Source organism: Algoriphagus sp. PAP.12, from assembly GCF_026652115.1.
Classification (GTDB): Bacteria; Bacteroidota; Bacteroidia; order Cytophagales; family Cyclobacteriaceae; genus Algoriphagus.
In genome coordinates this window covers 173,015-230,685 of record NZ_JAPPSQ010000006.1, presented here as the reverse complement: position 1 = coordinate 230,685, position 57,671 = coordinate 173,015, and the positions used below count along the sequence as shown (strand labels likewise).

General features: G+C 38.6%; 53 protein-coding genes (1 of these 53 cut by a window edge). 23 read left to right on the top strand and 30 right to left on the bottom strand.

Annotation, left to right across the window (positions count from 1 at the left end):
- On the bottom strand, positions 1–907 hold the 5' portion of the coding sequence (locus tag O0V13_RS09870; RefSeq protein ID WP_268034814.1) for a terminase large subunit. Its footprint begins 698 nt before the window's first position; the window shows 907 of its 1,605 coding nt (coding positions 1–907); the start codon lies at positions 905–907; its stop codon lies beyond the left edge, outside the window.
- Positions 908–933: 26 nt separating this feature from the next.
- Positions 934–1,389: a phage terminase small subunit P27 family gene (locus O0V13_RS09865; RefSeq protein ID WP_268034813.1), complete on the bottom strand. Its 456-nt coding sequence runs from the start codon at positions 1,387–1,389 to the stop codon at positions 934–936.
- A 217-nt stretch (positions 1,390–1,606) separates the two neighbouring features.
- Between O0V13_RS09865 and O0V13_RS09860 the strand changes: the two genes are divergently transcribed.
- Together O0V13_RS09860 and O0V13_RS09855 are read left to right on the top strand one after the other, a co-directional pair.
- The gene (locus tag O0V13_RS09860; protein ID WP_268034812.1) at positions 1,607–1,933 is read left to right on the top strand and encodes a hypothetical protein; all 327 of its coding nucleotides are present in this window, start codon (positions 1,607–1,609) and stop codon (positions 1,931–1,933) included.
- A 2-nt stretch (positions 1,934–1,935) separates the two neighbouring features.
- Complete coding sequence (locus O0V13_RS09855) at positions 1,936–2,769, top strand: hypothetical protein (RefSeq protein WP_268034811.1); 834 nt, start codon at positions 1,936–1,938, stop codon at positions 2,767–2,769.
- Here the strand turns inward: O0V13_RS09855 and O0V13_RS09850 are convergent, their stop codons facing one another.
- The gene (locus tag O0V13_RS09850) at positions 2,770–4,344 is read right to left on the bottom strand and encodes a hypothetical protein (protein ID WP_268034810.1); all 1,575 of its coding nucleotides are present in this window, start codon (positions 4,342–4,344) and stop codon (positions 2,770–2,772) included.
- Positions 4,345–4,476: 132 nt separating this feature from the next.
- Positions 4,477–4,974: a hypothetical protein gene (locus O0V13_RS09845; protein WP_268034809.1), complete on the bottom strand. Its 498-nt coding sequence runs from the start codon at positions 4,972–4,974 to the stop codon at positions 4,477–4,479.
- Positions 4,975–5,078: 104 nt separating this feature from the next.
- Here O0V13_RS09845 and O0V13_RS09840 point away from each other — a divergent pair, with 104 nt between their 5' ends.
- From O0V13_RS09840 to O0V13_RS09810, 7 genes are all read left to right on the top strand, one after another.
- Positions 5,079–5,672, top strand: coding sequence for a hypothetical protein (locus tag O0V13_RS09840; RefSeq protein ID WP_268034808.1), 594 nt, complete (start codon positions 5,079–5,081; stop codon positions 5,670–5,672).
- Complete coding sequence (locus O0V13_RS09835) at positions 5,673–6,188, top strand: hypothetical protein (RefSeq protein ID WP_268034807.1); 516 nt, start codon at positions 5,673–5,675, stop codon at positions 6,186–6,188. It abuts the gene before it with no gap.
- Positions 6,189–6,352: 164 nt separating this feature from the next.
- Positions 6,353–6,853: a hypothetical protein gene (locus O0V13_RS09830; RefSeq protein WP_268034806.1), complete on the top strand. Its 501-nt coding sequence runs from the start codon at positions 6,353–6,355 to the stop codon at positions 6,851–6,853.
- Positions 6,854–7,057: 204 nt separating this feature from the next.
- Positions 7,058–8,677, top strand: coding sequence for an ABC-F family ATP-binding cassette domain-containing protein (locus O0V13_RS09825; protein ID WP_268034805.1), 1,620 nt, complete (start codon positions 7,058–7,060; stop codon positions 8,675–8,677).
- Between the two features lie 7 nt (positions 8,678–8,684).
- On the top strand, positions 8,685–10,082 hold the full coding sequence (locus O0V13_RS09820; protein ID WP_268034804.1) for a sodium:solute symporter family protein: 1,398 nt from the start codon (positions 8,685–8,687) through the stop codon (positions 10,080–10,082).
- On the top strand, positions 10,069–11,250 hold the full coding sequence (locus O0V13_RS09815; RefSeq protein ID WP_268034803.1) for a class I SAM-dependent rRNA methyltransferase: 1,182 nt from the start codon (positions 10,069–10,071) through the stop codon (positions 11,248–11,250). The genes O0V13_RS09820 and O0V13_RS09815 overlap by 14 nt, the downstream gene beginning before the upstream one ends.
- Before the next feature lie 228 nt (positions 11,251–11,478).
- Entirely contained in the window at positions 11,479–11,913 is a 435-nt protein-coding gene (locus O0V13_RS09810) for a hypothetical protein (protein WP_268034802.1), read from the top strand.
- A 112-nt stretch (positions 11,914–12,025) separates the two neighbouring features.
- Here the strand turns inward: O0V13_RS09810 and O0V13_RS09805 are convergent, their stop codons facing one another.
- The 5 genes from O0V13_RS09805 to rsmA all read right to left on the bottom strand — a co-directional run bounded on the left by O0V13_RS09805 (position 12,026) and on the right by rsmA (position 16,186).
- Positions 12,026–12,418 (bottom strand): HIT family protein, encoded by a 393-nt coding sequence (locus O0V13_RS09805; protein ID WP_268034801.1) that lies wholly within the window; start codon positions 12,416–12,418, stop codon positions 12,026–12,028.
- 60 nt (positions 12,419–12,478) lie between these two features.
- Entirely contained in the window at positions 12,479–12,952 is a 474-nt protein-coding gene (gene greA / locus O0V13_RS09800) for a transcription elongation factor GreA (protein ID WP_268034800.1), read from the bottom strand.
- Positions 12,953–13,112: 160 nt separating this feature from the next.
- Complete coding sequence (locus O0V13_RS09795) at positions 13,113–14,042, bottom strand: 2-hydroxyacid dehydrogenase (protein ID WP_268034799.1); 930 nt, start codon at positions 14,040–14,042, stop codon at positions 13,113–13,115.
- Between the two features lie 4 nt (positions 14,043–14,046).
- Positions 14,047–15,414 carry a magnesium transporter gene (gene mgtE, locus O0V13_RS09790; protein ID WP_268034798.1) on the bottom strand — a complete coding sequence of 456 codons (1,368 nt, stop codon included), beginning with the start codon at positions 15,412–15,414 and terminating at the stop codon, positions 14,047–14,049.
- A complete protein-coding gene (gene rsmA, locus O0V13_RS09785) occupies positions 15,401–16,186 on the bottom strand; it encodes a 16S rRNA (adenine(1518)-N(6)/adenine(1519)-N(6))-dimethyltransferase RsmA (RefSeq protein ID WP_268034797.1) in 786 nt (261 codons plus the stop codon). Before rsmA ends, mgtE begins: the two co-directional genes overlap by 14 nt.
- Positions 16,187–16,288: 102 nt before the next feature.
- Here rsmA and pdxA point away from each other — a divergent pair, with 102 nt between their 5' ends.
- The 7 genes from pdxA to accC all read left to right on the top strand — a co-directional run bounded on the left by pdxA (position 16,289) and on the right by accC (position 21,926).
- Positions 16,289–17,311, top strand: coding sequence for a 4-hydroxythreonine-4-phosphate dehydrogenase PdxA (pdxA, locus tag O0V13_RS09780; protein WP_268034796.1), 1,023 nt, complete (start codon positions 16,289–16,291; stop codon positions 17,309–17,311).
- 94 nt (positions 17,312–17,405) lie between these two features.
- Positions 17,406–17,972 carry a YceD family protein gene (locus O0V13_RS09775; RefSeq protein WP_268034795.1) on the top strand — a complete coding sequence of 189 codons (567 nt, stop codon included), beginning with the start codon at positions 17,406–17,408 and terminating at the stop codon, positions 17,970–17,972.
- Positions 17,973–17,998: 26 nt separating this feature from the next.
- Entirely contained in the window at positions 17,999–18,190 is a 192-nt protein-coding gene (gene rpmF, locus O0V13_RS09770; protein ID WP_008201274.1) for a 50S ribosomal protein L32, read from the top strand.
- 220 nt (positions 18,191–18,410) lie between these two features.
- On the top strand, positions 18,411–19,409 hold the full coding sequence (locus O0V13_RS09765) for a beta-ketoacyl-ACP synthase III (RefSeq protein ID WP_268034794.1): 999 nt from the start codon (positions 18,411–18,413) through the stop codon (positions 19,407–19,409).
- A gap of 26 nt (positions 19,410–19,435) precedes the next feature.
- Positions 19,436–19,999: an elongation factor P gene (gene efp / locus O0V13_RS09760; RefSeq protein ID WP_073571825.1), complete on the top strand. Its 564-nt coding sequence runs from the start codon at positions 19,436–19,438 to the stop codon at positions 19,997–19,999.
- 85 nt (positions 20,000–20,084) lie between these two features.
- Positions 20,085–20,552 carry an acetyl-CoA carboxylase biotin carboxyl carrier protein gene (accB, locus tag O0V13_RS09755; protein WP_268034793.1) on the top strand — a complete coding sequence of 156 codons (468 nt, stop codon included), beginning with the start codon at positions 20,085–20,087 and terminating at the stop codon, positions 20,550–20,552.
- A 24-nt stretch (positions 20,553–20,576) separates the two neighbouring features.
- On the top strand, positions 20,577–21,926 hold the full coding sequence (gene accC / locus O0V13_RS09750) for an acetyl-CoA carboxylase biotin carboxylase subunit (protein WP_268034792.1): 1,350 nt from the start codon (positions 20,577–20,579) through the stop codon (positions 21,924–21,926).
- 47 nt (positions 21,927–21,973) lie between these two features.
- Here the strand turns inward: accC and O0V13_RS09745 are convergent, their stop codons facing one another.
- The gene (locus O0V13_RS09745) at positions 21,974–23,650 is read right to left on the bottom strand and encodes a patatin-like phospholipase family protein (RefSeq protein ID WP_268034791.1); all 1,677 of its coding nucleotides are present in this window, start codon (positions 23,648–23,650) and stop codon (positions 21,974–21,976) included.
- A gap of 216 nt (positions 23,651–23,866) precedes the next feature.
- Here O0V13_RS09745 and O0V13_RS09740 point away from each other — a divergent pair, with 216 nt between their 5' ends.
- The 4 genes from O0V13_RS09740 to O0V13_RS09725 all read left to right on the top strand — a co-directional run bounded on the left by O0V13_RS09740 (position 23,867) and on the right by O0V13_RS09725 (position 30,512).
- Positions 23,867–26,182: a PSD1 and planctomycete cytochrome C domain-containing protein gene (locus tag O0V13_RS09740; RefSeq protein WP_268034790.1), complete on the top strand. Its 2,316-nt coding sequence runs from the start codon at positions 23,867–23,869 to the stop codon at positions 26,180–26,182.
- Between the two features lie 2 nt (positions 26,183–26,184).
- Positions 26,185–27,639 (top strand): DUF1501 domain-containing protein, encoded by a 1,455-nt coding sequence (locus O0V13_RS09735; protein WP_268034789.1) that lies wholly within the window; start codon positions 26,185–26,187, stop codon positions 27,637–27,639.
- 70 nt (positions 27,640–27,709) lie between these two features.
- Complete coding sequence (locus O0V13_RS09730) at positions 27,710–29,770, top strand: c-type cytochrome domain-containing protein (protein ID WP_268034788.1); 2,061 nt, start codon at positions 27,710–27,712, stop codon at positions 29,768–29,770.
- A gap of 4 nt (positions 29,771–29,774) precedes the next feature.
- Entirely contained in the window at positions 29,775–30,512 is a 738-nt protein-coding gene (locus O0V13_RS09725; RefSeq protein WP_268034787.1) for an SIS domain-containing protein, read from the top strand.
- A 1-nt stretch (position 30,513) separates the two neighbouring features.
- Here O0V13_RS09725 and O0V13_RS09720 read toward each other — a convergent pair whose 3' ends face one another.
- The 14 genes from O0V13_RS09720 to O0V13_RS09655 form a co-directional block, all read right to left on the bottom strand.
- On the bottom strand, positions 30,514–31,593 hold the full coding sequence (locus tag O0V13_RS09720; protein ID WP_268034786.1) for a hypothetical protein: 1,080 nt from the start codon (positions 31,591–31,593) through the stop codon (positions 30,514–30,516).
- 100 nt (positions 31,594–31,693) lie between these two features.
- Positions 31,694–32,572, bottom strand: coding sequence for a formate/nitrite transporter family protein (locus O0V13_RS09715; protein WP_268034785.1), 879 nt, complete (start codon positions 32,570–32,572; stop codon positions 31,694–31,696).
- A 55-nt stretch (positions 32,573–32,627) separates the two neighbouring features.
- A complete protein-coding gene (locus tag O0V13_RS09710; RefSeq protein ID WP_268034784.1) occupies positions 32,628–33,659 on the bottom strand; it encodes a hypothetical protein in 1,032 nt (343 codons plus the stop codon).
- Positions 33,660–33,773: 114 nt separating this feature from the next.
- A complete protein-coding gene (locus O0V13_RS09705) occupies positions 33,774–34,169 on the bottom strand; it encodes a group III truncated hemoglobin (RefSeq protein ID WP_268034783.1) in 396 nt (131 codons plus the stop codon).
- Between the two features lie 10 nt (positions 34,170–34,179).
- On the bottom strand, positions 34,180–35,418 hold the full coding sequence (locus tag O0V13_RS09700; protein ID WP_268034782.1) for an alkaline phosphatase family protein: 1,239 nt from the start codon (positions 35,416–35,418) through the stop codon (positions 34,180–34,182).
- Positions 35,419–35,532: 114 nt separating this feature from the next.
- Entirely contained in the window at positions 35,533–36,057 is a 525-nt protein-coding gene (locus O0V13_RS09695; protein WP_268034781.1) for a GNAT family N-acetyltransferase, read from the bottom strand.
- Entirely contained in the window at positions 36,047–36,658 is a 612-nt protein-coding gene (locus O0V13_RS09690) for a hypothetical protein (RefSeq protein ID WP_268034780.1), read from the bottom strand. The genes O0V13_RS09695 and O0V13_RS09690 overlap by 11 nt, the downstream gene beginning before the upstream one ends.
- Positions 36,659–36,679: 21 nt before the next feature.
- A complete protein-coding gene (locus O0V13_RS09685) occupies positions 36,680–37,666 on the bottom strand; it encodes a phosphotransferase (RefSeq protein WP_268034779.1) in 987 nt (328 codons plus the stop codon).
- Between the two features lie 22 nt (positions 37,667–37,688).
- A complete protein-coding gene (locus O0V13_RS09680; RefSeq protein ID WP_268034778.1) occupies positions 37,689–38,273 on the bottom strand; it encodes a YdeI/OmpD-associated family protein in 585 nt (194 codons plus the stop codon).
- 99 nt (positions 38,274–38,372) lie between these two features.
- Positions 38,373–39,515, bottom strand: coding sequence for an efflux RND transporter periplasmic adaptor subunit (locus tag O0V13_RS09675; protein ID WP_268034777.1), 1,143 nt, complete (start codon positions 39,513–39,515; stop codon positions 38,373–38,375).
- On the bottom strand, positions 39,515–43,837 hold the full coding sequence (locus O0V13_RS09670) for a CusA/CzcA family heavy metal efflux RND transporter (RefSeq protein WP_268034776.1): 4,323 nt from the start codon (positions 43,835–43,837) through the stop codon (positions 39,515–39,517). The genes O0V13_RS09675 and O0V13_RS09670 overlap by 1 nt, the downstream gene beginning before the upstream one ends.
- A gap of 70 nt (positions 43,838–43,907) precedes the next feature.
- The gene (locus O0V13_RS09665) at positions 43,908–45,296 is read right to left on the bottom strand and encodes a sensor histidine kinase (protein ID WP_268034775.1); all 1,389 of its coding nucleotides are present in this window, start codon (positions 45,294–45,296) and stop codon (positions 43,908–43,910) included.
- Positions 45,293–45,961 carry a response regulator transcription factor gene (locus O0V13_RS09660; RefSeq protein WP_268034774.1) on the bottom strand — a complete coding sequence of 223 codons (669 nt, stop codon included), beginning with the start codon at positions 45,959–45,961 and terminating at the stop codon, positions 45,293–45,295. Before O0V13_RS09660 ends, O0V13_RS09665 begins: the two co-directional genes overlap by 4 nt.
- Positions 45,962–46,053: 92 nt before the next feature.
- On the bottom strand, positions 46,054–47,301 hold the full coding sequence (locus O0V13_RS09655) for a PepSY-associated TM helix domain-containing protein (RefSeq protein WP_268034773.1): 1,248 nt from the start codon (positions 47,299–47,301) through the stop codon (positions 46,054–46,056).
- Between the two features lie 198 nt (positions 47,302–47,499).
- Here O0V13_RS09655 and O0V13_RS09650 point away from each other — a divergent pair, with 198 nt between their 5' ends.
- Positions 47,500–48,261: a DUF6503 family protein gene (locus O0V13_RS09650; protein ID WP_268034772.1), complete on the top strand. Its 762-nt coding sequence runs from the start codon at positions 47,500–47,502 to the stop codon at positions 48,259–48,261.
- On the opposite strand, the gene O0V13_RS09645 is transcribed toward O0V13_RS09650, so the two are convergent.
- From O0V13_RS09645 to O0V13_RS09630, 4 genes are read right to left on the bottom strand one after another with little or no spacing between them, the layout of a single operon-like run.
- Positions 48,262–49,119: a transglutaminase family protein gene (locus O0V13_RS09645; RefSeq protein ID WP_268034771.1), complete on the bottom strand. Its 858-nt coding sequence runs from the start codon at positions 49,117–49,119 to the stop codon at positions 48,262–48,264.
- Positions 49,120–49,121: 2 nt separating this feature from the next.
- On the bottom strand, positions 49,122–49,871 hold the full coding sequence (locus O0V13_RS09640) for a peptidase (RefSeq protein ID WP_268034770.1): 750 nt from the start codon (positions 49,869–49,871) through the stop codon (positions 49,122–49,124).
- Positions 49,871–50,848: an alpha-E domain-containing protein gene (locus O0V13_RS09635; protein WP_268034769.1), complete on the bottom strand. Its 978-nt coding sequence runs from the start codon at positions 50,846–50,848 to the stop codon at positions 49,871–49,873. The genes O0V13_RS09640 and O0V13_RS09635 overlap by 1 nt, the downstream gene beginning before the upstream one ends.
- A gap of 11 nt (positions 50,849–50,859) precedes the next feature.
- Positions 50,860–52,287: a circularly permuted type 2 ATP-grasp protein gene (locus tag O0V13_RS09630; protein WP_268034768.1), complete on the bottom strand. Its 1,428-nt coding sequence runs from the start codon at positions 52,285–52,287 to the stop codon at positions 50,860–50,862.
- Between the two features lie 205 nt (positions 52,288–52,492).
- On the opposite strand from O0V13_RS09630, the gene O0V13_RS09625 reads away from it, so the two are divergent.
- Positions 52,493–53,395, top strand: coding sequence for a YitT family protein (locus O0V13_RS09625; RefSeq protein WP_268034767.1), 903 nt, complete (start codon positions 52,493–52,495; stop codon positions 53,393–53,395).
- A gap of 141 nt (positions 53,396–53,536) precedes the next feature.
- Positions 53,537–54,658, top strand: a complete 1,122-nt coding sequence (locus O0V13_RS09620; RefSeq protein ID WP_268034766.1) for an AAA family ATPase — start codon at positions 53,537–53,539, stop codon at positions 54,656–54,658.
- A gap of 70 nt (positions 54,659–54,728) precedes the next feature.
- Here the strand turns inward: O0V13_RS09620 and metG are convergent, their stop codons facing one another.
- Positions 54,729–56,786 (bottom strand): methionine--tRNA ligase, encoded by a 2,058-nt coding sequence (metG, locus tag O0V13_RS09615; protein WP_268034765.1) that lies wholly within the window; start codon positions 56,784–56,786, stop codon positions 54,729–54,731.
- 220 nt (positions 56,787–57,006) lie between these two features.
- On the bottom strand, positions 57,007–57,651 hold the full coding sequence (locus O0V13_RS09610; protein WP_268034764.1) for a TetR/AcrR family transcriptional regulator: 645 nt from the start codon (positions 57,649–57,651) through the stop codon (positions 57,007–57,009).
- Between the last annotated feature and the right edge of the window lie 20 nt (positions 57,652–57,671).

Here is a 57,671-nt window from a genome sequence, read left to right as displayed (position 1 = left end):
TGAAAGTGGTATGTGAATCAACCCATAGATTCAAATGCAATTGTTTAAATGCTTCTAGTTGAGTTGGGATATTCTTTGCTTTACTGGCTGCAGTCAGTAGGTATTCCAAGCTGACACCTACTCCCAAAGAAGGATTAGCCAACTTCAGGTTTTCAATGCTATCAATTTCTAAATCTGGATTACCTTCAAAAACAAAAGGAAGAAAAGAGTCATCCTCAATGATTCCTTCAATCAGTTTCTTGGAGTAGTCATACAATTCATAGCAGATATGATTCTTATTGCTACCTGCAGTGGTAATTGTCATTACAATAGGCTGTACTCTAGCTCCAATTGAAGTAGTTAGAACTTGGTACAATTCATCATTTGGATGTGCATGAAGTTCATCTATTAAAGCAAAGTGGGTATTGAATCCGTGTTTAGTTTTGGCATCAGAACTGATTACTTTAAAAAATGAATTTGTCTTTGGATACCTCACACTATTCATGAGTGTTTTTAAAGCAGCCCTGAATTTAGACTCCTTATCAATCATTGCTTTAAGTACATCAAAAGCAAGCCTTGCTTGTTCTCTATCTGCAGCAGCAAAGTAACATTGGCTAAATTCCTCCCCATCTAAAAGAAGGACATACAGACTGATAGCAACACTAAAGACAGTTTTACCATTCTTTCTAGGAATGAAAAGGAATACCTGATTGAACTTCCTGAAACCATTGGATTTCTTCTTCCAGCCAAAGAGATTAGATACAAGCTCCTTCTGCCAATCCAATAGGATCAGCTTACTTCCTGCATTTCTACCATCTACTACCCTACAGAACTTTTCAATAAATGTTACTGCTTGGTTGGCCTCCTTCTCATCAAAAAAATACTTATCTAAATCAATCTTCGAAAAATCAATTGTGTGTTTACTCATTAAAAAAATTCACCTCTCCCTAAGACTTAAAAATCAAAGTCACTATCCTCTTGCTGATTGATGGGTACAAACTCTACCTTGTTCCTAGAAGCTGGTGTACAACCAAATTCCTTTAACAGAACAACGATATCTCTAAAAAGCTGTCTTTTGTAACCAAGCAAAGGATGTGCTTTCTGCACTAGTGCCTTTCTGTTGTTGTAATCCTCTATTACCAACCCATCTTCTTCAATCTCCTTACAAACTCTCAAGTATTCACCATAGGCATCAGCAAGTAGAATGATAGCTGTTGCATCCAAAGTTGTAAGCAATCCATAACCATTCAAACCCAGTTCATCTACCAGAATCTGAAATGCTTTCTTAGATTCTCCCTTTAAAAAGGAAGGAGCTGTCATTGAATCAACTTTATCGAATTCAACATCCTTGTTTTTGTCCCTATCTGGTCTGTAGGTACCTTCTTGCTTCTTTATTTCCTGTGGCTTCATGCATTCAAGTAGGTTTTGAGCTTTAAAAAATGACTTAGTGTTTGTGGTGGGGGCGGGAATGGTTTTAAAGTGCACTTTAAGCTTGTTTTTTACCCCCCTACCCAAAAAGAGAATCACACTTCAAAAAAATAAAACCAAACCTCACTTATTTACCAGATCAAGCCTACTATGTGGCAGTTTTCAATTATTTTCGAAATGAATCTTAACTCACCTGTAAATGAACTGGAAACCTATTATTGAGAATGCATTATCCATGCTTGAAAAAGCTGATAATGGAATTGTATTGATGAATATGTACAATCAGATAGTCCATCCTGCAGATGCAGCATTCAAAGGTGAAGAAGTTACTCCTTACAATGCAAAGGCATTTATTGAACAGTCCTTCCTACAGAATGGAATGGACTTAAAGGATAAGGATCTAAGAATGAAGTTGCTTAAACTGATATTAATGATTGAGGAGATTGAAGCCAATAAAAGCAGGAAGAGTAAAGTGAAGGAATTGTTGCAGGAGTTTGATATAAATGAATTTGGGAAGATTGTTTGAAAATGAAAGAAATGATAAGCGACATTAAGGATACAATTCTTGAAAGAATTAAAAATCCATTTTTAGGTTCATTAATTGTTTTTTGGTTAGTCATAAATTGGAAATCTGTTTTTTACTTGCTCTTTTCAGACCTATCACTTGAAACTAGATTTTACAATATAGAACATCATTACTATTCATTTTTTAAATCATATATACTACCACCTTTTTTAGCATTCATTTACACAGGGTATAAAGACCTCCTTTTTGATTTTATTGAAAAAGAAAGTAGAGAGTCTGAAAAAATCAGAAGAAAAAATAACAATGCAGTTTCATTAGACAAATACAATGAAGCCGCAGAAATAGCAACAGCAAGAGCAAGAGTTAAGCATATTTCAGAAGAATATAAAACAAGAAATGAATTAACAAGACAAATTGATATATTGGAAAAAGAAAAATTACAAGAAAAAGTAAATCACCAAGAAGAAATAGAAAACACAAAAAAACAGATACAACAATTAGAAAAATTAAAAGAATCATACAAGGAAAATACAAACTTCACATACGATATATTTTATCAAAATCCACAAATTAAAGAGTTGAAAAAAAACATGTCAATAGATTCTTACAAAAATCTAGGAAGGCAAATTGAAATTATTCTATTGACTACAAACTCAAATGATATTGATGATCTCAATTCAATAATAGACAATCTTAAAGAACATGAATTAGGTATACCAAATTATGATCCCAATGGAAAATTTGAGTATTTTAACCTATCAACCAAAGGAATATATGTATATTTAAGATATATGTACACAAATCCAATATTTTCAGATGAAAAATTATATTTTTAATTATTTATTAAACTTTCTAAAAGCAGCAATAAATTGATAAATCAAATAAGCTAATATAGTTTTATATAAAACATCAAAAACTCGAAATTTAAAAGAAAACTTATGACCAACATCTTCAACATCTGACACAAAAGACAGTGGCTTAAAGAAATAAGAAAAATTATCCATAAAAAATGAAAATGCACTTTTAGCACTATTACTTTGAGTAAATTCAATATCAAGAAAAAACAAATAGACCAAAATTAGAATAAACAGACATATTACTGCATTTTGAGGTCTTGTCCTATGGTAGTTTGATAATCTATTCAATCCCAATATCCACCAATCAACCGAATTAAATTTAGCCTTCTTTAATCTAAGATCATGTTCCAAGGCCCTATATTCTAGCAAGCTATGATTATTCCCTTGCTCAACCATCAAAACAGATAACTCTCTAGTGAAGTCAATTTTTGTTTGGAGGCAAGCTTCTGATTTCGTAATTACTTTAGCTTCTATAGGTTGAAAGTTGTATAACTTAATACCTGATATAGTACTATCAACAATCTCAATCTTACTAAACTTATGAAAAAAAGAAGGATTCACTATTAAACCACCAAGTAACGAATTATTTATACTAAGAACATTATCATTTTCTAATAATTTAGAATTAATTAGATTTACTTGATGAACCATAGAAAATCCATAAAATGACAAATCCTTAAAAAAAACATCATTTAGAACTATATTTTGCAACGTAGCCCCTCCAATCTTAAAGTGGTCAATTATTAAGAATTCTAAAAATACATTATCACAATCTTTAATTTCAAATTCACCAATTCGAATTCTTTGCATTTCTTTATTAACATGGTCAATTCTAAAAGAAGGAAACCTATTGTTTATAAAAACCATTTTCTTAAATATTGTATTATCTACTAAATACCCCTCATCATTCCAACACTCAAAATAAAACTCATCAGTTTGGAAAACATCTTTAACTTCAATCAAATCAATTGTTGAGACTTCTACAAAAATATACTCAATAAAACAATCGGTGATATTTAACGATCCTAAATCCGAAGTACTAATAAAATACCTAGTCAAAACTTTATTCCCTCTATTAGATAAATTAACTTTATCACTATCAGAGATGGAAATTTGCTTTAGATTATTATCGGAAAGTATAATTCTCACATTTATACAAGCTTCTATAGTTAAGTTCGAAAACTCCTTTATCAGCTCATTACTTTCGTTTGCTCTAATTGTTATAGAACAGTTTTCACATCCATCAATTAAAAAATAATTCTGATTAGTGCATTTATGAAATATTAAATCCTTACCCTCTAATTCACTCAAATTACCAGTTAGAGTGCAATGAAAAAACATTATCTTACCATTATTGGTATACAAAACATTTAATTCATCTAAATTAAAAGATAAATTATCAAAGGAAAAATACAATTTATCAGACAAACCTTCATAGTGAGAATTATCCAGTTTAAAGATTTCTTCTTTTCCACCAATGTATTGATAATATTCTTGGTAAGCACCAACCCTAGTATATTTGAAATACTTATTACCCCTATATTTTATTGCCATAATAAAAATTTTTGATAACGTAGGCATGAAATATCATTGCTCTGAAACTAAGTTACCAATTCTACCCAATATTAGCACCTCTACCCTATTTTTCTTATCTCATTTCTAAAGCAAAAGGAAAACTACACCAATTTACTTTACATTCTCCCTAAGTAATTCAATATACTCCTTTAGCTCCTTAATCCTCTCTTCTTGCTGTAGAATCACTTTATCTTTAAAAGATTCTAATTCATTTTGCACTTGGAAATCTTTACCCTCTACACTTTTTAGAACCTCAGTTAGCTTATCGGGAAAAAGAACACCAAGGTGAGCCAATCTAAAACATTCATCCATATGTTCTCTCCATAACCGGTGATTCTCACCAGAAGCTTTACCCTCCTCTTCTGTAAGCTCTCTATACTCTCCCATCACCATCATTGCTTCATCTGCAGATACTGGCTCTTGCCCTTTTAAAATGAACATCGGATTAACATCTTCACATTTTGTGAATAGTATCTGTGTATTATAAGTACCCCTTGCTTTCCAATTCGCCAATCTAGAAGGACTGATATCTAGAAACCTTGCAAATTCAGCATCAACATTAAACATTAAATACTCCTGTATCTTATTTAAAATCAGCGTTTTATTCATTTCATTCGAATATTTGTGAATGTTTTTTAATCTTTTTGTTGTTTCTTTCGATTAATTGTGAATAAATTTACATCATACAAATTGAAATACAAAGCAAAACCAAAATGAAACGCCTCACCCTCAAATCTCACGAACTAGCAAAAATCCTTCTCAGGGATGCTAGGATTAGTATGAAGATGAAGGCTGAGGAGAAAAGACTAGATAAAGCTATCAAACAGGCAGAAGTTGAAGCCAATTCTCGCAACTGGGATAATTGTTCTGATTATGAAGAAATGAACATCCTTATTCAAATTGCATACAACCACAAGCTCCCATACGGGATGGTAATTGAAAAGATTGATGATAAATATGAGGCCATCTTCACACATGAAGAATGGTTCTTCAATTACATTGAATTCACACATGAATCCTTTTCCCAGATTGGAATTCCTGAAATCATCTCAGTTAACCAACCTGTTATCACAGCAACCTATGTTGCAATCATTTCCGCAATAATTACTGAGATAAGAAAAAGCAAACTTTATAGGCTATCGGTACCTTATCCTCAAATTGATTTGATTCATGAAACCAAACCCTCATTCATTGTTCAGAATATACTGGCAGTGTTTGAGGGTTTTTCTTTACCTACTTTTTCAAGGCCACCACCGACTTCAACCATTATTCCATTAAATCAAAAATTAATAATCAATAGAAATTAAATGAATATTTCAGAAAAATATAATAATAGAATAGCCTTGGGCGATAGAGTAAACGCCTTCTGGCAACACTGGGACAATCAATATGCGAGTAGTAATTTCCAAGACTGGAATGATGAGGACGGTTCATTTTCAAAGGAGCTTTATAAATCCTTGAAAGAAGTTCACCCTAGTCTGGGATGCTTGTCAAAGCTAACTCAAATAGGCAACAGAGTAGAGTTTTTAATTTTCACTACTTGTACAGATGTTGAAAGTATTGAAGCATTAAAAGAATTAAGCAGATATAAACCTGAATTGTTTGAAATTCAACTTATTGACTTAAACAATCAAATAGATGATTTTCAGGAATTTAGTCTTTTCTATGAAGCAGGTAGTGAAACAGAAAAGATTGTACAAAACTTTACTGCAAATTCTGAATACACCTTTATTGCAAATGCTGAAGACTGGCAATCAGAAACCCCCGTTGCCCTAAGCTATTCAGGCAATACAAAACGATGGAAAACCGAAATAGTCATTTAGGCTAATAAAAACTTAAAGGTAAGGCTCTAGACTTTATAGAGTCTTACCACAAGTTTAACCTGTTATATCTTAGCCTACAGGTTAAAGAAGGCAGATTACCCTATTGAGACGGTCTTAATAGGTCTTGTAAAACTCAAATGCCGAAAGGCAAGACAAAATACATTATGAGTGAAATAATTAATCAGTATCAAGCAGCTACTTCTTTAGCTGACAAGAGATTCTTAGGTGAAACTGAAGCTTGGAAGGATAGCAATAATCAATATCACAGTGATAAAGATTCTAGAAAGTGGGTAGGTATCTATCAAGGCTCATGGGTCAATATTGAAACTGAAAAGCAACAATTTATACCACAGCTTCTAAAGAAGTTCATGGAGGAAGGTAGCACAGACTACAAGACACTTTGCGATGAACTTAATAAAGTGTACTATCCAGCTACTGAAGATTTGGGATTTGATGAGCTTAGCAAAACCTTACTTAAAAGGCATGAAGATGTTAAATCAGGTGAGCTTAAGAGAATATACTACACCAATTCAGAGAAAATCATGGTCTGCAATTTTGCTGAAGGTGAGAGAGTCACACAGAAGATGATTAAAGAGAAGTTTAAAGTATCAGCTCAAACATTGACTTCATGGCAAAATCTGAAAAAAGAAGGTAAGTTGAAGTAAAGACACATAAAACAAAAGCTACTCACATTTGGGTAGCTTTTCCTTTTTCTATCTAGTATCTTTGCACCTTCTTTCAGTACCTGATTTGACCTATTTTTGGGCCTCTTCAACATAGAATTACTGAAATTTGATACACAATTTGATACACTTTGAATTTTAAAAATAACATAAATCATTGATTTATAGTTAGTTAAATACACTCTTATGATCTCAGTAGATAATCTTTCCCTCAAATTTGGAAAAAGAACCCTTTTCGAAGACGTTAACCTGAAGTTCACTCCAGGCAACTGCTACGGTGTAATCGGTGCCAATGGAGCTGGAAAATCTACCTTCTTAAAAATACTTTCTGGAGAAATAGACAGCACCTCTGGAGCAATCAATATCACTCCCGGCCAGCGTATGGCTGTTTTGAAGCAGAACCACTTCGAATTTGATGAAGTAGACGTGCTTAAGACAGTTTTGATGGGACATAAAACGCTCTATGCCATCATGGAAGAGAAAGACGCCATCTACATGAAGCCTGACTTCTCAGAGGAAGACGGATTGAGAGCCTCTGAATTGGAAGCTGAATTTGCTGAAATGGACGGATGGAATGCTGAGTCTGATGCTGCAGCCCTACTTTCAGGTTTGGGAATTACAGAAGACTTGCACTACCAGCCAATGAAAAATTTGGCAGGTAACCAAAAAGTAAGAGTCCTTTTGGCTCAGGCTCTTTTTGGAAATCCTGACATTTTGATTCTGGATGAGCCTACCAACGACTTGGATTCAGAAACCATCGTTTGGCTAGAGGACTTTTTGGTCAATTTCAAAAACTTGGTGATTGTCGTATCTCACGATCGTCACTTCCTGGATTCAGTTTCCACTCACATTGTGGACATTGACTTCGGGAAAATCAAAATTTACTCCGGTAACTATACATTCTGGTACGAATCTTCTCAATTGGCCTTGAAGCAAAGATCTGATCAGAACAAAAAAGCTGAAGAGAAAAGAAAGGAATTGCAGGAATTTATTGCCAGATTCTCTGCAAACGTGGCCAAATCCAAGCAGGCCACTGCACGAAAGAAAATGCTCGAGAAGCTCAACGTGGATGATATTGAGCCTTCTTCTAGAAAATACCCTGGCATCATGTTCAAGCCAGAGCGTGAAGCTGGTGATCAGATTTTCATGACAGAGAATCTTGAATTGGTTTCTGATGGGGTGACTTATTTCACCGATGTAAACTTGATGGTAGACAAAGGAGATAAAATCGCTTTCATCTCTAAAACCAAGCAAGCTGTAAATAAATTCTTCCAAACTATCATGGAAGAAATCCCAGCCACCAAAGGTTCATTGAAATGGGGAGTAACCATCAACAAAGCTTATTTGCCTAACGATAACTCTGAATATTTCAATTCTGATTTGAATCTAATTGACTGGTTGAGACAATACTCTTCCAATCAAGAAGAAGCGTATGTCCGTACCTTCTTGGGAAGAATGCTTTTCACTGGTGAAGAAACTTTGAAAAAGTGTACAGTTCTTTCTGGGGGTGAAAAAGTTCGTTGCATGATCTCCAAGATGATGCTTCAAAACCCGAACTTATTGGTGATGGACGAACCTACCAATCACTTGGATTTGGAATCCATTACAGCTTTCAACAACGCGGTAATCGAATTCCCAGGCACTGTGTTGATGTCATCTTATGACCACGCATTCGTCCAGTCTTCCGTGAACAGAATCATCGAATTCACTCCTAACGGCACCATCGACCGAAGAATGCCTTACGATGATTATTTGGAAAATGAAGAGATCCAGGCTCTTCGTGACAAAATGTATGGAAAAAGCTAAGGTCTAATTGCTGTTAGCTGCTATCATAGCCTATTTAGCGATCACTGTTGGGATCGGCGCTTGGTCTTCCAGACTAGTTCGAAACTCCAATGACTTTGTATTAGCGGGACGATCACTCCCGCTTTTTCTTTCTGCATCTGCCTTGTTTGCAACTTGGTTTGGATCGGAAACCATCTTTGGAGCCTCCTCTGTTTATTTGGAAGAAGGCCTTTTGGGAGTCATTGAAGATCCATTTGGAGGAGCGCTTTGCTTGGTTCTCTTTGGGATGTTTTTTCTCCGCCCCATGTACCGAATGGGAGTTTTGACCATTGGAGACGTTTTCAAGCGAATCTTTGGATCTAAAGTGGAGCTAGCTGCTTCCCTTTTTATGATTCCAGCCTATTTCGGATATGTTGCAGCACAATTGGTCGCTCTTAGCCTGGTTCTGGGAACAGTTACCGACCTGAGCTTGCTCCAAGGAATCTTGATTTCAGCTGGAATCGTTGTGTTCTATACCTTTCTTGGAGGAATGTGGGCGATTTCCATTACAGACTTCATCCAAACCACAATGATCGTCATTGGACTTCTTTGGGTCGCTACCATGATTGCCAAAGAAGCCGGTGGTGTATCTGAAATCCTTTCTCAGGCACCTCCTGAAAGCTTTCAGATTCTTCCCCAACCCAATCTCAATGCTTGGCTCAACTATTTTGGAGCTTGGATCATCTTGGGCTTAGGATCTATTCCCTCCCAAGATATTTACCAACGTGTGATGGCATCCAAATCAGAAAGTGTTGCAGTCAAATCCACCTATTTGGCAGGGATATTCTACTTAAGCTTTGGGCTTCTTCCCTTATTTATAGCTTTGGGAGCAAAAGTTCTTTACCCTGAACTCTATCTGGAGGACAAACAGATGCTTTTGCCGTCCATGATCCTAGCACATGGAGGTTTGCCAGTTCAAATCGTTTTCTTCGGAGCACTCATCTCAGCGATAATGAGCACCACTAGCTCTGGACTTTTGGCGCCTGCCGCCATTATTTCTGAAAACATCATTCGCCCTCGTTTTGGAAAAAACCTGGATGACAAGCATTTCTTATGGATATTAAGAGCAAATGTGATCCTAGTAGCCATCATAGCAACTTTGCTTGCAAGTTTGGAGTCTGATATCTATGATCTAGTTGCCGGTGCTTCTATTCTGATGTTGGTTTCACTCTTCGTACCTTTGACAGCAGGTTTATATTGGAAAAAAGCATCCCCTTTGGGAGCCATGCTTTCCATGATTATTGGAATGCTCGTTTACTTGATTGCATCCCGATTTGAAATGGAGGTCTTTCCTCATTTAATTGGCTTGGCAGCCAGTATTCTTGCCATGATTATAGGGAGTCTGATCTCCCCAAAACAAACTCAACCCATTCATGAATTATCCTAAAATCGTACTGAAGAAAGGAAAAGAGATTTCACTCTTCCGGAAACACCATTGGGTCTTTTCAGGAGCAATTGCCCACATGGACTCAGATTTGGAAGCCGGTCATTTGGTCTCAGTGTATTCTCAAAAAGGAGATTTTCTTGGTACAGGCCACTTTGCACACGGCTCCATCATGGTTCGTTTGATCACTTTTGATCAGGAACCCATCGATCAGGAATTTTGGAACAAAAGAATCCAACATGCTTATGAAGTAAGAAAGGCATTAGGCTTAACTGAAAATGTAGAAACTAACGTCTATCGCTTAGTGCATGGAGAAGGAGATTTACTCCCCGGTCTGATAGTGGATTTTTACAATGGAACTGCCGTCATCCAAGCGCATCATGTCGGAATGCATTCCCACATCCAGGAAATTGCTTCAGCCATTCAATCGGTATATGGAGAAAGCTTGGCTGGAGTATTTGATAAAAGCTCAGAGACTCTTCCAAAGAGCTTGGGAATTGCTTCAAATGAGTGGATTTTGGGTTCTCCGAAAACGGACTTGGTTCAAGAATACGGAGCAACCTATAAGATCGACTGGGAAAAAGGTCAAAAAACCGGTTTTTTCATCGACCAGCGAGAAAATCGAAAATTGTTGGCTTCTTTTTCCAAAGGCAAGAAAGTATTGAATACGTTCTGCTATTCCGGAGGTTTCTCCGTATTGGCACTATTGGACGGAGCCAAGGAAGTACACTCAGTGGACATATCTCCAAAAGCCATCGAATTGACTGAAGAGAATATCTCTCTCAACCCTTCCATCTCCGGTAAACACGAATCCAAAGTAGCCGATGTAGTGAAATACATCCGTGAAATTGGAGATGATTATGATGTGATTGTATTGGATCCCCCAGCTTTTGCCAAAAATCTAAAAGCACGACACAATGCAGTACAAGGTTATAAAAGACTGAATGTAGAAGCTTTGAAAAAGATAAAATCCGGAGGAATTCTCTTCACATTCTCATGTAGCCAGGTGGTGGACAAAGCATTGTTTAGAAACACGATTACGGCAGCCGCTTTGGAATCAGGTAGAAAGGTGAAAATCCTTCATCAATTGAGTCAACCTGCAGATCATCCGATCAACATCTATCATCCTGAAACTGAATACCTCAAAGGCCTTGTCCTTTATGTAGACTGAACCTGAAAGTTGCATTAGTTAATCTACAAAGGACTTAAATTGCTTTAAAATCAGAAATTTTCGAATTCAACAGTGCGGTGCTATGCTTTATTCTCCAAACAATCTGATTTTCTTGCAATTAAAGCCCCTGTAACGAAACCTAATGCAAAATCCAGGTGAAAAATCAATTAATTTTCCAAGGTGGATCAAGTCTTTTGGAGTATTTTCACCCTGTAAACTTACAACACTATGTATACTGGAATCCAACATTTACACTCTGGCCTTGCCTATCTGGTTTTGATCGCATTGATCATCGTTATCGTTTTGATGCTAATCGGCTCATTGAGTGGAAAAGAGTTCACTGAGAAAGATAGAAAAATTGCCTTGATCGCATTCATTCTATCCCACGTTCAGTTATTGGTAGGATTGATCCTATATTTCCTCAGCCCAATTGGTTTGAGCCTATTGCAAGGTGGTGGTGCGATGTCTGATCCTATTGCAAGACTAACTGCTTTGGAGCATCCATTGATCAATATCATTGCCATTGCGGTAATCACCATCGGCTACAGCAGAGCAAAGAAACTATCTACTTCCAAAGCTAAATTCAGATCAATTTATATGATGTATGCGATCGGATTGATTTTGATCTTAAGCAGAATTCCGTGGGGAAATTGGTTAGGCTAAGCCTCCCATAAATCACATTGAACCAAAAAATCCGGAGCTAATAATCAGTTCCGGATTTTTTTATTCTCAAATTCTTAACTCTTGTTTCTCGACTCTTGGTCCTTGATTCTAATTAAAATCCTCCCTTAATCGTTTCCGCTATTTCTGCCAGCTCCTCATTGGTCAACTTCAACTTAGGTCGTGTAAAATTGATATCATCCATCGTTCTCAACGGCACCAAATGAACATGCACATGAGGGACTTCCAAACCGATAACTGCCACTCCTACTCTGGTGCATTTGATCGTCTTATCGATGGCTTTGGCTACTTTTTGAGAGAAAACCGTTAATCCCGCAAGCAATTCAGGATCAAGATCAAAAATATAATCTACCTCTTGTTTGGGCACTACTAACACATGCCCCTTTACCAAAGGCATGATATCTAAAAATGCGATGTAATTCTCATCCTCTGCCACGATATGAGCAGGGATTTCTCTGTTGATGATTTTTGTAAAGATGCTTGCCATAATGCCCGAAAATAAAAAAATCCCGGCGAAAACCGGGATTCAAAAAGAAGTAAATATGAATTAGTAAGAGATTTCTAGAATCTCAAACTGAAGCTTCCCTGCAGGGGCATTGATTTCGGCAATTTCACCGACAACTTTTCCTACTAGCCCTTTACCAAATGGAGAAGCCAAAGAGATTTTTCCTGCTTTCAAATCAGCCTCTTCTTCAGAAACCAAAGTATAAGCTACGGTCATCCCATTTTTAACATTTTTGATTTTCACAGTACTCAAAATCCCCACTTTGGATTGATCCAACTGAGAATTGTCCAGTACACGTGCATTCCCTACTACAGCTTCCAACTTGGCAATCTTCAACTCCAAAAGCCCTTGAGCGTCTTTGGCAGCATCATATTCGGCATTTTCTGACAAGTCTCCCTTGTCCCTTGCCTCCGCAATCTGCTTAGCAATATCCGATCTACCCTTTGTCTTCATCTCGTGAAGTTCATCTTTCAGCTTCTTCAGGCCCTCCTCAGTGTAGTATTGTACTTTTGACATAATTATGTTTGTTAGTAGGTACAAAAAACAAAGTAACGGTCGCATGAATGGGACCGTTACCTTTTCTCTTGCTTGTATTTGTTAGGCAAAAATAGCAATTATCCATTCACAAAGCAAAAAAGCCATCATTTTTCAATGATATTGAAGACTTTGCAAATCTTTATTTGAATGCTTTTTTGATTCTCTTTACAAGGACTTGGTTGATCTTCTCATAGGACTCAAAAGTCCATCCTGCTACATGCGGACTAAAAATGACATTATCCCTTTTGGCAAGCTTTTCAAACTCCTCTTTTTGCTCAGGTGAAAACTTCTTGAACTTCTCATTTTCCAGCACATCCAAGACTGCTCCTCTTAGAATCCCCGCATCCAAAGCTCGATTCAAAGTCTCAAAACTGATCACTTCTCCCCTTGCGGTATTGATCAACCAAAATGGTTTGGCAAAGCTTTCCAGCTCTTCGAAGGTAAAGAACCCTTTGGTTTCAGGGGTCAATGGAACATGGATGCTCAAAACATCAGCCTCCGCTTTCACCTTTTCCCAAATGACTTCTTGGACATTATCGTCTTCAAATTCTCTCTTGTACTTGTCATAGGCCATCACACAAACTCCAAAGCCTGACATGCGTTTTGCAAAGGATTTACCCATATTTCCATAGCCCATGATCCCAACAGTCTTCCCTTTGAGCTCATGACCTCTATTTCCTTCCCTATCCCAGATTCCTTTTCTTACCTCAGCATCGGCTTTGATCACATGATTGAACAAAGCCAAAAGCCCTCCTACAGCATGTTCTGCCACGGCATCTCTATTACCTTTTGCGGCATGGAAAAGCTTAATTCCTCTTTCTACTAAGTAATCTAGATCAATTTTATCCAATCCGGCACCGGCTCTGGCGATAAATTGCAATTGACTCGCCTTTTCCAACAGCTCACGATCCATTGGTGTTTTGGAACGGATCACCAAGCCATGATATTCATGGACTTTTCCCATAATCTCAGAGCGAGAAATTTTAGGTTCATAGTGAACGGTATGCCCGTCTTTCTCCAGCAGTTCGATGATGCTGGGATGCATTTCATCTATGATCAGTATGTTCATTCTATTATAAATTCAATAAAAGCATAGCTACGCCAAAATAAACAGCAAGCCCTAACAAGTCATTGGTAGTGGTGATAAATGGCCCCGAGGCAATAGCGGGATTGATTCCGAAACGATTCAATACCAAAGGAGTTACAGTCCCCATAAAAGAGGCCAACAGAACCACACAAAACAAAGCAACTCCTACAGTGACTCCAAAGATCGGATCAAAACCATATAGGAAGACAACCACTAAGAATACAAAGGCTCCCAGAACGACTCCATTGATTAAGGCAATCATCAAGCCTTTGAAGAAACGTTGAAATGGTGTATCATCGAATACGGATTTGGTGGCCAAAGACTGTACAATCAGCGAACTGGCCTGGATTCCTACATTTCCACCAGTTGCAGCAACCAATGGGATAAAAGAAGCCAAAGCCAAGTATTTATTAAGCCCGTCTTCGAAGAAACCAATGATCTTAGCCCCCATCAATCCTCCCATTACTCCAATCAACAGCCAGGGAAGTCTTGCTTTGGTGATCATAAATATCGAATCGGACTCCTCAATATCTCCGGAGATACCGGCCATTGCCTGGATATCCTCATCTGCTTCTTCCTGAACTACGTCCAAGATATCATCCACAGTAATTCTCCCTACCAACTTGTTCTTGGCATTGATTACAGGCACGGATTCCAAGTCATACTTTCGCATGATAGAAGCCACTTCCTCTTGATCCATATAAGTTGGAACGGAAATAACCTCTTCTTCATAGATATCCTCAATCTTGGTATTTTCTCCAGCCAGGATTATCCTTTTCAATGAAACTCTTCCAAGTAGCTGTTGGCGATTGTTTACAACGTAAATAGAAAAGATCTTCTCTACATTTTCGGCTTGTCTTCTGATCTCATTGATGGTCTGGATTACATTCCAGTTTTTATTGGCCCGGATAAATTCCTTGGCCATGATACCACCCGCTGTATCCTCTTCATAGCGTAAGAGGTCTAAAACCTGCTCAGACTTCAGTTTATCCTGAAAGTGAGAAATTACTTCTTCCCGCTCTCTTTCCCCTAAAAGCTTGAGCATATCAGCTCCATCATCGGAGTCCATCAACTCGATGTATGAGGCGATTTCAGGCTCCGAAAATTCTTTTAACACCCTAAAAAGGGTATTATCATCCAACTCGATAAGAATATCTGCAGCCGTTTGTTGAGGCAATGCCCGGAGCACATAGATGGATTCTTCCATCGAAAGCTCATCCAGCACAGCAGCAATATCAGCCACATTGACCCCGTCCAGGGATTCCTGAATAAAATCAAGATCCTGAGACTCGATCGCCTGCTGTAGGCTTTCTAAGTATTCTTTCGAAAGTTCAAATTGCTTAATGATTTCCACGAGAAGCTTCGATTTGTTGGGTTAAAAAAACAAAATCAGCCACATCCAATTGTTCCGCACGTTTATCCAAAAGAGGATGACTTTTCAAATCTTCGGGCAATTGAAAAGATTTGAGCGAATTACGCAAAGTCTTTCTTCTATTTCCAAAGCCGGCCTTTACTACCTGGAAAAATAATTTCTCCTTGCAATCCAGCTTTTCGGTTTCATTTCTTATCAAGCGAATAACGCCTGAGTTGACCTTTGGAGGAGGATTAAACACTCCCGGAGGTACGGTAAACAGATATTCAATATCATAATACGCCTGAAGTAAAACGGATAAAATCCCATAGGCTTTACTTCCCTTTGGAGAGGCAATTCTTTCCGCTACTTCCTTTTGAAGCATACAAACTACCTCAGTGACTTTATCTCTTTCATCCAACACACGGAAGAAAATTTGAGATGAAATATTGTAAGGAAAATTACCTGCAATGGCGTATTTATCAGGCAAAACAGAGGAAAAATCCTCTTTCAAATAATCCCCTTCAATGATCTTTTCTTTGAGCTGGGGGTATTTTTGATTTAGATAGGCTATGGACTCAGAATCAATATCAATGAGATAAAGTTCCATTGGGTTTTTCAATAGAAAATCCGTGAGAACACCCATACCGGGTCCGATTTCCAGAACACAATCTATCCCTCCATGACCTTTTACTGCCTGAGCTATCCGCTCGGCAATACTCAAATCAGTCAAAAAATGTTGTCCCAGATGTTTTTTGGGTCTGACGTTTTGCATCGAATAGCTCAGATTATTTTTTATAACTTGCGCCTAAAATTAAGACAATATTCCTAAAGGCCTAAGACCAAACGAGGGCCCTCTTTTTAAATCTTTGTTTTTATGAGCACAAGAAATTCAAAACCCATCATTGGGATCAGTATCGGAGATGTAAACGGCGTCGGAGCGGAAGTCATTATGAAGGCGCTTTTGGACAACAGATCTCATAAAAACTTCACTCCCCTGATCTATGGTCATGGAAAAGCATTGAGCTTTTACAGAAAGCAGTTGAATATGGAGGATTTCAATTTTCTTCAGATTAGGAGTCTGGAAGAAATCCAATACAAAAGAATCAATGTGATCAATGCGGTTGAGGAATGCCCTGAAATTATTCCCGGAGTGGAAACTCATGAAGCTGGTAAATTAGCTCTAGACTCCCTGAAAATGGCAGTTGAAGACCTGAAATCCGGTAAAATTCAGGCTTTGGTAACAGCACCAGTGAATAAAAACAACATCAATTCTGAGGAATTCAAGTTTGTGGGACATACCGAATTCATTACCGAATCAGTTGGAGCCAAAAACAGCCTGATGTTTATGGTCGCCGAGCAATTGAGAGTTGGCTTGGTGACTGGACATATTCCGCTTTCTCAAGTTTCCTCAGCAGTGACCAAAGAAAAAATCAAGGAGAAAGCTAATATGATGTTGGCTAGTCTGGAAAATGACTTTGGAATATCTAAGCCAAGAATTGCCATCTTGGGACTAAACCCTCATGCTGGTGAAGATGGATTGTTGGGAAAGGAAGAAGAAGAAATCATCCGTCCAGCCATCAATGAGCTGAAAGATCAAAATAAAATGGTCTTTGGCCCCTATCCGTCCGATGGCTTCTTTGGAATGATGCATCAAACCAAATTTGACGGAATCTTGGCCATGTATCACGATCAGGGATTGATTCCTTTCAAATCTATCGCATTTAGTAATGGAGTGAACTTCACAGCTGGCCTTCCTGTTATCAGAACCTCCCCAGATCATGGAACAGCCTATAATATCGCTGGAAAAGGTCTTGCAGATGAGGGATCTATGAGAGCTGCGATCTTTTTGGCAGCAGATATCGTTCAATACAAGGAATCCCTTTTGGAGGAAGCTTAAAATCTTGAGCAAAAACCAAATAATATTTTCCCTAGGATTATTAAAAAAATAAAATAATGTCTATTTTTGCGGTCTTAAATCGGAAGGAGGAATCGTGAAATTCTTGAGAAGCTTTGATATTGAGGTAATTAAGTTCAAAGAGGGAAGTCACGAAATTGATTTTCAGATTGATGATCAGTTCTTCTCCCAATTTGAGGATAATGACTTGGTCCAAAAAGGCGACATGACCGCACGGGTCTTGATGCACAAAGGAGCCAATTTGATAGAAATGGAATTTCTTATCGCAGGAAAAGTAAGATTGACCTGTGACCGAAGTCTGGAGGAGTTTGACCAAGATCTGGATATTCAGGAAGAAATCATTTTCAAATACGGTTCTGAAGAAAAAGAGATTGACGAAAACATCTACATGATCACGAGGGACACTCCGAGTATCAATGTAGCCCAGTTAATCTATGAATTCATTCTTTTGGCACTTCCTGCCAAGAAAATCCATCCGGATCATAGAAATGAACTGGATGATGAAGAAGTGGAAGCTGAAGGTCTTTATGTATATATAGATGGAGAAGGTGAAGCAGATTGGGAAGATTCAGAAGAAGGAGAGGAAGAAGAAGATCAACCGGTAGATCCCAGATGGGAAATGCTGAAAAACTTAAAAAAATAAAAGAGAAATCATAAACCACGAATAAAATGGCACATCCTAAACGCAAAATTTCGAAAACCAGAAGAGATAAGAGAAGAACTCATTACAAATTGGAGGCTCCTGGTTTGGCTAAATGTCCAACTACTGGCGAAATGCACCTTCCTCACAGAGCTTTCTGGTTGGACGGTAAATTGTACTACAAAGGACAAGTAATCATCGAAAAAGAAGTATTGGCTTAATCCAATTCTTTCCAAATATTAGAAATCCATTCCCCTTCAGGAATGGATTTTTCTTTTACAGGCAATTACAATCCTCATGGATTCAGTAACTTAGCAATTGATAGTCCGATTAATTTTGGCAGTAAGAAGCAATTGTAATATTTTTGACCTTCCTTAGTGAAACCTATCAACCTAAGATTAGCAAAGACTTCCTCATAGTCTTTGATTTAAACAAATTCTAATGGACCAAATCAGAGCCATGATCACCGGGATTCAAGGATACGTTCCTGAGTACCGATTGACCAACAAAGAACTTGAGAAGCTGGTAGAAACAAACGACGAGTGGATTACCTCGCGTACCGGTATCAAGGAAAGACGAATCCTCAAAGGAGAAAACCAAGGAACCTCCGTTATGGGAATCGAAGCAGTCAAAGGATTGCTTAAAAAAACCAACACAGACCCTCTTGACGTAGAATTAATCATCTGCGCTACTGTTACCCCTGACATGCCATTCCCTGCTACTGCAAACATTATTGCAGATCAAGTAGGAGCTAAAAACAGCTTTAGTTTTGATATCTCGGCAGCTTGTTCAGGGTTTTTATATGCCCTTCAAATGGGTGCACAGTATATCCAAACGGGTACTCACAAAAAAGTGATTGTCATTGGGGCAGACAAAATGTCCTCCATCATAGATTATCAAGATAGAACGACTTGTATCCTTTTTGGAGACGGTGCCGGTGCAGTTATGCTGGAGCCTACCACTGAGGAATTTGGAATCATGGATTCTATCCTAAGATCTGATGGATCAGGAGCTCCATACCTTCATATGAAAGCCGGAGGTAGTCGCAAACCTGCCACTCATCAAACTGTAGAAGCCCGAGAGCACTTTGCTTACCAAGAAGGCTCCACAGTGTTTAAGTTTGCTGTGACTAACATGGCTGATGTCAGCGCAGAAGTAATGGAAAGAAATGGCTTGAAAGGAGATGATGTAGCTTGGCTGGTCCCTCATCAGGCAAACAAAAGAATCATTGACGCCACCGCCAATAGAATGAATGTGGGACCTGAAAAGGTAATGATGAATATCGAGAGATATGGAAATACAACCGCAGCTACCATTCCTCTTTGCCTTTGGGACTATGAGTCTCAATTGAAAAAAGGAGACAACTTGATTTTGGCAGCGTTTGGAGGTGGTTTTACCTGGGGATCTGTATACCTTAAGTGGGCCTACGACCCGAAATAAATCGAACTAATAAACTCAAATATAATATGGCAAGTACTGCAGATTTTAAAAATGGATTATGCCTTGAAATCAACAATGACATTTATTCAATTGTTGATTTTCAACACGTAAAACCAGGTAAAGGAGCAGCTTTCGTCCGTACCAAAATGAAAAGCTTGACCTCTGGAAAAACCTTGGACAAGACTTTCAATGCTGGCGAAAAAGTAACGACCGCTAGAGTTGAAAAAAGACCTCATCAATTCCTTTATAAGGATGACATGGGCTATCACTTCATGGATACCAATACTTTTGAGCAGATCATGATCGAAGAGAAATTGATCGAGAGATATGATCTTCTGAAAGATGGTCAGTTGGTAGATATCATGGTTCATGATGAAACAGAAACTCCTTTGGTAGTTGAGCTTCCTCCTTTTGTGGAGTTGATGATTACCTATACAGAACCAGGCATTAAAGGCGATACTGCTACGAATGCTCTGAAACCTGCGACAGTAGAAACTGGTGCTACGGTCATGGTTCCTCTCTTTGTAGATCAGGACATCATGATCAAAGTAGATACTCGTGACGGATCTTATTCTGAGCGTGTAAAATAAATCCATAGCTGTGAATCGGTAAGGTTCACAGTTTTATTGTTTTTAAACCAACCCTGGCCGAGAGGCATTAAAAAAATAGAACCTTATGAAAGCAAAAGAAATCCAGGAATTGATCGATTACATTTCGAATTCCGGTCTAGCTGAAGTAAAAATCAAAACTGAGGAATTTGAACTTTCAATTAAAAAATACTCTGAGGCACCTCAAGTGAAAGTGGTTGAAGCAGCTCCTGCTCCTGTAGCAGTGGCTCCAGCTCCTGCTCCAGCTGCTGCACCAGCTCCTGCTGCGGCTCCAGCACCAAGCAACTCAAACTTGGTTGAGATCAAATCCCCAATGATCGGAACTTTCTACCTGACTCCAAATCCAGACTCTCCTGCTTTTGTGAGTGAAGGCGATTCCATCAAAGCTGGTCAGACTGTTTGTATCATTGAAGCGATGAAGCTTTTCAATGAAATCGAATCTGAAATCTCAGGAAAAATTGTAAAAATCTTGGTATCTAATGCCACTCCTGTAGAATACGATCAACCATTGTTCTTGGTAGATCCAGCAGGTTAATTTTTCACCCAAAATAAAATTGCTGTGTTTAACAAAATACTGATAGCAAACCGAGGAGAAATTGCACTGAGAGTAATCCGTACCTGCAAGGAGATGGGTATCAAAACAGTAGCAATCTACTCTACGGCAGATAAAGACTCACTTCACGTTCGATTTGCAGATGAGGCAGTTTGCATCGGGCCTGCCCCAAGCAAGGACTCTTATTTGAATATCCCAAGAATAATCGCTGCAGCGGAAATCACCAATGCAGATGCTATTCACCCTGGATATGGATTCCTTTCGGAGAATGCAGAGTTCTCTAGAATCTGTGATGAATACGGAATCAAATTCATCGGGGCATCTCCAGATATGATCGCTAAAATGGGTGACAAGGCTACTGCCAAAGCAACCATGAAAGCAGCAGGTGTACCTACCATTCCAGGATCCGAAGGTCTTTTGGACTCTGTAGAACAAGGATTGAAGCTTGCAAATGAAATGGGATACCCTGTCATCCTGAAAGCAACTGCTGGTGGCGGCGGTAGAGGGATGAGAATCGTCAAAGAAGACAAAGATTTCAAAAAAGCTTGGGATGATGCCAAAATGGAATCTGGTGCTGCTTTTGGAAACGATGGTCTATACCTTGAGAAATTCGTAGAAGAACCAAGACACATCGAAATCCAGGTAGTAGGTGATAGCAACGGAAAAGCTTGCCACCTTTCTGAAAGAGATTGCTCCATCCAGAGAAGACACCAGAAATTGGTAGAAGAAACTCCTTCTCCATTCATCACTGAAGAACTTCGTGAAGAAATGGGTAAAGCCGCTATCAAAGGTGCTGAGGCCATCGGATACGAAGGTGCTGGAACAATCGAATTCTTGGTCGACAAAAACAGAAACTTCTACTTCATGGAGATGAACACCCGTATTCAGGTGGAGCATCCGATCACTGAAGAGGTTACTGATTTTGACTTGATCAAAGAACAAATCAAAGTGGCTGCAGGAGAAAAAATCTCCGGTAGAAACTACTTCCCTAAACTATATGCGATGGAGTGCCGAATCAATGCTGAAGACCCAGCACATGGCTTCCGTCCTAGTCCAGGAAAAATCCAAAACCTTCACATCCCAGGTGGACGTGGTGTCCGTGTTGACTCTCACGTTTATGCTGGATATGTCATTCCACCAAATTACGATTCCATGATCGCTAAATTGATCGTCAGTGGTCAATCACGTGAAGAGGTAATTGTAAGAATGAAAAGGGCTTTGGAAGAATTTGTAATTGACGGAATCAAAACAACGATTCCTTTCCATATTGCATTGCTTGAAAATGAGCAATTCAAGGCAGGCGACTTCACGACGAAGTTTTTGGAATCTTTCGATTTCTCCGTTATCAAAGGTTAAAAGCCAACCTTAATCAACCTTAAAGCTGCCCTGTTGGGCAGCTTTTTTTATGCTTTCTTGAATTCCTTTTTATAGACCAAAAACATCGGATCTTTCTCAAATTTTCTCCAATCTGCCAACAACTTTTTCTCCAGATTCTTTACACTTGGGTTGTGGAGCTCCTCTGGAAGTTCCTGAATGTATTTGATCAAATTATAACACGTCGTAAACTGTCCACAGGCGATCAAAGAATCAAGTCGGTGAACTTCCCTATCTGTTTGATCCCACCAAAGGGTGGTAGGCATTTCTGAAGCTACTAGAGCTACTTCTTTGATTCTTGCAGTAATTTTAATTTTCTCCGCTTTTTCATCCTGAATCTGAAGATTCATATTATTTGACTCACCATTCAATTGGTAAACAGTAGAGGTAATCCTACGATTGGTAAATTCTTCTGCTCTGTATAGCAAATCAAAGTTCAGGCGACGAATCTGTCTAAAAAAGACCTGATTGATCATCAGCATGGCAGAGCTTAATCTATCTGAAACCATTCTTTTGACCAAGGATAACTTAAGACTCCCTAAAGCCTCAACCTTAGGTAAAATTGGCTCGGGAACAGCCTCTTGAAAACTTTGTTTGAATTGATTTTTTAGATAGTTCACCAGGTAACCTCCAAGCAAGCCCAGTAAGGTTAAAAGCCCTCCTACTCCTATCAATCCGGAAGAAATAGAATACAAGAGAACCCAAGTTCTTCCATAAAACAAATCCAAAATACTAGCTCCTATCAAGCCCAAAACACCTATCAACAGAATAATCCAATAAATAGGTCTAAGCTTTACCATGGCTAGTTTCTGAGCAATAAAATTGGCTAAGGAGACTTTACTATTTCTTTCTTGCTGGTCCGGTGTCCATGGCGGCATTCGAAAACTTCCCACATCATTGACAATTACCAAATCTAAAGGCATCTGATCTAGAGAACTTTGATCCATATTCACCATGCTCCCTATTCCTTGATTGTCTACAATCCCACCATCCATAATACCGATTCCTTTGGAAAAATTAGGTCTGCCAGTCAATCTCTCATATGCTTCACTCTCATGATTTTCTATATAATCATTGGGAAAAATCATAGGGGCAAAGCCTACAGGAAAACACGAAGAGGAGGCAATTGCATCACTGATATGGATAGAATCTCTAACCTCATTCAATTCTCGACATTTCAGTTCATAGTTCCCGAAAGTATTTACATTCTGAAATCGAAAAGCCAAGCCATAAGAAAACTCAGTTGCATTAAAGCATATATACTTAAGATGTCCTTTTAGATTTTCTTGCTTCAATGCCTTAAAGTCTTCAGTGACTAAATATTCTTTATAGGTCAAAGCAAAGGCGTTGATTAGGGATCTAGTCCGTGTTGTGGTATCCCAGAGCTTTTGATCCATGAATTTATCGAAAGCCAAATCTACCAATTGGTCTTCATCAAGGAAGCGGTATAAACTCTGGTAGAAAGTATCAAAGTCTTTTCCCTTACCATTGGAAGCTGCAAAACAGGCCGCCGTGATTGTCCCTCCACTGACCGAGCTTACTGCAATCACATTTTCCAATAATGGTTTTTCTTCGAATTCGATATGATTTAAATAGTCCAGAACCCCCAAACTAAAACTTGTAGCTCGATACCCTCCCCCACTAAAACAAAGCCCGATAGTTTGAAAAGGAACTAAAGGATCAGGGTATTTGATTTCTTTTTTCATTTTGATTAAAAAGTTGAGTTAAAAAATTCGCAACAGATGAATATAATAATTATCAGACAGCTAAAACTAGAATAGAAAATAATCTTAAAAATAAAATATAGACCATTTGACCTAAATTTAACTTGATATTCTTGAATTAAGACTATTTTTTACTTAAAATAGCCGGGTCTTTAATAAAATTTTTCCATAACTTATACAGTCAAAATAATTACCCGAATGACCTTTAGAAGACAAAACTTGTTTGTGTTAGCATTTTCAATTGCTGCTTTATTTTCCTGTAAAGATGGAAAGCAAGGTGTGAATGAATTGGCTGAAATCGATCAAATAAGTTATAATTTCCATATCCGTCCCATCCTCTCTGATAAGTGCTTTGCTTGTCATGGTCCAGATGCCAATAAAAGAGAAGCAGATCTTCGTTTGGATGTTGAAGAGGCTGCTTTTGCAGCACTCAAGGAAAACCCAAATAAATTCGCAGTAGTCCCGGGCAAACCGGACCAATCTGAGGTGTATCATCGAATCATTTCAGAAGATCCGGCAGAATTAATGCCTCCTGCAGAATCCAACTTGAAGCTTTCGGAGAATGAAATCGCAATCATCAAAAAATGGATCGAACAAGGTGCGAAATACGAGCCACATTGGGCCTTTGTAAAAGCAGAAAAATCTAATGTCCCGACCCAATCAGATTGGGGAACGAATGAAATAGACCAATTCACCTTCAAAAAAATGAAGGAAGTAGGCCTGGAACCCAATCCTGAGGCCCAATCCTATGAATTGATTAAAAGAGCAAGCCTAGATCTTACAGGCCTTCCTCCTAGCCCCGAAATGCTGGAACGATTTGGAGATTTTTCCGGTGAATACACTTATGAAGATTTACTGGATGGTCTTTTGGAGCAAGATGCTTACGGGGAAAAACTAGCAATTCTTTGGATGGATATTTCTCGATATGCAGACAGTTATGGATATCAGGATGACAATATCCGAACCCAGTGGCCATTTAGAGACTGGGTGATTCATGCCTTTAACAATAATCTACCCTACGATCAATTTTTAACTTGGCAAATTGCCGGAGATCTTCTTCCAGATGCTACAAAAGAACAAATTCTTGCTACTGCTTTCAACAGAAATCATAAGTATACAGAAGAGGGTGGAGTAATTCCGGAAGAATACCGAATAGAGTATGTCTTGGATAAAACAAACACCTTTTCCAAAGGTATTTTGGGAATTACCATGGAATGTGCCCAGTGCCATGATCATAAATACGATCCGTTTTCCCAGAAAGAATATTATGAGTTTTTCGCTTTTTTCAATAATACTCCTGAGAAAGGCTACGAAGGTGATGTAAGTATTTCCAAACCAGCCAAAACTCCCATTCTTTTTGTTGACCAGGATGATTTGGATGGGATTTTGGATTTCATTAATTATCAGGACACAACCCAATTGAGTATTTCTGTCATGGGTGAATTGGAAGGTGAAGATGCTCGCTCTACCTTTATTCTTGACAGAGGAGTTTATGATGCTCCTTCTACCGAAGTTTTCCCTTCCACACCCGAATCCATACTTGAATTCCCTGAAAACCTACCAAAAAATCGTCTCGGTTTGGCTCAGTGGGCCACTTCCAGAGACAATCCTTTGACTGCACGTGTTTTTGTCAATTTGATTTGGCAAGAAATATTCGGAACAGGGATCGTCAAATCAGCAGGAGATTTTGGGATGCAGGGAGATCTTCCTTCTCACCCTGAATTATTGGATTGGTTGGCAGTTGATTTTATGGAAAACGGCTGGGATATCAAACGCCTATATAAGCAGATATTAAGTTCTGCTACCTACAAACAGTCTGCGCATATCTCAAAAGACCACTTGGCAGTAGATCCAGCCAATATCTATCTGGCAAGGGCTCCAAGAATGAGATTGCCTGCAGAAAATGTACAGGATTTGGTTTTAGCTAGTAGCGGTCTTTTGGTAGAAAAGGTGGGGGGACCAAGTGTGAAAGGTTATCAACCTGAAGGTATCTGGGAAGCGGCAAGCTCTGGAAGAGGAGTATTGGCGACATACGTGCAAGACGAAGGAGAAAGCCTCTACAGACGTGGACTTTACAACTTTATCAAACTAACTGTACCTCCCCCAAAAGCAATCATTTTTGATTCGAGTAACCGAGACAGATGCGAAATCAGTCGAGGTAGAACGAATACCCCGCTACAGGCATTGGTTATGATGAATGATCCTATGGTATTGGAAGCATCAAGGGTTTTGGCGAGTAACCTTTGGGAAAAACACAGTGACTCCAATGAGGCCATCAATGAAGCTTTTGTGAGAATCCTTTGTAGACCGATGAAAGCCGAAGAGAAAAATCTTTTGGAGGATTATTACGAAGGACAAATAGAAAGATTTACCAATCACCAAGAACAGGTACAAGCTACACTGGAGGTAGGAGACTATCCTTTGGAAAAAGAAGACATTAATCCCAAAACAGCTGCTTTGATGCAAGTCATTGTCAGTTTGTACAATTTGGAAGAAACGATAACAAAGATTTAAAAATGGAAAAGGAAATATTAGAGCAGGGATTAAATCTTAATCGAAGAAAATTTCTTTCGCGATTAAGTTTGGGATTAGGTAGTGCAGCTTTGGGATCACTTTTGATCCCGGATTTATTTTCTGGAAAAAGCGGTGCTGAAGAGGCAATGATGTCAGCTTTACCCCATTTTGCACCCAAGGCAAAAAGAGTTATTTACCTTTTCCAAAATGGTGCTCCCTCCCAACTGGAATCTTTTGATTACAAACCACTTTTGCAAAAAAGCTACGGTCAAGATCTACCAGAATCCATCCGACAAGGTCAAAGACTAACTGGTATGACGGCTGGACAATCCAAATTCCCACTGGTAGGTTCGTATTACGATTTCCAGCAATACGGGGAAAGTAGAGCGTGGATTTCATCCATTTTCCCACATACTGCAAGCATTGTGGATGATATATGTATCGTCAAATCCATGCATACCGAAGCCATCAACCATGATCCGGCTTTGACATTTTTCCAAACAGGAGCTCAAGTAGGAAACCGCCCAAGTATGGGAAGTTGGCTGAGTTATGGGTTGGGTAGCGAAAACAGTAACCTACCTGCTTTCTGCGTTCTTTTGAGTCGTGGTAAAGGGAATGGACAAGGGGTCTATTCCAAGCTTTGGAGCAATGGATTTTTGGATGCCACTCACCAGGGAGTTCAATTCTCAAATTCTGAGGATCCAGTTCTTTATTTGAAAGATCCAGAGTCCATGAGCCGAAGTGAGAGAAGAAAAATGTTGGATCAGATCGCTGCAATGAATGATTTAAGCTATCGTGAATTCAACGATCCTGCGATATCGGCCAAAGTGCAGCAATATGAGATGGCTTATAGAATGCAAACTGCCGTTCCGGAAATCACGGATGTTTCCAAGGAGCCGGACTCCATTGTCAAGCTTTATGGACCGGATTGTTTGGTTCCAGGTACTTATGCCGCCAATTGTCTTTTGGCAAGAAAACTATCTGAAAGTGGTGTAAGATTCGTTCAATTATATCATCAGGGGTGGGATCAGCATGGTAATCTTCCCAATGAAATGGCGATGCAGGCTAAAGATGTAGATCAGGCCTCTGCTGCTTTGATTACAGACTTGAAACAAAGAGGTCTTTTAGATGAAACCCTGGTGATTTGGGGAGGAGAATTTGGAAGAACCAACTATTGCCAGGGAAATATTCAGGTGGACAATTATGGTAGAGACCACCACCCACGTGCATTCTCCATTTGGATGGCCGGAGGAGGCGTCAAATCAGGAATGGTTTACGGCGAAACTGACGAATTCGGGTACAACATTGTCGAAAACCCTGTTCACGTGCACGATTTCCAAGCAACAGTTATGAATTTAATGGGGATTGACCATGAAAAATTAATCTTCAAACACTTGGGAAGAAGATACAGACTTACTGATGTTTCAGGACATGTCATCAAAGATTTGATTGCCTAACAATATGCCCACTAAGAATACCCTACGCAATCTCTTGGAGAATTGCCTCTTTATATGGGTTGGACTAAGCTTGATACTTACTCTTGCTCCCGCTCAATACCAATTCCCAGAAATAATTCAGGTAACAGGAAGAGCTCACCCCTTGATTCTGCATTTCCCGATTGTTCTTTTATTACTCGGCCTGATTTTCTTTTTCTTACCAGCCCTTCAAAAAAACTCGGAAGTCAAGGAAATTGGAGAATTTACATTTCTATTCGGCTCCAATCTGGCAGGAATCACAGTAATAGCAGGTTTGATTCTAGCTCGTGAGGAATACGAGGGGGATGCCCTCCTACTCCATCAATGGGCTGGCTTGGGTGTATTTCTCCTTTCAGTACTACTTTATTTCTTTAGGGCTAAAAAAGCATCCATCAAGACAACTTTAAGCCTGATACTGGCTATTGGAATCATTCTTACAGGACATTGGGGAGCTAACTTGACGCATGGAGATGATTTTCTTTTGGCTCCTTTAAAATCAGAGGTCCAAGACCTACCAACTTTAGCGGAGGCAGAAGTCTTTCGAGATATGGTCAATCCAATTTTAGAAGCCAAGTGCCTTTCCTGTCATAAAGAAGGCAAAATCAAAGGTGAATTGAGACTAGATCATGTGGAAGGCATACAAAAAGGAGGCAAAACGGGGCCACTTTTCGTAGCTGGAGATCCAGAAAAATCGATTCTTTTCGAACGCATCCACCTTCCTATGGATGATAAAAAGCATATGCCTCCAAAAAACAAAGCCCAGCTTTCTGATGAGGAAATCATGGTTTTGCAAGAATGGATAGCGCAAGGAGGAAAATTCGATCAAAAAGTAGAAGAATCAAATCCAGAAAGTGAATTATTCCAGCTGGCATCCTTGAAATTTGACAAAAACAAAAGCTATGAATTCGAAGCTGCTGATCAGGAAACGATACAGGAATTAAACAATTTCTACAGAGTTGTCACGCCTCTGTTTCCAGAATCACCTGCCTTGTTGGTTTCCTATTATGGTATCGCGGCTTTTGATCCAGAATCACTGAAAGACCTTAAAGATGTAAAGGAGCAAGTGGTAGAAATCAACTTGAATAAAATGCCTCTTAAGGAGGTAGATCTTGGATTTCTAAAAGACTTCCCTCACTTAGAAAAGCTATCTCTCAACTTTACAGATATTGAGACCAAACACCTGCAAGCTATTTCCGAAATCCCAAACCTGCAGGATTTAGCAGTTTCTGGAAATGCTTTTGGTGAAGAAGACTTTCAAGCTTTAGAAAGCATGACTGGACTTCGGAAATTATTCCTTTGGCAAAAAGGAATAAGTGATTCTCAAAAAGACCAACTATCCAAAAGCCTCGAGACCACTGAAATTGACTTCGGCTTTGATGGAAGTGGAATCACTTATGAGTTGAATCCCCCAAGCATCAAACAGGATAAAGTCTTCTTTTCAGACAGTCTGAAGATTGAGATTACTCACCCAATTCCAAGCACAGAGATCCGATATACGCTGGATGGATCAGAGCCTGATAGTTTAAATTCTTTGGTTTATTCAAATCCTGTATGGGTAAACTCTTCTGGTAAATTACGAGCGAAAGTATTTGCTGAGGACTGGAAAGGCTCAAATAGCACCGTAACGGTCTATATGAAGGCAGGTTTGAGCCCTGTGGATTATAAACTCCTTACTGATCCAAACGAAAAATACAAAGCCCAAGGAGCTCGAACAGTATTTGATAAAGTAAAGGGAAAAAACAATCATACCTCCGGTGAATGGCTTGGGTATTCTGAAAAACCATTTGACATCGAACTAAAACATGACAAAAGTCATAAAATTAAGTCTCTTGGCTTGAGCTTATTATACAACGAAAGTGCGTATATTTTTCCACCTACTCGCGTGCAAATCCTGGCACTAGAGAATGGAAAATGGATTACACTTGTCGATGATCACCCTAAACCCTCCGAAAAAATTGAGGAGATTCGATCAGAACTGCTTCTTTACCCTATAGAAGATTCGAATTTTGAAAAAATCAGAGTCACGGTAAATCCAATCACATCTCTACCTTCCTGGCATCCAGGAGCAGGAGCACGAGGATGGGTATTTATCGACGAACTCCTGATTAACTAAAAAATTGGATCCTGCATTTTATAGGTACAGACAAGAAGTTGAATCAAAGCTAAAGCGAGCATTCCTTCAAGAAAGAGAAATAAAACTGGCCGCCAAATGGGTTTCTGAAAGCATCAGAGACAATGGCTGGATTTATGTAAGTGGTACCGGTCATTCTCATATGATGGCCGAGGAAATATTCTACCGAACGGGCGGATTTGCCCGGGTTATCCCTGTATTGGACCCAAACCTAATGCTCCATATCAGTGCTTCCAATAGCACTATGGTAGAAAGGCAGGAAGGTTATGCACATGAGCTATTAAAAAGCTATCCCCTCACTGAAAATGATGTGTTTTTTGTGTTCAGTAATTCTGGGAGAAACCCAGTGACCATTGAAATGGCCATGTACGCTCAAGAAAAAGGCGCCAAGGTCATAGCCATCACCAATTTCACCCAAAGCAAAACATTGGACTCCAGACATTCATCCCAACAGATGTTGTTTCAAGTTTGTGATTTGTTCCTGGACAACTGTGGTGAAATAGGAGATGCAGCAGTAGAAATTGAAGGCATTCCAATGAAAGTCGGACCTACTTCAACTGTTATTGGCGCAGCATTGATTCAGGCAATTATGGTCCAAGCTGTTGAAGATTTAATTGAAATGGGGGTGGATCCAGAGATTTTCAGAGGAGCAAATGATGGGGATACCGACCAACCAGTAGATAGCCTAGTTGAGAAGTATAAGAAACAGGTAAAGGGACTTTGATTTATTTCAAAGTCTCTAATTCCAATTCATAATAAACCACCTTTTCTTCCTCCACTCCAAAATAATCTTGGTCTTTTAGGCCCATTAGATTTCCTTTTGGGCTCAAAAAATTGGAATAAACAATTCCCTCTGGAAGATTGATGTCATTTTGGATTAAGTTGAATTCAGAGTCAAAGAATGCCAAAAAATAAGGATTTGAGCTTTCCATCTCCTTTCTAACCTCATAATTATCAAGATCGAATTGAAGTAATTCATCTTCTCTCACCCCCTTTTTATACATTGCCAAGAACCCATGATCGGTTGGAAGAATACTGTAAATTCTTCCTGCAACAGTTTTGCTTTCCAAATCAAAAAAGTCATCAACCCTTTGGAAGGGTACTCCCACAGCTGGAACCGCATCACTTACTTTTAGATCAATAGTTTTGCTGAACACCACTTCATCTCCAATTTCACGATAGTGGTAAAATTTCATTTCTCCCCTAAAAAACAAAATCCAATCCTTCCCATTTTTGATCACTGTTGGAAACATCCAGCCATAAAAATTGCCATCCTGATACATAGATTCTTTCGGAAACTCCATAGTCAATCTGGTTTTCATCGAAATAGTATCCAAAACCTCCAAAATGGGCATTTGGTAAATCCTTTGGAATCCTGATTCATAAAGTTCATCCCAATCTACATCCTCTTTGGAATCATATTTTTCAGGTCTAACAAATGCTAATTCTTCTCCTATTTCATAATAAGGATCTCCAGCTAAGCCATTTAAATGAAAACCAAAAAATGGAAAATCAATTTTTCTGACAAATTCTCCATGAATATCAAAATGGACTATTCTACTTCCAAATTCTAAAATCCGGACTTCTCCATTTTTAAAATCACGAGAAGTAACATCTCCAACTTTATTGGGACCATCCAATGGAATATCAAACCTGGATTGGACCTCTCCAGATTTCGACAAAATCAAAACGTCTCTTTGTCCTTTTCCCCAGCCCAGAAATTTCTCAGAAATCGAATCATAGTCAGTCAACCACAGTCTTCCCAAATGATCTATTTCAAGAGAATCAATGATTTTTAGCTCCAATTCTTTTGATACCGATGAACTGGAACCCTCATTATTATGGCAAGAGAAAAGGAAAAACCCTAAAAAAATGAAACTAAGCCACCTATAATTTAGAAGAAGCTTATTTACCAATATTGAAAACAAATGCTCTGTATTTGAGTAAGGCAACGAAAATAGCTCCACCAAAGGCATTTCCTATCAAAGCTGTGGATTCAAAAGTTAAATAATCCCAAAAGCTGATCTGATCAGATGTAATCATACCCGAGAACACTTCGATATTCCCGATGATACTGTGATGAAGACTTGTGAATGACAAAACTGAGGTGATAAGAAAGATTACTACTATTTGACTGATCGTATCTCTAAAAGACGCCAGAAGCCAGGAAAGCAAGCCCATTAGCCATCCTGCAAGCATGGCACTGACTAGGATAACTGGAATAGATGCATCTGTTACATGAAGAGCAATTTTCTCTATTACTGCCAAGTCAAAAATACCTAGCCTTGGCCCCAACCAAATCAATAAAATCCCTATAAAAAACCCTCCTAAAAGATTTCCACTAACTACAAGTCCCCATAAGCGAAACATACTCTGAGGACTTCTTTTATTATTCAAAACAGGCAATGTTAATAATGCTGTTTGCTCGGTAAACAGAATGCTTTGACCTAACACTACCAAAATAAAGCCCAGTGGGTACACAAAGGATATCATCTTGAAAATGGTATCCTCAGCGACTTTTCCTTCTAAAAAGAAAAATAAGGAACATAACAAAAGGTAACTGAATCCGATCTCCATCCCAGCCGTCAAAGAACTGAGAATTATAGAACTGGGACTTTTGTCATAGGTTTTAAGAGCATCTGTGATTTGGTCACGGAGTACCTCTCCATGAGTTTTTGTTCCATCCTTTTTCTCATTTTTCGAGCTCAGGATTTCACGATCTATCTCCCTTTGCCTTTTCTTTTCCTGTTCTTCGGGAGTTATTTCTTTCTTTTTCCAGATCATTCAGATTGCTATTACTATGGATGATAAAAATAAACTCCAAACCTGAAAAATAAAACTAATAACTACGACAGGAAGAAATTATACTTTTTTCAAAAGCTTTGTCATTTTTAATTATTGAATAGAATTCTCCTAAAAATCTCTCTGCTTCTTTTTTCTCACCACTGGACATCCATTCTTGGTGTTCTTCTATGATTGCAAACATAATCTCCTCCTTTTCCAAAAACTCAGCCCTTATAGCCTGTAACAATGCTTCTTCCCTACAAAACCCTCGATAAAGTCGCTGTGTTACACTTTCTATTTCTACCAAATTACTGACTTGTGCATAAGGAGGATTTACAAATCCTGTCATATCAAAATCATAGGCTAAAGGGACCACAGTTCTTTCATCCAATTGCATTACCTTTTGGTTATGCTTAAAAAGCCCCGAAAAATCTGTGTTCCCAATCATGTATTGAAAAATATCATGTCTTACAGCTGCTGAATCCTCCAGCAATGTTCCCAAAATCTTTTTGTCATCAAGAATCTCCCCATTGAACCTGTCAGCTACGTCATCATCGTCCTCAATCAAAAATCCAAATAAAATCTCCTCCTCACCTTTTTTATCATCTTCATTTTCAAAATACAAACGAACCATTCTCGTAGAAAAGGTATATGGAGTTACTTCTTCCATCATCTTGTAGCACATAAATTCTTTAGCAATAAAAGCATCTGCATTTTTTGCCCTAGAACATGGCATCACCAATTTGAGACTCTTATTTTGTTCAAAAACGGTCCCTTCTCTCCTCTTTTTTTTGAATTTCAGTCTCAGCGGAGGGAAATAGCAATTATTCAATCGGAAGTTACCTCTGGTTCGCATTTCTACTTCTAACTCCTCCCATTCCCCTGATTCATTTTTGAACCAAATTACCTCATCTACATAGGTAGAATCATTGCTGTCTTTTCGGATGTCTTTGACTGAAAATTTCAATTTTAAATCCAAAATTTCATCGGAGGCAAAAAGAGGACTTTGGGCTTTCGTGGTCGAAATCCCTACAACCAATACCAGGAGTAGAAAAAGAATTGGAAGTTTTTTCTCTAAAATATTCATTTTAATCAGTCGCTAGCCTAGGAAATAAATTAAAAAAAAGATGTCTAAATCTTTTAAAAGTCCAATTAAGCTACAAAAAAATACTGATAATCAATTGAATAGCAATTCAAAAAATCAACGAGGTCTAGCCTCCCAAATCCTCATAAACAGCATATGCGCCATTCTTCTGGCATGTTCTTTTGCATAATCTGCATTCTCACCTTCAAAATACCGATTGATGGTCGCAAACCATAGCTCCAGCCAATTTCCAAAATGAGCTTGTTCAATTGAGTTGCCCACTTGTGAATCAACTTCCCTATGAACTCCGGTGGGATTAAACTTTCCCCTACCAGGTCCAGTTTGTAGCAGAATCATCTCCCAAAAATCACTCAAATGAACCAAATGATGATCCCAGTCTTGTACTACATGATTAAAGATAGGACCTAGTGTTTCATGCTTTCTCACTTGATCATAAAATCTTCTCACTAAAAAATCAACTTCCTTCCGACTTCTAATTTCTACCCTATCCATTTGCTTAATCCTATTTCAAAACAGACTTCAACACTTCTTCTTTTCCATCGATATTGGAAGGTATCGGCAGCCCTAAAAGTTCACAAAGCAGCGGATAAATATGAATATTCTCAAAAGCTTCAATTTTATAATTTTCCTTGATCCTAGGACCATTTGCATAGAATATCCCTTGCATTTCTTTGTAGTCGGGACTATAACCATGTGCACCAGAAACTGAATTTTTATCTAAAGCCGTCATATTTCGAGCACGAAACAAACTCCTTTCATTCACCAGATTATAGCCCAAATCAGGGATAATCAGCAAATCTCCCATCAGATCCTTGTGAAGAGCCAAATCCTTGTAATATTCCCTGTCATCCACATCTATGACATGAATATGCTCTCCTCTGGACTCTATCAAGGATTTGATGGATTCTTTTTGACTGACATCTTCCAGATGGAGGTGCAATAAGGTTCCTGAATTTACAGCTCGGGCCTTAACACCTTCCAAAAGAGGTTCATAATTCAATAGATTTTCCGACGGAACATCAGCCATACCATGATCAGAAACCAACACAATATTAATGGGAAGGTCTAGGCTTTTCACTCCCTCGAATAATGCACCCAATTCATGATCCAATCGGTAAAGCGTTTTTTTCAGTTCCTCATCATTGTTTGGACCAAATCGGTGCCCCGTATCATCCATATCTGAAAAATACATAGTGATCAACTTCGGCCTTTCATTTTCTGGCAATTGCAACCAATCAAAAACCTGAGAAACTCTTGTCAGATTAGGGACTGAACCATCATAATCAAAATAATAAGTAGGATGAATTCCTTGCACATCCGCTTCTGAACCTACAAAATAATAGCTTGCAGAGGTTATTTCATTTTGCTCAGCTAAGACCCAAATAGGCGTTCCACCATACCAAGAACCATCTGTAATTATTTCACGGTTTGAAATGGAATATTGTAACCCTTTTTGCGGATGATAAAAATTATTGTCAACTATCCCATGATGCTCCGGTTTCATTCCGGTCACTATGGTATAGTGATTCGGGAAAGTTTTACTTGGAAAAGATGGAATCAAACCTTCAGCTGCAGTTCCATTTTCTATAAACCTTGAAATATTTGGCGGTTGAAATCTTTCTACGTAATCATATCGAAAACCATCAAGAGAAATCAAAATGACGTACTGGTCTTCTTCTTGAGCAAAAGAATGGGGCAATAACCCCATAAAAACCAGAAGAAAAGCTAAAACTGGACGCATGTTTAAGATATTTATTTATCGTTCTACTACAGGATACAAAACTGCAATGAAAATAACTTTTCAGACTTCTTTTTAAACAATAAAATCGAACCCAAAGCTAAATTTTACAATTTATTAAAACTCGATCTTCATCAAAAAGTCAGTCTGAATCTCGTCCCCAAATGGAAATGGATGAGAACCAAAAATCTTCAAACCATTTTTCTCGTAAAATCGGATTGCTCTAGCATTCTTTTCCCAGACCCCCAACCAGAGATATTTTTTCTTTTTGGACTTTGCGAAATCAATTGCCAAGTCCAATAATTTTTTCCCCAAACCCAAGCCTAAATAGTCTTCTAACACATACAACCTAGCGATCTCGAGGCTATCAGAGTCATGAATATCAGTTTGGGATGGAACCTCATTGACTTTTGTGTACCCGATTATTTTTCCATTCATAAACGCTACGAAAAACCGAGAACCTACCGCTTCAAATTCCTTTTGAAACTGTTTCTCAGTAAATGCATCGTTCATGTAAAAAGACACATTCTCAGGTTTATTCCCTTCAGTAAAAGCCTGTAAAAAAGCTGTTTGAGCCATCTCCACTAAAGCAGGAATTTCTCCTACTTTTACATCTCTTATTTCTACTGATTCAATTTGCACGGTTTAGTTTCTTTAAAGCTACTTGAACTTGACTTAATGGATACCCTCCCAAAATCGCTCGATACTCTCCACTCGGATGGATGATTACAAAACTGCCGCAAGGATATGGATATTTGAAAAACTGATCTTGAAAAATATGTTCCGGATCTGAAATCCAAGTGACTTCTTCTCCATACTTTTCCAAACCATGGGGATTCCCATACATAAATACCGGAGGAGCAGCATCTCCTTTTTCAGCCCATTTGGTTAGTGTTTTATATTCTTTGGAGAAAGATTCTGCATTATCACCTGCACCAGAAGAATTACATTCATCTTTTCCAGGATAAAATATCACGATCAAAGACTTTCCACTTTCCAAAGCTTTAAAATTTCCTGTTTTATCAAAAAATGGCAGAGGATCTACCTTTCCAAAAGGCATTCTATGAACCAATATTTTACCATGATCTCCATCAGGAATTCCAAAAAACGGACCTTCTAATATCTGTTGTTCAAAATATGCCTTACTCACATCTCTACCCATCTCATCCTTATAACCGGTTTGGGCTAAAGCAGTCTGGATAAAAGAAAAAACAAGAATGAATAGGATGTAAATTTGCTTCATGAATGGAATTTAATGCTCAAATTAAATATCTATCCCGTTAAATTTCATCCATTGGTCTACCGTATGGATCCAAAATTTCAAAAATTCTTCACTTAGGAAAAGATTCGCAAAATCATTATATCTCTTCACATGTATTCCAGTGTAATAAAGCCAAATAGCCAATCCTCCAAAAGGCACCAGGATCATTTCTTTCTGAGAAAAAGGCAAAATTTTGCGGTATCCTTTCAGAAACGCATCCTGTTTTTGAATGTATTTCACTTTGTCAGGCTCATTTTTAAACAAGATCATCAATGCATATCCCACATCTAAAAACAAATAGCCTTTTCCCACATTATCAAAATCGAACAAATGGATCTTTCCATTTTCCGAAACTTTGAAATTCTCATACCAAACATCTAAATGGATGACTCCTTGTTGTAGCTTTTCAAGTTGCTGAGCTTCCAATATCGACTTCATTTTCCCGCAGGCTCTTTTGAAATAGTCTAGCTCTTGAAAATCTTTTGAAAAATGACTTAATACCTGCTCCCAAGCCCAATGGATCAAAGAGTCAGGATTATAATCTTTCCTTTGGATTGAAAAATCTTTTCCTGCTGAATGTATTTTAGCCAATAGCCCTCCTAATTCTTCACATAAACCAACATCTGGATTACGAACTATTTTCCCTTCGGCATAGGAAAATAAGACTCCAAAACGCATTCCTTCAAAGGCTGGGATTTGGATCAAATACTCTTGACGCGAATTTTGGACTGGAATTGAAACTGGATTCTCTTGTGCATTTAAGTATTTCAAAAACCTTAATTCCTCCTCAATTTCCATCTGATTTTTCCACTCAAAGCAATACAATCTGAATACAAACTTTTGTTCTCCAGATTCAATCAAATAGGTATGATTGACCCCTGTTTTTAAAACCTTGCAAGAAATCGGACTTTGAAGATTGTATTCTTTCCCCACCAATTGGGCTAAAAAGTCAGGAGAAATAATTGTACTGATGGCAGGCGCAAAATTCATAACCGGCAATTAAATGATTTTTTCAATCATTTAAGCCTTTCCCCTCCAGGATAGTAGGAGTATATTTTTCGATTCTTGAGATCCTTGTTTTGGATTGCTTGGCCTGCGAAAAGTATAATAAATACGCTCTTTGCCTGCCCGGAGTCAAAGATTCAAAAGCACTTTTTAAATTTGAATCTGTTTCCAAAATCTCCTTGAATTCATCCACCATTTCAAACTCCGCTGTCTTTTTCAATTCTACTTGCAGTCCCGCTTTTTCAACTTCTATGGCCTGAAAAATATAAGTCTTGATTTCCCTTTGATGACCTTGGATTTGCTCAAAATTTGAAAACCTGATTTGTCTGGCCGCCTGAACATTCTTGGTTTGCTGAACCAACATACCATGTGAATCCTGAAGTAAGGCTCCTTTATGAAATAACAAAGCGCAATACTCCTTAAAACCGTGAATCAAGACCACATTCGCACCCTTTAAAGTATAGCATGGATGCCCCCATTTCAGCTCTTCAACTAATCCAGTCTCCAAAACCAACTTTCTCAATAGCTGGTAACAATCCTTCCATTTTGAAGTTTTATCAAAGAAAAAATCCACTTTTTGATTTTTGTTCATTGCTTTAAAAATTTATTTAGAATGCTAAATAATCATTTTTTTAAAGATTGACCATGAAAATCGAGATACAAAAAACCCGGACAAAATCCGGGTTTCAAATTATATCAAGTTGAAAATACCCTTGGTCAAAATCTTTGCATTAGGACTCAAATCAGATTTAGGAATCACTTGAACAAAACTCCCTTGGTTTTCTCCCAAGTCAACTTCTACTTTCCTTAATTGGAAATTATTTCCCTCCTGAGACTCTTGTACTAAAATAAAATAGCGACCATCCTCTTCACCAACTGCGGTTTCTGGAAGTGCCAAACCTTCTTTTGGATCCAATTGAACTCTCGCTTCCAAATACATTCCTGGAACCAAACTTCTTTCCTCTTCATCATTAATCATATCCGCATGGACATTCAATTGTCTTTCTTTATTGATCGCCTGACCGATCACATGAATTTCAGCATCCATCACAGTCCCAGGCTGATCCGGTAAAAAGACTTTCACGTGCTGTCCAATTCTCAACTTTGTGGCATCTTTTTCAAAAACTATCAACTCAACATGGAGGTGGTCCTTATTCAAAAGAGTCATTGCTTTTCCTGATGCTGCTAAATAAGAGCCCGGAACAGCAAAAACTTCTTCAACATAGCCATTGATTGGAGAAACGACCGGAATCTTGGAGCGAATAGTAGTTGCAGTCAATGACTCAGCATCAATCTGAATCATTTTCAATTGCTGCTTCAATGCCTCAGCTTTCGCCAAAGTAGCCTGAAACTCAGAATTCGCTTTGAGATAGTTTTTTTCAGCAGAGATCTGCTCTGCAAAAAGAGTCTTTTGACGATCATTTTCAGCCTTTAGATAGGCCAATTGGCTTGCAGCTTCCAGATAATCTTGCTGTAGCTTAACGAATTCAGGGCTTTCCAGATAGAACAAAACCTGTCCTCTTCTCACAGATTGTCCTTCAATCAAACTCAAACCGGAAACATAGCCTCCATAGATTGGAGTGATTTCCTGCATACCTTCTACCGGAACTTTCACCATTCCCTGCAACGCCAATTCCTCAGAAAAATCATTGGATTCCAAACTTCCCCATGTCATTTTCATTGTCTCAAATTGCTTTTGAGAAAGAGTTATCAAACCTGAATCAGAAGTACGTTCAGATACCTGGATAGCTTCCTCTTGGTTTGAATTGGAACTACAGCCCGATAAAATCAGGGATAAGGCCAGGCCAGAAATTAATACGTTTTGGAAATTCATTAGAATGTCAAATAAGTTAGCTCAAGAATGGATCGCTGGTAATCCAGCTTACTTTGTAAATATTGTAATCGGATATTTCTCGCATTTTCCAACAATTGCACGAATTGAAGAAAATCGATCTCTCCGTTTTTAAATGATTGGTTGGCTTGGTTTTGAAGTTGATTGGAAAGTGTTTCTCCCTCAGTTTCAAAATAGTCAATCACTCGCTTACTTTGCTCAAGGGATTTCATCAAAGCCTCTCGCTGTGTATCTAGTTTTTGAGAATAGGATGCTGCTTCTAAAGCGATTTGCTCCTCGTAGTATTTCCCTGCTTTGACTTTGGCTTTTTGGGATCCAAAAAACAAAGGGATGCCTACACCGGCCTGAAACCCCGGGTAAACCTCAGCCCCAGGTTCTGGGTTAGTTCCTCGAAATAAATCAATACTGATATCTGGCAGCATGGATCTCTTTTCAGATTTCACCTGATAGGCAGCCTCCTCCATGCCGGCAGCATACCATTGCATTCCGGGATGGTTTTCAAAGTTTTCAGGAATTGTCAAATCTGGAAATTCATCTACTAAAATCAATTCCTCATCCAAATTCAATAACTTTTGAAGTTGGGTTTTCGCGATTTCTAAGTTTTGAGAGGCTTCATTTCTTTTCAAAACAATCTCCTTTTGCTTGGAATCGGCCGTCAGTTTTTCTAATAAATTGCTTTCTCCCAATTCAAATTTTCTATTGGCCGCTCTTGCAAACTCGCCATAAAGGCTATCTAGAAATGCATAGTTCTTCTCGGATTCTTTCCAAAACACGACCTCCACATAACGTTGACTCACTTCTTTTTCAATTCCCATTTGGGCTAGTTCAACCTGTGCCAAAGCTTTCTCAGATCTGGCTTGATACAGGTTTTTTTGAGCACCATAAAGGGTTGGGAAATCAAACCGCTGGTGAATCCCCCACTTTCGATTATAAAATCCATTTTCAGCGATATCATTTTGATCCTCGGCATAGTAAACCGTAGTCTTATCTATTTCCCACCCGGATTTGGAAAACGCATTTGCACTTTCTGATGCCATTCGAGCCGCTTGCAAATCTAAGTTTTGACTTCGGGCAATACTCAAAGCAGAATCTAGATTAACGGGAACTTTTTCCTGAGCCAAAACCTCATTTCCACCTAAGAAAGTTAAGAAAACCAAGATCACAGCCAATTTAGAAGGACCTCCTCCTAATTTCTTTTTGGAATTAAAAATCATGTATAAAACCGGTAAAACAACCAAAGTCAATATCGTCGCTGAAATCAATCCTCCGATCACTACTGTGGCCAATGGCCTCTGAACTTCGGCACCTGCCGAACCCGAAACTGCCATCGGTAAAAAGCCCAAAGCAGCTGCAGAAGCAGTCAATAATACTGGTCTAAGTCTTTCTTTAGCACCCGTTATTACTAAGTCCTTTAGTGAATCAAATCGATCCTCCATGGATTTGAAATGCTCAATTAGTACAATACCATTCAATACAGCAATTCCGAAAAGTGCGATAAAACCAACACCTGCAGAAATACTAAATGGCAAATCTCGCAACCACAAAAGAAGAACCCCTCCAATCGCAGAAAGTGGAATCGCAGAATAAATCATCATGGCGTCTCTTGCTGAGGAAAAAGCAAAGTACAGGAGAATGAAAATCAACACCAATGCAATAGGAACTGCAATCATCAATCTCGCTCTCGCTTGTTGAAGGTTTTCAAATTGTCCACCATAATCCACTCTATATCCTTCAGGAATATCGATTTGAGTTCTTACAATCTCCTGAATATCATCTACCACAGATTGTAAATCTCTATTTCGAACATTCACTCCAATAACTATTCTTCTCTGTGTATTATCTCTTGATATTTTTGCAGGGCCTTTGGTATAGGTCACTTTTGCCAATTCAGAAAGGGGTACAAAACCTCCATTTGGCAGCTCAATGGATGCATTTTCCAAATGGACGATATCTTTTCTGAAGGGCTCTTCAAACCGAACTACCAATTCAAATTGCTTTTCTCCTTCGAAAACTGTCCCTGCTGACATGCCCGCAAAACCCATAGTTACCACCTCGTTCAAATCAGAAATATTCAATCCATATTTGGCTATTTTTACTCGATCATATTCAATCTTCATTTGAGGAAGACCATCTACTTTTTCAAGAATAATATCAGCAGCACCATCCACGCCCTGAATTGCAGCTTCAATTTCCTCTGCTGTTGACAATAGTACGTCTAAATCCTCTCCAAATACTTTGATCGCCAAATCAGCCCGAACCCCTGTGATTAATTCATTAAACCTCATTTCAATTGGCTGAGTAAATTCAAAATCCAATCCCGGAATCGCCTGCAATGCTTCTTTAAATTTATCCGCTAATTCATCTTTGGTTTCGACCGTAGTCCATTCTGATGGTGGATGAAGCGTCACTATCACATCACTTTCTTCCATGGACATTGGATCAGTAGGGATTTCCGCAGCTCCAATTCTGGTAACTACCTGATTCACCTCCGGAAATTCCATCAGGATCTTTTCCATTTCAGTGATTACCTCAACAGTTTTGGTCAGAGTTGTCCCAGTTTTTAGGACCGGCTGGATCACAAAGTCGCCCTCATCTAATGTTGGCACAAATTCAGAGCCCATGGAACTGAAAAGTAATACTGCACCTATCAACATCGCTCCAGCGAAAGACAAGACAATTTTTCCATGATCAATTGCCCATCGAATCGTTGGTTCATAAACCTTGTTAAGCGCTTTGATAATTCTAACGGAGATATTTTTCGGCCCCTGATGTGCTGATTTTAAAAACAAAGCAGAAGCCACTGGAACATAGGTCAATCCCAAAATCATAGCTCCTATCAAGGCAAAGCTGAATACTTCAGCCATAGGCCGGAACATTTTCCCTTCCACTCCAGAAAGTGATAAAATAGGTATAAATACAATGATGATAATGATCTGACCAAAAATTGCAGAGTGCATCATTTTCGAAGATCCTTCAAAAGAAATTTCATCCTTTTTCTTCCTCTTTTCATCCGGGTTCATGACTGCTAGGACTCCTGATGATTGAGTAAACTTATAGGCGATATATTCTACAATAATGACTGCTCCATCAATAATGATCCCGAAATCAATCGCACCCAAACTCATCAAATTGGCATCAACGCCAAAGATGTACATTAATGATAGCGCAAAAAGTAAACTCAACGGAATTACAGAAGCCACAACCAAACCTGATCTTAGATTTCCCAAAAGAAGCACTACAACAAAAACCACGATCAAACATCCTTCTACTAAGTTTTTTGCGATGGTATTGGTTGTTCTCCCTACTAAATCTGAACGATCCAAAAAGCCATTGATATAAACACCTTCAGGAAGAGTTGTTTCCATTTCAGCAATCCGTTCTTTAACCAAATCAATGGTACGTTTGGAATCAGCTCCTTTGAGCATCATGATCTGCCCCAGTACTTTTTCTCCTTCACCATTTGCTGTTATAGCTCCAAATCGGTTGGCACTTCCGTATTGTACTTTTGCTAAATCCCGGATATAAATCGGTGAACCGCCTCTTTGTTCCACTACGATATTTCCAATATCTTCCAAAGACTCTACAAGACCCTCACCTCGGATAAAAAAGCTCTCATTGGTTTTTTCAATATAACTCCCGCCTGCGATAGAATTATTTTGCTCTAAAGCAGCGAATATCTGATGTAAACTGATATTCATTCCTCTCAATCGCTCAGGATTGACTGCTACTTCATATTGCTTTAAATAGCCTCCCCAAGTATTGACCTCAATGACACCTGGTATCCCGGCCAATTGTCTTCTGACTACCCAATCTTGAATCGTTCTAAGATCGGTGATGCTATACTCATCTTCATATCCAGGCTTGACATCTATGACATATTGGTAAATCTCACCCAAACCTGTAGAAATAGGCCCCATGAAAGGTTTTCCAAAACCGGCAGGAATACTTTCTTCAGCAATTTTTAATCGCTCTGCAATCAATTGTCTTGGCAGATAAGTCCCCAAGTCATCGTCGAAAACGATTGTTACTACGGAAAGACCAAACTTAGAAATGGAGCGGATTTCTTTGACCCCTGGCAGGTTGGCCATTTCTAACTCAACAGGGTAGGTCAAATATTTTTCCACGTCCTCTGTTGCTAAATTACGGGAAGTAGTGATCACCTGCACCTGATTATTGGTCACATCAGGAACAGCTCCAATTGGAATATTGCTCAGAGAATAAATCCCAAAGCCAATCCAGAATAAAATAAAAATTCCAACAATGAGTTTATTGGAAATACTCCATCTAATAATTGAATCTAACATCGGTATCAAATTGTACCGTAAAGATCACAACAGGGAATTAGGATACCTTTAGTATTTACTTAAGATTTCCTTAAGATTGAAATTCGGCAGGAAAGCCAATAGAAAAGGTAGACCCTTCGTTTTTTCGGCTGAAAACCTGAATATTAAGACCAAGCTCATCAGAAATCTTTTTGACAATAGCCAATCCCAGGCCTGTTCCTTGTTTGCCCTCTGAGTTATCCTCCTTTTCTCTAAAAAATGGATCAAAAATGCGTTCCAGGTTCTCTTCGGCTACCCCTACTCCTTGGTCTATCACTTCTATTTTCACCCCTGATTCTGGCTTACTTACTTTTAAAATGACCGGACTTTCTGCTTCGGAATATTTCAATGCGTTTCCCAAAAGATTATTCAAAATCAGTCTCAATGCCTTCTCATTAGTTTTAACAAAAATCGGCATTCCCAATTCATATGCCAATTCAATTTCTCTTCCAGTCTGCTGACTTTTTTCAGAAACAAACTCCTCACAGAAAGCCATCAATTCACACTCTTCTACTTCATGAAGTTTTCCCACATCTGCTCTTGCCAATGCCAATAGCTGGTCAGTAATGGCAGTCATCCTATCTATTGATTGAAGGGAAGTTTGAATCTTTTCAACATATTCTTCCTGACTTCTGGGTTTTCGAATCAACACCTCTAGAGTTCCTCTTAACACAGCCAATGGAGTCCTCAATTCATGAGATGCATCTGAAGTAAATTGCTTCTCTCGTTTCAAAGCACTCTCAAGTCGATTGAGCAAACTATTTATAGAAGAAGATAATTGACCAATTTCATCATTCGGTTTGATCAAAGGAATTCTTTCATTCAAATTACTCTGTGTGATCAAATTTGTCTTTTTGATAATGGATCTGATGGGCTCAATGCTTTTATCAGCGTGATATCTCATTACCAAAAAAACCGAAATCAAAATACCTGGATACAATAACAAAAGAACGTTCCTAAGATTATTCAAAAGTGTTCTAATGTCCTCAAATGATTTTGCCACCAACAAATACCCTTCTTTTTCAGCTCCATTCATCAATGGAATCTGCATTTGACGCAATTCCCTAGCTCCTGTTCTATGAGTCCAAGCTTCACCACTACCTGCTTTTTGTGGAAAAAAGTCGAGATGGTTTTCACGCAAATTTGGGGAACGGTCCATACTTTCTCCACTAGCATCCACGATTTCGATAAAAATAGGATTGAGTTGAATCTGACTATGCTCCTGCTCTTGCCACTCATCTTTATGAGAAAATCGAATCTCGCCATCCACGATGAAAATCTGGCTTTTGTGCTTGTCCGTTTCTAATTGGAGTTCTCTATCAATGGATGAAACAACGGTAACCCGAACAACCACATAAATGATCGCAAACACCAACAAAATAATCAGTGCAGTGACTCCTGTGAGTCTCATTGCTATCTGTTGCCTGTACGTATTTTTCATAGGTCTTTGGCCATATATCCTACTCCACGCACTGTCTGAATATAATCTTCCTCCTTATTCAAATCCAATTTCTTTCGCAAGGAATTGATAAATACGTCTATAACTCCTGTATTGTATTCAAAATGAATATCCCAGACGCTTTCAATGATTTTTGTCCGGCTACAAACTTTGTTTTTATGCTGAATTAGATATTCCAAAAGCGAAAATTCCTTTTGAGTCAAAGTCACTTCTTTTTCTCCTTTGAATACCTGAAAACTTGATGGAATCAATTTGATAGGTCCCAATTTCAATTCCTCTGATGGTACGTTCCTTCCTCTCAGCTGAACTTTTATCCTCTCAAGTAATTCCTCAAAGTGAAAAGGCTTTTTAATATAATCATTTGCACCAGCCTGCAGACCAAAAATTGTTTCATCTACTGTATCCTTCGCTGTCAAAAAAATAGTTGGAGTAGTAGTATCTTCTTTTCTGAATTGCCTCAACAACTCGACTCCACTTAAGCCGGGAATCATCCAATCAAGTAAGAGCAAATCATACTCTCCGGATTGGGCCAAATCCAAACCAGATTTTCCATTGTCGGCAATATCTACGGCAAAGCCTTCTTCTTCCAATCCCTGTTTGAGAAAATTGGAGATTCCAGGTTCATCTTCTACTACTAAGATTCGCATGTTGCAAAATTCAGATATACAGAAATGCAAAGGCACATTTCCTTCTTAAATTTTGCTTAAATATTTAGAAAAATAGCTGAAAGACAGAAAGATTATGCCATCTCAGCTACTTTTCGAGCTGGCTGTGCCTTTTTTCTCGAAGATTTTTTCTTCTTTTTATTCAACCAAATCAGTGTCCCAGTAATAGGAAGTGAAGTGGCGATTAAACAACCTAAGAACCATAGAAATTTAGTGAAAGGACCAAAAATTTCACCTGTATGAAGACTTTTCACAGACCTACCTATTTGTTGACGAGTACTCATATCAGAAAAGAGTTTCGTCTCTTTGACAGCCAATGAGCTTTGATCAAGGGAAACCTGATCTGAACCAGCTTTTGCAAAAAAAGCAGTTGAATATTTGCTGATTGAAATATCCTGAGAACCGTTTTGAGGAATGGATATTCTCACATTTCCATCATACGGTAGAGCCTCATTAGCAACAGCTACAGCTTTGTCCAAAGAGAAATCCAAAACTGGAATTTCAGCTTTTTGCTCTTTTTCGCCTTCAGGACCTCCACCTCTTTGACCAGCCGGAGCACCTTGTCTTGGAGGACTGTAAGTATCCCAAGTCTTTTGCCATCCCTCGCGATACCATTCGAAGGACCAGAAAAGTCCCGTTGCAGACATTACAAAAAGGATAAATAGAGAATAAAAAGCCAAGGTATTATGCAAATCATGGTTGACACGTTTCCAGTTTGCATTCCACTTGATTTTCAATCCTTGTTTCCAGCTTTTGGCTTTTTGTGGAACCCAAACTACTATCCCAGTGATCACTCCCAACAAAAACAGGGAAGTCGCGATACCATTGATCAGTCTACCCAATTCACGGTTGCCCATACTTTCCAAAATCGGCTCTTCTATTTTATCAATCAATAGCCAACGGTGCAATGAAAACATATAGCCCATGAATTCCTCTGTACCAGATCTTTCAGAATTATCTGCCACAATATCCCCATTATATGGATCAACATAGTAGGTGGTTCCTCTACCCTTTTCGCCTTCTTTTAATAAACCCACTTGAACAGTTCTGTCATCCCCATCCATTACGAAAAGAGATGTGACATTCCCATTCAAATCAGTCTCAACTTTGGACTTGATCTCATCCAAGGACAATTTAGTCTCACCTTCTTCGATAAAATACCTCTCAGAATCCGCCAATTCTCTGATTTCAGTATTGTAAACGTAGATGGTACCACTCAAACAAACTGCAATAACAATTAAACCGGAGATAAGACCAGCCCATAAATGGACCTTGCGAAATGCAGATCTAGTTTTCTTCCAAAGAGTTGAATTCTGAGACATAGGATAGGCTTATTTAGATTTGGTCAAAATTAATATAGAATTCCGATTATTAAGAATGATTCTAAAAATAATTAAGAATAATTCTTAATAATCATTCTGCTTAGACTGAGAACTACATTCAGCGTTTAATCATTCTTTATAAAATTCATGTAAAAAAATCCCGAAGTGTCTAAATTGCCAGCATCAAATCACCCTATCATGAAACTCAAAAACCTTTTTCTCATCCTTTTACTTGGGTTATCATTTTGTAAAAATCCAGAGAAAAAATTACCAGAAGTAAATTCAGACTTTAAAAAAGTGTTAGATGCGCATGGTGATTGGGTTAAATGGATTAATTCCAAAGGCCTATCTTTCACTTTGTTCCATGAAACCAACATGACTCGGGAGAACCAATTTTTCAATCTTCAATCTAGAAAAGGCCTAGTGGATTCTGAGAATTTTCAGATTGGATTTGATGGCAAAAATGTATGGATTAGTCCAAACAGAGAAGCTTTTTCAGGTAGATCCGTGAGATTTTATCACAACCTATATTTTTACTTTTTCAATATCCCTTATATCCTAACTGACCCGGGAGTGAAGGTTGAAAAAATCGAGAACAGAACTCTCAACGGACAATCTTATGAAACCTTCAGAGCAAGTTTTGATTCTGGCACAGGAGATAGTCCCGATGATCAATATTTTCTCCTAATCAATCCAGATACCAACCGATTAGAATGGCTCATCTACAGAGTTACATTCTTTGATCCAGAGAATAAATCATTCAATGCCCTGAAATATGAAGATTACCGAGACGCCGGCGGTTTGGTTTTTCCTAGAATCTTAACAGGATACATACTCGATGGTGATTCCACAAGCAATATCCGATATCAAGTAAGTTTTGGAGATGTAGTTTTACAGGAAGAGGAATTTGATGAAGAAATGTTTCAAATGCCTCATGAAAATGCCGTGATAGCAGACTAATCAAGGTCGGATCACTTTGACATCAACATGTGTATGTAAGGTAGATTGGGCTGATCCTAAATAAGCTCCCTGCACAGGCATAGTCAAAAATGGATCAGAATGGACAGCCAAGGGGATGTATCGATGGTCTGAAAACAAACCTAAACTCGGATCCAACCCAACCCAACCTGAACCCGGAAGATAAACCTCCACCCAGGCATGCAATTCATGCCCATCTTCCAAGTCCGGATTAAAGGCATATCCTGAAACAAATCTGGAAGCAATCCCCATAGACCTTAGGATTTCGATTAGTAATAAAGCCAAATCTCGGCATGAACCTTCATGCCGCTCGAAAGTCAAATCAGGTGGCCAAATATTTTGCTCATGTCTGATTTTATGCTTGAAATCATCATAAATCTTTTGTGTCAAATTCACCAAAAAATCTACGAGTCCCTCTGATCCTTTCTTTAAAGGAATTATTACTTCTCTAAAGTCCTTTTTTGACAATTGTTGTAAAAAAGGCAATAGAAAGCCTTTAATCTCCTGATAGTTGAAAATCGGATATTCTTCATTCCAAGCGGAATCTTCGAAATTCTTATCTAGGATAAAACCAAATGGGTTGAATGCATCCATTCGGAAAATCCATTCAGTATTGATTTTAAGATTCTCTGTTTGACCCGTAAACCAAGCCTGTTGATACCAATTCCCAGCTAAATCCTGTCTGAAATTCGAATCTACTGGTCCAGGTTCAATCCGTATCTTTTGGTGTTCAATTCTAAAATATGGTCTATGTTGAGGAACCAAAAATAGTTTATGAACCCCCAACCCAACGAGATCAGAATATTGATAATCAGTCAGATGATTAACTTGAATTAGCATTATCAGGCCTCTTCTTTTTCAACGGTCTGATTTTCTTCCCCAATAGCGGAATTCAAGATATCGGCAGGTAATTCTGCTATCGCATTTTTCAGCCTATTGTTCCAAAAAGCAGAGATATGCTCTAATTCCTTTTGCTCAAATCGCTTTTCGGTGATGAAATACTCATCATTTTTGAGAACAACTGTATCGATAGGGAAGTCCACATCATTGGCAGATATCCTCGTGGCGTCAAAAGCCAAAAATGCACATCTTAAAGCATACTCCAGAGAATCTTCATGATGCAAGGACCTTTTCAGAACTGGATTTCCAAACCCAGTATTTCCAATAATCACAAAGGGAGTTCCTTTTCGGATTTCTATCCAATTTCCCTGAGGATACAGCAAGTATAATTTAGGTTCTGTATCATGTTCTAATTGTCCCCCAATGATCGAAAACAAATTAAAATGTAGACCTGCCTCCTCTAGAAATTTCTTATCCTCTCGAGCTACCACCTTTACTTGATTTCCAAACTCATTAACCGCATGAAACAGCTTGGTGAAAGATTCATCTTGCTTTTCGATAACCTCTGAAAAATAGGTAATCGCCTTATCTCTAACTGATCTCAAGCCGCTAGTCATGATAAAAAAGGAATGTTTCTCCCGATTGACGGTAAAAACCTTTTTAGAAGACGTGGTTTCGTTTCCAGAAGTAATTCTTGAATCAGAAAGGCCGACCAAACCGTTTTTGGTCTTGATGCCAATGCAAAATGTCATTATTGATCGTTTGTTTGGGAGATAAAATTATCTCGGAGTCGAAAGTAAGTACTGTCGATCAAATCTGATAAATTATTGAGCTTTATTTGCAGATTATCCAAATATTCATGAAGTCCAAAACCAATAATATCTGAGACTTCTGCAAACTCCAATCTGGACCGAAGCTCTCCAACTGACTTCTCTGCAGGGTTTTTGAACCCTCCATCAAGATTTCCAGAAATATGATGTAGACAATACTCTGCTTCTTTAAGACAATAATAAATGGATCTTGGGAAGTACTTATTCAATACCAAAAACTCTACAACATTAGAAGGATCAATTGTACCATATACTCTTCGATAGGTATTGAATCCTGTCACAGATTTAAGCAAAGCCATCCAATGAAGAAAATCAAGGGGAGTCCCAACATCTTGTCCAGAAGGCAGCAAAATATGATATTTTACGTCTAGTATCCTGGAAGTCTTATCAGCCCTTTCCAAAAACTGTCCCAGCTGTCGAAAATACCAACCCTCTACTCTAGCAACACTATTATCTGCAATCCCATAAATCAATAAAATCTGGTTTTTGATCCGCTCAAAGAAATACCTGGGATCTGCTTTTTTCCAAATCTTTTTGTCTTTGCCTTCCAACATCATATAGTAAAGCTCATTGACTTTTTCCCAGGTCTCTTTACTCAAGTTTTCTCGGATGATTCTGGCATTTTCTCTAGATTTCATGATAGATGAAAGCATGGAGTTTGGATTCTCCGAATCAAATGCCAAAAAGTACAAAATTTGATTTTTTCCGTAATCAGAATATAGTGTTTGAAACAATTCCCAATCTCCGGTCGCGGCAACCAGCGGCTGCCATTGTTCTTTCAAATCTACAGGTAAATCCTGCATCAAATTGAAATTCACATCAATAAATCGGGCATAATTTTCCGCACGCTCTAGATATCTTCCAAGCCAATAAATATGGCTAGCTACTCTACTTAACATAAATTCTGAATTTAATTATACAACACCCAAGTATCCTTACTTCCTCCCCCTTGAGAGCTATTAACAACCAATGAGCCTTTTTTCAACGCCACCCTTGTCAAAGCACCAGGAATCACTTCAATTTCATTCCCATACAAAATATAGGGTCTCAAATCCACATGTCTTCCCATTACTCCTTCTTCTGTTAAAGATGGAACAGTTGAAAGTGAAAGTGTAGGTTGGGCGATATAATTGGTAGGATTGGATTTAATCAAATCTCGAAATTTGGAATGCTCTTCTTTGGTGGCTTTAGGACCTATCAACATGCCGTAACCTCCAGCTGCATTGGTTTCTTTGACAACCAGTTCTTCAATATGATCCAATACATATTGTTTATCCTTCTCCTCTCTGCATAGATAGGTAGGCACATTATTCAAAATCGGGTCCTCGCCTAAGTAGTATTTGATAATTTTTGGCACATAGGCATACACTGCTTTATCATCCGCCACTCCTGTTCCAGGAGCATTTGCCAATGCCACATTTCCTGCTTTATATGCTTCAAAAATTCCCGGTATTCCCAACATTGAGTCAGATCTAAAAGTCAACGGGTCCAAAAATGCATCATCAATTCGCCGATAAAGAACATCTATCTGCTCCAGCCCTCTTGTAGTTTGCATATAGACCTTTTTATCCTCAACGATTAAATCCACACCATTTACTAATTCCACCCCCATTTGCAATGCCAAATAGGAATGTTCGTAATAGGCTGAATTATAAATCCCAGGAGTTAAAACCCCCACTACAGGCTTGGATTTATTGGATAAATGCTGAAGCATTTTTAACAATTTAGCAGGATAATCGGACACTGGACGAATGCCTTTTTGATTAAAAATATTGGGATAGGCTCGTTTGATAATTTCTCTGCTTTCAAGCATATAAGACACCCCGGAAGGACATCTCAAATTATCCTCTAGAATATAATATTCACCATCCTTGTTTTTTATGAGGTCTGTCCCAGTTATATGACACCAAATTCCCTTCGGAGGAGTCAACCCAATGCAGGGTTTCAAATAATCCTTGCTCCCTAAAATCAAATCCTCAGGGACAATCCCATCTTTTAAAATCTTTCGATCATTGTAAATATCCTGAAGGAAAAGATTCAAAGCATAAGTACGTTGCTTTAATCCAGCCTCTAGCTTCAACCATTCGTCATTGGGAATGATCCTTGGAATGATATCTAAATGCAAAATTTTTTCTAAGCCTTGATTGTCATGATACACGTTAAAAGTCATCCCCATTGCTCGTTGTGTCTGATTTGCTGAAAACTGCAAATGGTTCATTTTCCTTATTGGAATCTTTTTTAGGCTTTGAAAAAACTCCTCATAATGTGGGCGGATTTCTCCAATGTTCGTAAACATTTCATCATAATGCTCAGAGGCATTATATCCTTCTATTTTCATACAAATCAAAAATTTAGAGTCGCTTTATAATTTAACCTAATTTGCCAGTAATTCAAAAAATAAAAGGTTTTTTTGAATAAAAGATAAATTTTAAAAGCCTTTTTATCAAAATCCTTAACATGAACCCGAGTTAGATTTTACTATTAAGTTCTTAATCTGTCCATTAAAAATCTTCCCAATTCTAATTTTTGCAGTAATTTCGAACATGGTAAAGCGAATTTTAAAAATTCAGGATGCAGCCTTTGTCAAGAGGGTGACAACAATGCGCTTGGTGAAGGATGTCATATTTATTGGAATTGGAGTAATCATGGCCAGTATTGGTTTGAAAGGGTTTCTTCTTCCCAATGGATTCTTTGATGGAGGAGCTATGGGGATGTCGCTTTTACTTGAAATGCTGACACCGCTTGATCTTTCGCTTTTGATAATCTTGGTAAACCTTCCTTTTATTTACCTAGGCTATAAACAACTCTCTTTTTCCTTCGCTATCAAAAGTACATTAGCCATTCTGACTCTGGCGCTTTTGGTTCACTATATCGAGCTTCCCGTAATCACTGCCGATAAACTATTGATCGCTGTTTTTGGAGGGTTCTTTTTAGGTTGTGGAATTGGTTTTGCAATCCGGGGAGGAGCTGTTATTGATGGAACTGAGGTTTTAGCAATCCAGGTTTCTAGAAAGTCCAGTTTGACTGTCGGGGATTTTATTACAGTATTTAACGTTTGCCTTTTTATCGTCACAGCCATCTTCGTCAATTTGGAAACGGCAATGTATTCCATGCTCACCTATTTCTCAGCCTCTAGAACGGTAGACTTCCTAATCAATGGTGTGGAAGAATACATCGGAGTAATGATTATTTCAGAACATTCAGAGGATATCAAAGCGAAAATCACCTATGATTTGGGACGGGGAGTTACTGCATTCAAAGCAGATGGAGGATTTGGTGAAAAAGCTAAAAACCCGGATAGAAACGTGCTTTTCTGTGTGGTTACTCGACTGGAAGTCACAGGAGTTTTAACTGAAATCAATAAAATAGACCCGAAAGCCTTCGTAATCCAGTATCCGATCAAAGACACAAAAGGCGGAATGATCAAGAAAAGACCGCTTCATTGATTTAGAATCAAAACCCTAGACACAAGAATCAAGACCCAAAATCAGAGAGATTCAAAAAATTCCCACTATTTTTTTATCCATTTTTTATTGCGTAAATTACGCAACGTATTTTACAACACAACAATTATTTCTTGATTTTTTATGAAAAATCCTTCGAATCCATTTGTTATTACCGGATATAATGGAAAAAAATTTTTCTGTAATAGAGAAAAGGAACTTTCCCAACTCAAATCCCATATTGAGAACGAAAGAAATATTGTTTTATATGCCTGGAGAAGGTTGGGCAAATCTGCATTGATCCACCGGCTTTTTGAGGACTTAAGCAAATCCAATGACTACGAAACTATTTATGTTGATCTTCTTGCTACCCAAAACATGGAAGAAGCTATTCAGGCAATTTCAGCTGCGGTTTTTGAAAAATATGGGAGAACAAAAAATGGCATCAACCAATCTATCCAAAATCTACTAGCATCAATTGGGGCGACATTAAAATTTAATAGCCTGACTGGTTTGCCCGAAATAGCTCTTAAAATTAATCAGCCTGAAAAAGTTAAAGACTCATTGATTTCATTAAGTGATTTTCTTAGAACAAGGAAGAAAAGAGTAATCATAGCCATTGACGAATTTCAGCAAATCAGCACATTTGAAAACGAAAAAGGAGAAGCAGTTTTCAGAACTTGGATTCAGCAAATCCCCGATATCAGATTCATTTTCAGTGGTAGTCATCGAGGCATGATGGAAGCCATGTTTATGGAAACAAAACGCCCATTTTATCAAAGCGCAGTTTTGGAGTCCCTTCGGCCAATTGAGTTGAAATCTTATACGGAATTTATCCAACATTTTTTTACCGAGGCGGATAAAACTATCGATGCCGATTCCATCCAATTGATTTATTCCTGGAGTAGAGGCCAAACTTTCACTATTCAATTGACTTGCAACCGCTTATACGGAGACTATCAATCTGTAGATGAATCCAAAGCGCAAGAGGTTTTTGAAGAAATTTTGGAGCAACAAAAGGCTGTTTTTTCCAATTTTCAGAGAATTCTTACCCGAACCCAGTGGACTGTTTTGAAAGCCGTAGCAAAAGAGGAACCTTTGATCAATCCTTTTTCCAAAGAGTTTATTCAAAATCACAATTTGGGCGCGGTTAGTTCTGTTCGTACCGCATTGAAAGCTCTGGAAAAATCCGAATTGATAATCAAAGACGAAGACCGATATCTGGTCCATGATGTCCAGCTTGCTAGATGGTTGGGTTCATTATGATTTCTGCGAAAAATAAAAAGCCAAGAGACTAAACTCTTGGCTCTTGATACTTCTTTCTGGATACTAAAGATTAACTTATCGTCGATCCACTTGCAGTACCCTCATGAGGAGTCAATAATTTCAGTTTTCCATCTTTGTCTTCTGCCATCAGGATCATTCCTTCAGAATCGATTCCCATCATTTTTCTAGGTGCCAAATTGATCAGCATAGTCACTTGCTTTCCAACCAAAAACTCAGGCTCAAAATGCTCAGCAACTCCACTTAACACGGTTTTATGACCTAATCCAGTATCTACTTTCAACTTGATCAGCTTTTTGGATTTAGGCATTTTTTCAGCTTCCAAAATAGTCACCACTCTCATATCCAATTTTGCAAAATCATCATATGTGATAATTTCTTTCATCGCTGTCACAGGTGCGTTTGTTGCTTCATTCATCTTCTTAGCGTCTAATAATTTTTGTAACTGTGCTTCTACTACGTTGTCTTCGATTTTCTCAAACAATAGGCCCATCTGACCAATGCTACTTCCTTCTTCCAACAGATTTGGATTGCCAGCTTGATCCCAAGTCGGGTTCTTGATTCCAAATAAATCCACCAACTTTTGAGCGGTGAAAGGAAGGAATGGCTCGGAAACAATCGCCAAACTAGCAGCGATATTCAAAGCAATATTCATAATGGTGGCCGTTCTAACCTCGTCGGTTTTGATGGTCTTCCAAGGTTCGGTATCAGCCAGGTATTTATTTCCTAATCGAGCCAAATCCATCATGATCCCCAACGCTTCACGGAACCTGTAACGCTCCACTGAAGCAGCGATTTTGGAAGGGAATTCTGCCAAAGCATCCAAAACCTCCTGATCATAACCAGTCAATTCACCTTTTGAAGGAATCACTCCCTGGTAATATTTCTGAGTCAGGACAACAGCTCTATTGACAAAATTACCGTAAATGGCAACCAATTCGGAATTGTTTCTCGCTTGGAAATCCTTCCAGCTAAAGTCATTATCCTTGGTTTCTGGAGCATTAGAAGTCAATACATATCTCAAGACATCTTGTTTACCTGGAAACTCCTCTAAGTATTCATGTAACCAAACTGCCCAGTTTCTGGAAGTGGAAATCTTATCTCCTTCCAAGTTCAAGAATTCGTTGGCAGGCACATTATCAGGAAGCACATAGCCACCGTGAGTTTTCAAAATTGCTGGGAAAATGATGCAGTGGAATACGATATTATCTTTTCCAATGAAGTGAACCAATTTGGTTTCTTCATCCTTCCAGTAGGGCTTCCAGTCTTTTCCTTCTTGTGCTGCCCACTCTTTTGTGGAAGAAATGTATCCGATCGGCGCATCAAACCACACGTAAAGGACTTTCCCTTCCGCATCCTGCAAAGGAACTTTGATGCCCCAATCCAGGTCACGAGTCATGGATCTTGCCTGTAAGCCATCCCCAGCCTCTAGCCAAGAGCGACATTGTCCCAAGACATTGTTTTTCCAATCTTCAGCATGCTCCTCCAAAATCCATTTTTTCAAGAATGGCTGGTACCTAGCCAAGTCCAAAAACCAATGTTTGGTTTCCTTCAAAACGGGCGTTCCTCCACTCAATTTAGACTTTGGATTAATCAATTCTGTTGGGCTTAAGGAAGAGCCGCATCTTTCACACTGATCTCCATAGGCATGCTCAAAGCCACATTTTGGGCACGTTCCCTCGATATATCTATCGGCTAAAAACTGTCCAGCTTCCTCATCGTAATATTGTTCGGTACTTTGCTCCAAGAACTCTCCTTTTTCATAGAGATCCTTGAAAAATTCCTGTGCCGTTTCATGATGAATCGGAGCGGAAGTTCTAGAATAGTGATCAAAGCTAATTCCGAATTGCTCAAAGCTATTTTTCATCATGGAATGATAGAAATCCACGACTTCTTGAGGGGTTTTGCCCTCCTTTTTTGCTTTGATGGTAATCGCAACTCCATGCTCATCAGACCCGCAGACATAAAGCACATCCTTGCCATTGGATCTCAAAAATCTAGCATAGATATCTGAGGGAACATAGCATCCGGCCAAGTGACCAATATGCAAAGGACCATTGGCATAGGGCAATGCTGAGGTGATGGTATATCTTTTGAAATTTTTACTCATTTATTGAGGGGAATTTTCTATTTCTATATCAGGTCGCAAAGATAAGGAAAACCATTAAACCCGGAGTATTCAACAGTAAGTCTATTACGTCTCTCAATTGCTTCAAAAGCAAAAAAACTGATTTCAATTTTACCATAGCGATGCTATGCAAAAATTTCCAATCGGGTTGATTTTATCGCAATTGAAATACTCATTAATGAATCCTATCGAAAAATCCGAGTTAAACAGGATCAGGTGCATTGGTAAATTCCTCCCTTGCTTCCTCGGTCAAAATCCCATTGTAGATGATAGTGATCGCCTGATCGTAAATGTCTGCAGGCGGAATTTTCATTCCTTTTTGGATACTTTCAGGAAATTGGCTCAAAAATTTAGGACTCAATAGTGATTGGACAGCAGAAGCATACAAAGTAACTACCAGACTCACATTGATATGTTCTTTGACCAGCCCTTGGCTGATCCCCTGCTCTATCAATTTTTGAAATCTTTCGAAAGCAGATTCATTGATATAATCTCTCAAATCCTCCCAAACCTCAGGTGCATGCTCATGCAAATCCTCAAATAAGCTTGGATTAATGGGAGCCAAATGCTGGGCAATTACGGAAAGAGATGACTTCAATTTCAAGGGAAAACTGATGTAACGATTGTCCAAAATCGCCTCTACCTTGGCTGTCATCCGGGTTTTTAGTTTTTCAAAAGAAGCTTGAAGCAGTTCCAGCTTCCCTGGAAAATACTTGTAAAGTGTCTTTTTGCTCATCATCAGCTCCTGAGCAATATCATCCATAGTGGTATGCCTGTACCCCTTGTTCAAAAACAACTGATAGGACTTTTCCAAAATCTTATTTTCGATGTTGATTTTTTTACTCATAATTGATGAATTGCATTCGA

Excerpts from the sequence above, each read along its gene's own strand:
- O0V13_RS09865 (WP_268034813.1), bottom strand. The coding sequence starts at position 1,389 with ATGAAGCCACAGGAAATAAAGAAGCAAGAAGGTACCTACAGACCAGAT.
- O0V13_RS09860 (WP_268034812.1), top strand. The coding sequence starts at position 1,607 with ATGAACTGGAAACCTATTATTGAGAATGCATTATCCATGCTTGAAAAA.
- O0V13_RS09855 (WP_268034811.1), top strand. The coding sequence starts at position 1,936 with ATGAAAGAAATGATAAGCGACATTAAGGATACAATTCTTGAAAGAATT.
- O0V13_RS09850 (WP_268034810.1), bottom strand. The coding sequence starts at position 4,344 with ATGGCAATAAAATATAGGGGTAATAAGTATTTCAAATATACTAGGGTT.
- O0V13_RS09845 (WP_268034809.1), bottom strand. The coding sequence starts at position 4,974 with ATGAATAAAACGCTGATTTTAAATAAGATACAGGAGTATTTAATGTTT.
- O0V13_RS09840 (WP_268034808.1), top strand. The coding sequence starts at position 5,079 with ATGAAACGCCTCACCCTCAAATCTCACGAACTAGCAAAAATCCTTCTC.
- O0V13_RS09835 (WP_268034807.1), top strand. The coding sequence starts at position 5,673 with ATGAATATTTCAGAAAAATATAATAATAGAATAGCCTTGGGCGATAGA.
- O0V13_RS09830 (WP_268034806.1), top strand. The coding sequence starts at position 6,353 with ATGAGTGAAATAATTAATCAGTATCAAGCAGCTACTTCTTTAGCTGAC.
- O0V13_RS09825 (WP_268034805.1), top strand. The coding sequence starts at position 7,058 with ATGATCTCAGTAGATAATCTTTCCCTCAAATTTGGAAAAAGAACCCTT.
- O0V13_RS09815 (WP_268034803.1), top strand. The coding sequence starts at position 10,069 with ATGAATTATCCTAAAATCGTACTGAAGAAAGGAAAAGAGATTTCACTC.
- O0V13_RS09810 (WP_268034802.1), top strand. The coding sequence starts at position 11,479 with ATGTATACTGGAATCCAACATTTACACTCTGGCCTTGCCTATCTGGTT.
- O0V13_RS09805 (WP_268034801.1), bottom strand. The coding sequence starts at position 12,418 with ATGGCAAGCATCTTTACAAAAATCATCAACAGAGAAATCCCTGCTCAT.
- greA (WP_268034800.1), bottom strand. The coding sequence starts at position 12,952 with ATGTCAAAAGTACAATACTACACTGAGGAGGGCCTGAAGAAGCTGAAA.
- O0V13_RS09795 (WP_268034799.1), bottom strand. The coding sequence starts at position 14,042 with ATGAACATACTGATCATAGATGAAATGCATCCCAGCATCATCGAACTG.
- rsmA (WP_268034797.1), bottom strand. The coding sequence starts at position 16,186 with ATGCAAAACGTCAGACCCAAAAAACATCTGGGACAACATTTTTTGACT.
- pdxA (WP_268034796.1), top strand. The coding sequence starts at position 16,289 with ATGAGCACAAGAAATTCAAAACCCATCATTGGGATCAGTATCGGAGAT.
- rpmF (WP_008201274.1), top strand. The coding sequence starts at position 17,999 with ATGGCACATCCTAAACGCAAAATTTCGAAAACCAGAAGAGATAAGAGA.
- O0V13_RS09765 (WP_268034794.1), top strand. The coding sequence starts at position 18,411 with ATGGACCAAATCAGAGCCATGATCACCGGGATTCAAGGATACGTTCCT.
- efp (WP_073571825.1), top strand. The coding sequence starts at position 19,436 with ATGGCAAGTACTGCAGATTTTAAAAATGGATTATGCCTTGAAATCAAC.
- accB (WP_268034793.1), top strand. The coding sequence starts at position 20,085 with ATGAAAGCAAAAGAAATCCAGGAATTGATCGATTACATTTCGAATTCC.
- O0V13_RS09745 (WP_268034791.1), bottom strand. The coding sequence starts at position 23,650 with ATGAAAAAAGAAATCAAATACCCTGATCCTTTAGTTCCTTTTCAAACT.
- O0V13_RS09740 (WP_268034790.1), top strand. The coding sequence starts at position 23,867 with ATGACCTTTAGAAGACAAAACTTGTTTGTGTTAGCATTTTCAATTGCT.
- O0V13_RS09735 (WP_268034789.1), top strand. The coding sequence starts at position 26,185 with ATGGAAAAGGAAATATTAGAGCAGGGATTAAATCTTAATCGAAGAAAA.
- O0V13_RS09715 (WP_268034785.1), bottom strand. The coding sequence starts at position 32,572 with ATGATCTGGAAAAAGAAAGAAATAACTCCCGAAGAACAGGAAAAGAAA.
- O0V13_RS09710 (WP_268034784.1), bottom strand. The coding sequence starts at position 33,659 with ATGAATATTTTAGAGAAAAAACTTCCAATTCTTTTTCTACTCCTGGTA.
- O0V13_RS09705 (WP_268034783.1), bottom strand. The coding sequence starts at position 34,169 with ATGGATAGGGTAGAAATTAGAAGTCGGAAGGAAGTTGATTTTTTAGTG.
- O0V13_RS09700 (WP_268034782.1), bottom strand. The coding sequence starts at position 35,418 with ATGCGTCCAGTTTTAGCTTTTCTTCTGGTTTTTATGGGGTTATTGCCC.
- O0V13_RS09690 (WP_268034780.1), bottom strand. The coding sequence starts at position 36,658 with ATGAAGCAAATTTACATCCTATTCATTCTTGTTTTTTCTTTTATCCAG.
- O0V13_RS09685 (WP_268034779.1), bottom strand. The coding sequence starts at position 37,666 with ATGAATTTTGCGCCTGCCATCAGTACAATTATTTCTCCTGACTTTTTA.
- O0V13_RS09680 (WP_268034778.1), bottom strand. The coding sequence starts at position 38,273 with ATGAACAAAAATCAAAAAGTGGATTTTTTCTTTGATAAAACTTCAAAA.
- O0V13_RS09675 (WP_268034777.1), bottom strand. The coding sequence starts at position 39,515 with ATGAATTTCCAAAACGTATTAATTTCTGGCCTGGCCTTATCCCTGATT.
- O0V13_RS09670 (WP_268034776.1), bottom strand. The coding sequence starts at position 43,837 with ATGTTAGATTCAATTATTAGATGGAGTATTTCCAATAAACTCATTGTT.
- O0V13_RS09665 (WP_268034775.1), bottom strand. The coding sequence starts at position 45,296 with ATGAAAAATACGTACAGGCAACAGATAGCAATGAGACTCACAGGAGTC.
- O0V13_RS09660 (WP_268034774.1), bottom strand. The coding sequence starts at position 45,961 with ATGCGAATCTTAGTAGTAGAAGATGAACCTGGAATCTCCAATTTTCTC.
- O0V13_RS09655 (WP_268034773.1), bottom strand. The coding sequence starts at position 47,301 with ATGTCTCAGAATTCAACTCTTTGGAAGAAAACTAGATCTGCATTTCGC.
- O0V13_RS09650 (WP_268034772.1), top strand. The coding sequence starts at position 47,500 with ATGAAACTCAAAAACCTTTTTCTCATCCTTTTACTTGGGTTATCATTT.
- O0V13_RS09645 (WP_268034771.1), bottom strand. The coding sequence starts at position 49,119 with ATGCTAATTCAAGTTAATCATCTGACTGATTATCAATATTCTGATCTC.
- O0V13_RS09640 (WP_268034770.1), bottom strand. The coding sequence starts at position 49,871 with ATGACATTTTGCATTGGCATCAAGACCAAAAACGGTTTGGTCGGCCTT.
- O0V13_RS09635 (WP_268034769.1), bottom strand. The coding sequence starts at position 50,848 with ATGTTAAGTAGAGTAGCTAGCCATATTTATTGGCTTGGAAGATATCTA.
- O0V13_RS09630 (WP_268034768.1), bottom strand. The coding sequence starts at position 52,287 with ATGAAAATAGAAGGATATAATGCCTCTGAGCATTATGATGAAATGTTT.
- O0V13_RS09625 (WP_268034767.1), top strand. The coding sequence starts at position 52,493 with ATGGTAAAGCGAATTTTAAAAATTCAGGATGCAGCCTTTGTCAAGAGG.
- O0V13_RS09620 (WP_268034766.1), top strand. The coding sequence starts at position 53,537 with ATGAAAAATCCTTCGAATCCATTTGTTATTACCGGATATAATGGAAAA.
- metG (WP_268034765.1), bottom strand. The coding sequence starts at position 56,786 with ATGAGTAAAAATTTCAAAAGATATACCATCACCTCAGCATTGCCCTAT.
- O0V13_RS09610 (WP_268034764.1), bottom strand. The coding sequence starts at position 57,651 with ATGAGTAAAAAAATCAACATCGAAAATAAGATTTTGGAAAAGTCCTAT.